This window comes from Pseudomonas sp. S3(2024), from assembly GCF_036861315.1.
Taxonomy (GTDB): domain Bacteria; phylum Pseudomonadota; class Gammaproteobacteria; order Pseudomonadales; family Pseudomonadaceae; genus Aquipseudomonas; species Aquipseudomonas putida_A.
Genome location: NZ_JAZAQQ010000003.1, coordinates 79,523 through 136,561, shown reverse-complemented (window position 1 = coordinate 136,561; position 57,039 = coordinate 79,523). Strand labels below are relative to the sequence as shown.

Sequence of the window (57,039 nt, the reverse complement as noted above, 5' to 3'; positions counted from 1 at the left end):
AGTGGCGTCAGCAATTCGTTCACCCGCGCCGCTTCGAACAGATCCGGGCGATAGGAGCCGAACAGCGGCGGCAACGAACCGGCCACTCGCACCGCTTTGCCCGAGGCCTGCACCGCACGCTGCGCCAGCTCTCCGGCCAACGCCGCCAGTGCCTGACCTTCAGCGGCAAACCGCGCCTCGCCGATGTGAAACGGCACGACCGCATAGCTGTTGCTGGTGATCACATTGGCGCCGCTGGCGATGTAGGCGGCGTGCACCGCTTCGACAGCTTGCGGTGCTTCGATCAGGGCCAGCGCCGACCACTCGGGCTGCCGAAACGGCGCCCCGGCGCGTTGCAACTCACGGCCCATGCCGCCATCGAGAATTACCGTGCTTGCTGTGCCCATATGCTTTTCGCTCATATGCTTATGAAAATTACTCACTACCAGAGTAGTTCTTATAACTATTTAATACGCACCATTCGGTTAATAACAACCCCTTTTTTTCAGGTGTCGACTGTGAAACTTCAACCGCTACTGGCCCTGGGCCTGACGATTCTGGCCGCGTCCACTCAAGCCTTCGGCGGCGCCACACTCGATCGCGTCGAACAGAAAAAACAACTGGTCGGCGTGCTGATGGAAAGCTACCCACCCTTTTCGTTTCTCAATGAGCAGAATCAGCTCGACGGCTTCGACGTGGACGTCGCCAAAGCCGTTGCGGACAAGCTGGGGGTCAAGCTGCGCCTCGAAACACCATCCTGGGACGTGATCGCTGCCGGCCGCTGGAGCGGGCGCTATGACATCTGCATCTGCTCCATGACCCCGAGCAAGGCGCGCGCCGAAGTGTTCGATTTCCCGGTCGAGTACTACGCCTCGCCCGCCGTGATCGTGGTCAACGCCAAGGACGATCGCATCCACGGCGCCAAGGACCTGAGCGGCAAAAAGGTCGGCCTGACCAGCGCCAGCAGCTACGAAAGTTATCTGAACAAGAATCTGGTCATCGAAGGCGCAGAAGACACGCGCCTGGAGTACCCGTTCGAGGATGTGCAGATCGCTCCGTACGATACCGACAACGTCGCCTTCCAGGATCTGGGCCTGGGCGCCGGTGTGCGCCTGGATGCCATCCTCACCAACTTGGTGACCGCGCAGCCGCGCCTGAATCAGGATCAGCGTTTCAAACTGGCGGGCGCGCCGCTGTACTCTGAACCTAACTCGGTGGCCATCGAAAAGGGTGATGCCGAGTGGGACGCCAAAGTGCGCGAGGTGTTTGCGCAACTCAAGCAGGACGGCACGCTGAGCAAGCTGTCGCAGAAATGGATCGGCGCCGATATCAGCCAATGACTGCCTTCCCGACACCTCCACAGCCACCACAACCGGTAGCTGAATCGCGCCTGCAACGGCTGCTTGGTTTCCGCACGCGCCTGTACCTGACCTGGGCGGCGATGTTCAGCCTGTTCGCCGGTTTTTTCCTCAGCTTCGATCTGAAGCTCTCGATCATCCTCGACAAGCTGCCGAATCTGCTCGGCGTGCACCTGGCGCCCAACGGCTTTCTGCAGGGCGCGGCACTGACCCTGTTTCTCTGCGCCTGCGCGATCGTCGCCTCGTCCTTGCTGGGCTTCGTCACCGCCCTCGCGCGCCTGTCGAAAAGCGCCGTGGCATTCGGGATCGCCAGTTTCTACACCTCGTTCTTTCGCGGCACGCCGCTGCTGATCCAGATCCTGTTGATCTACCTCGGCCTGCCGCAACTGGGCGTGGTGCCCGGCGCAGTGGTAGCCGGGATCATTGCCCTGTCCCTCAACTACGGCGCCTACCTCAGCGAAATTTTCCGCGCCGGTATCCTCGGCGTGCCCTACGGCCAACGCGAAGCTTCGCTGGCGCTGGGCATGCGCGAGAGCGTGATCTTCTGGCGCATCACCCTGCCCCAGGCGATGCGCACGATCATCCCGCCGACCACCAACCAGTTCATCTCGATGCTCAAGGACTCGTCACTGATCTCGGTGATGGGCGTCTGGGAAGTGATGTTTCTGGCGCAGTCCTACGGACGCTCGAGCTACCGCTACATCGAGATGCTGACCACGGCGGCGATCATTTACTGGCTGATGTCGATCGGTCTGGAGCTGATCCAGGCGCGTATGGAGCGGCATTACGGCAAGGCTTATGTGCGGCGTAGCTAGGCTAATCAGCACCTTGCGCCAGCGTCGGGTTTTAATTGATCTCTCGTCGGATCCGCACCACGCCCATTTTCAGTCCAAACGGACGAAACACCGCATTCAACGATTTCAATGTCTGATTGCCCTCGCCATGCTCGATATGCACCAGCGTGCGAACCGATATTTTGCACATCCTGGCAAACTGGGTTTGATGCAGACCGGTCACTTCCACGCGTAGACGACGAACCGCTTCACCGATCTCCAGTGTCCCTTGGGCCAGCGCCTCTTGAATGTTTTCGATGAGCACCGTGCGCTCGGCTACCGTCATGCTCATTTCAGATCCCACTCTTTCAAACGTTGCTCCAGATTTTTCAGATGGATTCCCGGGTGGTTCATCGTTCTGTCGGGCAACCCACTCGCCGTCAATAGGTCGGGGAGCGCCGCCAGACGCTGGGCATCTTCACGCAAGCGTTCGAAAGGATCTGATGCGTCAGTCAAGCCCAGCTGTATTTAAATGCATTTAAGCAGGGATTTTATTGCTCAAAGATGCAATATATTGCACCTCGGCTAAGATGGCCCGGTGCAATATGCAACAAAATGCAGATGCGACTGTGTTTAAGATCATATGCACCAAGTAATGCTGGTCACCTTCCGACATCATTTTGTAAAACCCCATCGCTATACAGGACGGCCCGCTTATAACAAAAAGGCCCTCCACCCATGACCTTCCCGCCTCAGCGCTTGTCCCTCGCTGCCGTTCTGCTGATCACCGCCGGCACCGCCCACGGCAAGACCGTGCAGATCGACACTGCCACTACTGCCGCGCAAACCCTTGGCGGCAGTGACACGCTGACGATCTCGGCACCGGGCAGCATCACCAACAGCGGCAAGGCGGTGAGCCTGAAGGACGGCACCAGTGGCGCCGGTGTGGTCATCGATAACGCCGGGAAAATCGTTTCCAGCGGTGGCCGGGCCATCGACAGCAGTGGTGACCTGACCCAGGCGCGTAATTACCAGATCTTCAACCGCAGCGGCGGGCAGATTCTCGGCGCCAATGACGCCTTGCGTATAGACAGTAACTTCGTCAGCGGCAGTCTGTTGATCGACAACAGCGGCGTGATTCGCTCGACCACCGGCCAAGGCCTGGACCTCGATGCGCTGCGCAGCAACGGGGTCAAAACCACCCTCATCAACCGCGCTGGCGGACTGATTCGTGGCGATGCCAGCGACGGCATGAAGACCGGCGCCAACGCGACGATTACCAACTACGGTGAGATCTCCACCGGCGACTCGCACAACGCCGATGAGAAGTTCGATGGCGTCGACATCGACTCGGCCAGCGGTGTCAGCGTGACCAACTACGGGGTGATTTCCGGCGGCCGCCATGGCATCACCACCGACCTCGGTGCGACGCTGGTCAACTATGGGCAGATCACCGGACGCAATGGTTCCGGATTCGGTTCCGACGGCGATGGTACGGTGATCAACCACGGCACCATCACCGGTGCTTACTCAGGCTTGCAGGCGAACGGTGACGGTGATGGCGTGGACATCGACAAGATCGCCCACATCGAAAACTACGGCACCATTCAGGGCGTCGGTGCGGGTGGCGTGGACAAGGGCGGATTCGCCAACGGCAGCGAAGGCATCGCCCTCGGCGGCGGCTACATTCTCAACGCGAGCAACGCACTGATCAGCGGCGCCAACAGCGCGATTCTGGTGGACGACGGCAGCGGTGGTTCGGGGCTGGCAGCCACCACGCTGGAGAACTACGGCACCATTCAAGGCCTCGACGGCTTCGGCGTGAAGTTCGTCGGCGAATTCGCCGACAACGTGATCAACGGCGGCACCATCAGCGGCAGCAACGGCCTGGCACTCGACCTCGGTGGCGGCAACGACAGCCTGACCCTGCGCAACGGCAGTCGCTTCGTCGGCGTGGTCGATGGCGGCAGCGGGTACGACCGGGTGGTGATGGACGATGCGGCGGGCGGCAGCTTCGGCGCCAGCCGCAATTTCGAATGGCTGGAGGTCAGGCAAGGTGCGTGGACACTCACCGGCAGCGGCGATTTCAGCGATGGCGGCGCGGTGCGCAATGGCGCGACCCTGGTCAACCAGGGCGGCATTGCCGGCAGCCTGACCGTAGACGCCGGCGGTGTGTATGCCGGTGGCGGCTCGGTGGGCAATCTCAACGTCAACGGCACGCTGCGTACCGACACCGGCCTGGGTCGCGCAACCATCGTCCATGACTTGAATATGGGCAGCGGCTCGACCCTCGTCTACGGCGTCAACGCCGATGGCAGCAGCGCCCCGGTTCAGGTCGGCGGCACCGCCAGCCTCAACGGTGCGACCCTGGCGGTGAACCCCGGCAGCGGCACTTATCCGTGGCAGAGCCATTACACCGTGCTGCAAGCCGCCAACGTCAACGGCACCTTCGGCAACGTCACCAGCCACTACGCGTTCCTCACGCCGACGCTGGCCTATACACCGACACAAGTCGACCTGACCTACACCCGCAATGACGTGGCCTTCAATCAGTTCGCGGCGACCGGCAACGGCAGCAACGCGGCCAACAGCCTGGCCACGATGGGCAAGAACAACGCGCTGTACAACGCCTTGCTCAACACCACCCAAAGCACGGCCGGCGCGGCGATCGAGCAACTGGCCGGCGCCAGCAACGCCAACCTGACCAGCGCCACGCTCGGCGCCAGCAGTCAGGTGGGCAACAGCATGCTGTCGGCGATGCAGCAAATGGGCGGCAGCCCGGGGTTGATGGTTGGCGTTGATCAACGCGACACCCCGGTGCTGGCGGCCAACGGCGTACCGTCGGAAGCGCGCAATCTGAATGACCCGAACGCGCGCGGACGCCTGTGGCTGCAAGCCATCGGCGGCTACGGCAAGCTCGACGGCGAGCACGGCAACAACGGCCTGGAGCAACGCACCAAGGGCAGCGTACTGGGTGCCGACTGGGCACTGAATCCGCAGTGGCGCCTCGGCGTACTCGGCGGTTATTCAAAGACTGATCTGGACGCGACCGGCGTCGATGGCAACGTCGAGAGCTGGCACGCCGGCGTCTACGCACTGCGTCAGAGCGGCCCGTACTCCCTGCGCCTCGGCGCCGCCTACAGTGGCCATCAGGGCGAAAGCAAACGCACGGTGGCGTTCAATGGTTTCAGTGATCGGCCCAAAGGCGATTACGACGCCGACAGCCAGCAAGCCTTCGCCGAACTCGGCTACACCATGGGCAGCGGTCGCCTCAGCGCCGAGCCGTTCGCCAGCCTCGGCTACCAGCGCTACCACCGCGACCGCTACCAGGAAAAAGGTGGCGCCGCCGCACTCGACGTCGACAGCCAGAGCCAGGACAACTTCAGCAGCACCTTCGGCCTGCGCCTGGCGCATCTGAGCAGCCTCGACAACGGCATGAGCCTGACCCCACGCATGGCCGCTGGCTGGAAACACACCTACGGCGATGTCAGCAGCTCTACGCGTCAGGCATTTGTGGTCGGCGGCAGCGCATTCAATGTCGATGGCAGTTCGCTGGATCGCGACAGCCTGATGCTCGAAGCCGGGCTGGATCTGGGGATCTCCGCACGGCATACATTGAGTGTCGGCTACAGCGGCGAGATCGGCAGCAACAGTCGCAATCACGGGTTGATCGGGCAGTGGCAGATGAGTTTCTGATCGTTGAACAGCCGGCGGCGTCTGGATCTGGTGTAGGAAAAGGCCCCGCCGGGTTCGTGTAAAACCACCGATCGCAGGACTTGCGATCCTTTTCTACGGTGAAGCTCCGATGTCGCCTGCAAGGCTGCGAGAAGCAGCCGACATCGGATTTTTTGCAGCAAAAATAGAGTGGGGTCTCCTATCCAGAGAGGCCCGACTCATGCCCGGACACTACCAGCTTCGCCCCCTCCAACTCGCCGTGGCGATTGCACTGGCAATCGGATGGAGCAACGTTTCCATCGCCCAACAGCCGGAGATTCCGGTCGTCGAAACTGCAGTAGAACCCAAGCCCAAAAAGCCGCGTAAAACAAAGCCAAAGCCGCCCGTCGAGTCGGGCGGCCTCCCCACGATTGAAGAAGTTATCAATCCAAGTCCAGCCCAAACTGCCATCCAACCATTGGCGAGCAGCTCTTCCAGCAATGCAGAGCATCGGACACCCGATCAAGAGATGCCGGTTGAGCCTTTGCAAGACAGGCCTCTGGAGCATCTGGCAAACAGCACGAATGCTCAGAAACTCGCAAAAAGCCTTGAAGAAAATTCCGTTCCACCGCAGCAACCGCAGCAACCGCAGCAACCGCAAGAGCCTGAGACATTGCCCCAACCAGCGCAGCCCGTAACGCCTGCCTCGCCATCAAATACCGCCATCAGCGCCCTGCTCGACGCCAGCACACCAACAGCGAGTCTGGCACTCGAACAACTTGCCGCCGGCAGCAACGCCAACCTCGCCAAAGCCACTCTGAGCAGCGCCGCTCCGGTCAGCACCAGCATGCTCTCGGCGATGCATCAGCTGGACAATCGTAAAGCTGATGATCCCGGGCGAGTCTGGCTGCAAGCTCTGGGACATGGCGGCAAGGTCGATCGTGATTACGACAGTGCCCTCAAACACTCCACCCACGGTTTGGTGCTGGGGGCCGACTGGCAATTCGACGAACAGTGGCATGTCGGCCTGATGGGGGCGAAAGCGCAAACCCGGCTCGATGCCCAACAGTTTGACGGCGATCTCGACAGCTGGCACCTCGGCGCCTACGCGCTGCGTCAGGACGGCCCGTTCGCCCTGCGCCTGGGCGCCTCGTACGGTCATCATGACGGCAACGGCAAACGTCGCGTCGACTTCAATGGTTTCAGTGATCGCCTCAAGAGCAGCTATGACGCCAGCACCCAGCAGGTGTTTGCCGAAGTCGGCTACAACCTGGGACGTGGCAACGTCAGCTTCGAACCGTTCGCCAGCGTCGGTTATCAACGCTACCAGCGTGATGGTTACACCGAGAAAGGTGGCGATGCGGCGCTCAAGGTTCAGGGGCAGACCCGGGCGAACCCGAGCAGCACCGTCGGCCTGCGCCTGGCGAAAACCAGTCACCTGGCCAACGGCATGCAGTTGACGCCACGTCTCAGCGCCAGCGTCAAACATACCTACGGCGAGCTCGATAACGAAACGCGCCAGCAACTGGTCAAGGGTGGTAAAAGCTTTGCAGTCGCCGGGGCCGAGATGGATCGCAACAGCTTCACGCTAGACGCCGGTCTGGATCTGACCCTGTCCGCCCGTAACACTCTGGGCGTTGGACTCACTGGCGAGGCCGGTAGCGACAGCCGCAGTTACGGCGTGATGGGCCAGTGGCGCATGGCGTTCTGACACAAAGCGACGTGTAGCTGCCGCTGGCTCGGGCCTGCGGCAGCCCCTACAAAGAACAGCATATTGCAGGCGAAAAAAAAGGGGAGCACATGCCCCCCCGAGGTTTAAAACGTTGAATCGCGGCAGTTATCTCAGCCTTCGATCTCGATCAGAATTTCACCCGGATTCACCCGGTCGCCCTTGGCCACATGGATGGCGGTAACCTTGCCGGCAATCGCTGCCTGAACTTCGGTTTCCATCTTCATCGCTTCGGTGATCAGCACCGCCTGACCGGCCTTGACGGTGTCGCCTTCCTTGACCAGCACATCGACGATGTTGCCCGGCATGGTGGTGCTGACGTGGCCCGGTGCCGATGCTTGTTTGCGTTTGCTGCTGCCACCGCCGACAAATTCGTTGAGCGGTTCGAACACCACTTCTTCCGGCATGCCATCGATGGACAGGTAGAAGTGACGCTTGCCTTCGGCCTTCACGCCGACACCGGTGATGTCGACGCGGTAGGTTTCGCCGTGGACGTCGATGACAAACTCGGTCGGTACGCCTTCGCCACCGGCCTTCGCCACACCGCCGGCCTCAGGGATCGGCAGCAGCACTTCCGGAACCAGGGTGCCGGCGGCACGCTCTTCGAGGAAATTGCGGCCGATGTCCGGGAACATGGCGAAAGTCAGCACGTCTTCTTCAGACTTGGCCAGTGCGCCAATGTCGGCACGCAGCTTGGTCATCTCCGGCTTGAGCAGATCGGCCGGACGTACGTCGATCACCTCTTCGCTGCCGATGGCCTGACGACGCAGTTTTTCGTTAACCACGCCCGGCGCCTTGCCGTAACCGCCCTGCAGGTACAGCTTCACTTCGTTGGTGATGGTCTTGTAACGCTCGCCGGCCAGCACGTTGAAGAACGCCTGGGTGCCGACGATCTGCGAAGTCGGGGTCACCAGTGGCGGGAAACCAAGGTCTTCACGCACCCGCGGGATTTCCGCCAGCACTTCGGCCATGCGGTTCAGTGCGCCCTGCTCTTTCAGCTGGTTGGCGAGGTTGGAGATCATACCGCCCGGTACCTGGTTGACTTGCACGCGGGTATCGACCGCGGTGAACTCGCTTTCGAACTGGTGGTACTTCTTGCGCACGGCGTAGAAGTACAAACCGATTTCCTGCAGCAGCTCCAGGTTCAGACCGGTGTCGTACTCGGTGCCCTTGAGCGCAGCAACCATCGACTCGGTGCCCGGATGACTGGTGCCCGAGGCGAAGCTGGAGATCGCGGTATCAATGTGATCGGCACCGTTCTCGATGGCTTTCAATTGGCACATCGCCGCCAGACCAGCCGTGTCATGCGAATGTATGAACACCGGCAGCGACTGCTCGGCTTTCAACGCACGGACCAGTTCACCGGTGGCGTATGGCGTGAGCAGACCGGCCATGTCCTTGATCGCCACCGAGTCGCAACCCATGGCTTCCATCTGCTTGGCTTGCGCCACAAACGCGTCGATGGTGTGCACCGGGCTGGTGGTATAAGCGATGGTGCCCTGGGCGTGTTTGCCAGCAGCCTTCACCGCTTCGATGGCCACGCGCAGGTTACGCACGTCGTTCATCGCGTCGAAGATGCGGAACACGTCGATGCCGTTGACCGCAGCCTTGGCGACGAAAGCTTTAACCACGTCGTCGCTGTAGTGGCGATAGCCGAGCAGGTTCTGCCCGCGCAGAAGCATTTGCAGACGGGTGTTGGGCAGCGCGGCGCGCAGTTGGCGCAGGCGCTCCCACGGGTCTTCTTTCAGAAAGCGCACGCAGGCGTCGAACGTCGCGCCGCCCCAGCACTCCAGCGACCAGTAGCCGACTTTGTCGAGCTTGTCGCAGATCGGCAGCATGTCTTCGGTGCGCATGCGAGTGGCGAGCAGCGATTGGTGAGCGTCGCGCAGGATGGTGTCGGTTACGAAAATTTTCTTGGACATTGTTGTATTCCTCACAGGCCTGCGTGGGCGGCGATGGCGGCGGCGATGGCCAGGGCCAGCTCTTCGGGTTTGCGCTTGATCGAGTAGTTGGTCAGTTCCGGGTGGCTTTCCACGAAGCTGGTATTGAACTGGCCGCTACGGAATTCCGGGTTGCGCAGGATTTCCTGGTAGTACGCGGCGGTGGTCTTCACGCCTTGCAGTCGCATATCGTCCAGCGCCCGCAAGCCACGGTCCATTGCCTCTTCCCAGGTCAACGCCCAGACCACCAGTTTCAGGCACATCGAGTCGTAGAACGGCGGAATGGTGTAACCGGTGTAGATCGCTGTATCAGTGCGCACGCCCGGGCCGCCAGGGGCGTAGTAACGAGTGATCTTGCCGAAGCTCGGCAGGAAGTTGTTTTTCGGGTCTTCGGCGTTGATGCGGAACTGCAACGCGAAACCACGATGCTGAATGTCTTCCTGCTTCACCGACAGCGGCAGGCCGGAGGCGATGCGGATCTGTTCGCGGACGATATCGATCCCGGTGATTTCTTCGGTGATGGTGTGTTCCACCTGCACCCGGGTGTTCATCTCCATGAAGTACACCTCGCCCTCGGCGAGCAGGAACTCCACGGTGCCGGCGTTCTCGTAGCCCACAGCCTTGGCCGCACGCACCGAAAGGTCGCCGATGTAGGCGCGCTGTTCCGGGGTCAGTTGCGGGCTCGGGGCGATTTCGATGAGCTTCTGGTTGCGGCGCTGGATCGAGCAGTCACGCTCGAACAAGTGCACGACGTTGCCGAAGCTGTCGCCGAGGATCTGCGCCTCGATGTGTTTCGGGTTAACGATGCATTTTTCCAGGAACACTTCCGCCGAACCGAAAGCCTTGGTCGCTTCGGAGATCACCCGAGGGAAGTTCTGCTCGAGTTCTTCGCGGCTGTTGCAGCGACGAATGCCGCGCCCGCCACCACCGGAGGTGGCCTTGAGCATCACCGGGTAACCGATGCGGTCGCCCTCGGTCAGGGCTTCTTCGATACCCGACACGTTGCCTTCGGTGCCCGGGGTGACCGGCACACCGGCCTTGATCATGCTGCGCCGGGCTTCGGTCTTGTCGCCCATGCGGCGAATGACTTCCGCCGACGGGCCAATGAATTTGATTCCGCGTTCGGCGCAGATGTCTGCCAGCTCAGCGTTTTCCGAAAGGAAGCCGTAACCGGGATGCAAGGCATCGCAACCGGTTTCCACCGCCAGGTTCACCAGCTTGCGCGGGTTGAGGTAACCGGCCAGTGGCTCGGCACCGATGCTGTGGGCTTCGTCCGCACGCTTCACATGCAAGGCATGCCGGTCGGCGTCGGAAAAAATCGCTACCGAGCGAATGCCCATCTCGGCGCAGGCCCGCACGATTCGTACGGCAATCTCACCACGGTTGGCGATCAGGATCTTTTTTATCACTTGGAAATTCCCTTGAGCCGGTGGCACCACGACCTGCTAGACCCAGGTCGACGCGTGACTAAATGTTTCAATTTAGTCGCAGCCCCACACTAGCCCTCACAAGGGATTAACAAAAATGAATAAAAATTGGGTCAGGCATAAGCAAAGACTTATAGTTAAACCATCAGCCTGCCGTCAGAGCCCATAAAAAATGCGTAAGTCCTTGATGCGTATGACATTGCGCCAATTGCAGATCTTCAACGAAGTGTGTGATTTACGTTCCTACAGCCGCGCAGCCGATGAAATGTCTCTGACACAACCGGCCGTCAGCCTACAGATTCGTCAGCTGGAAGAGCTGATCGGGCAACCATTATTCGATTATGTCGGCAAAAAACTCTACATGACCGAGGCCGCCGAAGCCCTGCAGCGCGCCAGCCGGGATATCTTCGGCCGCCTGGAAAACCTCGACATGCAGCTGTCGGACATGCAGGGCTCGCTGCAAGGCCAGCTGAAACTGGCAGTGGAATCCAGCGCCAAATACTTCGTGCCGCACCTGTTCGCCGCGTTCAAGCGCCAGCATCCGGAAGTGAATCTGCAACTGACGGTGGTTAACCGTGGCCAAGTGATCCGCCGCCTCTCCGACAACCGCGATGATCTGGTGATCATGTCGATGGTGCCACAGGACATGGGCCTGGAGTTCCTGCCGTTTCTCAATAATCCGATTGTCGCCGTGGCGCGTCCGGATCATCCGTTGGCACACATGGGGCCGCTGCGTTTGCAGGATCTCGAGCCTTACACGCTGCTGATCCGCGAACCGGGTTCGGGCACGCGACTGGCCTGTGAAGAGTATTTCAAGGAGAAACGCGTGCACTTCACCCAGACTCAGGAAGTGGCCTCGGCCGAAGCCCAGCGCGAATGCGTGGTGGCGGGTCTGGGCCTGGCGCTGTTGACGCGCCACGCCCTGAACCTGGAGCTGGCGACCGGCGGGCTGGTGGAGCTGCCGGTCGAAGAGTTGCCGCTGTTTCGCAGCTGGTGCCTGGTGCAAGCCAAGGCCAAACGCCTGTCACCGGTGGCGCACGCCTTCCTGGCGTTTATCCGCAGCGAACGGGTGCAGATCAGCGCGCTGGTTGAACGCTTCGACGGGAAGCTGCGGGCGCTGCCTGCCAGTAGTTGAGTTCGATGTCTCCGGGAAAATCGCTGATTTCGCTTTGAAGCTGACGAAGTTCGAAGCGATCTTCGATCGCGCGACGGAATTCCATGCGGCGCTGGTCTTCCTGCTGACGACGGGTTTTCGCGGCGCTGTTGCGTTCTTCGTAGGGCTGAGCCATTTCGAGTCTCCCAAGGCGAGTACGGGAGTTTCACGATAGGCGGGACGGATGACGGTTTGGCTGCGCGGGGATGACAGTGCGATGAAACCTGCGCAGGCTGCGCCGTTATTGAGGACGCCTTCGCGAGCAGGCTCGCTCCCACAGTGGATCTTCTGTGAGCACAAATTTTGTGTCACACCGAGATCAAATGTGGGAGCGAGCCTGCTCGCGATTAAGGTCGGAACGACCTTAGATAACTTCAGTCATCCAGGGCTTTCACGGCCTTGGGGGATAGCCGCAAGCTGCGCAGGCTGCGCTTCACGCTCTTCAGGTGGTTGACCAGACTCGGCCCGCGCGCCATGGCCACGCCCATCGCCAGCACGTCGATTACCACCAGATGCGCGATGCGCGAGGTCAGCGGTGTATAGATCTCGGTGTCTTCGTGCACATCGATCGCCAGGTTGACGGTCGACAGCTCAGCCAGCGGTGTCTGGCTCGGGCACAAGGTGATCAGCGAAGCGCCGCTCTCGCGAACGAGGTTGGCGGTGATCAGCAGATCCTTGGAGCGCCCGGACTGGGAAATGCAGATCGCTACATCGGTCGGCTTCAAGGTCACCGCCGACATCGCCTGCATGTGCGGGTCGGAATACGCCGCCGCCGTCAGCAGTAAACGGAAAAACTTGTGCTGCGCATCCGCCGCCACCGCGCCGGACGCACCAAAGCCATAGAACTCGACACGCTGCGCCTGGGACATCAGCGTCACCGCACGCTGCAATTCCACCGGATCGAGCTTCTCGCGAACCTCCATCAGGGTGTGCAGGGTGGTGTCGAAAATTTTCAGGCTGTAGTCGGCGACCGAGTCGTCTTCATGAATCGCGAACTGGCCGAAGCTGGCACCAGCGGCCAGGCTTTGCGCCAGTTTCAGCTTGAGATCCTGAAACCCGGAGCAGCCGATGGCCCGGCAGAAACGCACAATGGTCGGCTCGCTGATGCCGACGCTGTGGGCCAGGTCGGCCATGGAACTGTGCATCACCGCCGCAGGGTCAAGCAGCACGTGGTCGGCGACCTTGAGCTCCGACTTGCGTAACAGGTGACGTGACTGGGCGATGTGTTGCAGCAGATTCAAGGGGCTGGACTCTTCTTATGGGCAAGGATGTAGCACGCTTGTAGTTATACTACATGAATTGGCTTTTTGCCTGCTCAATGCGTAACTCCATGTCCCCATATCAGGCGCGATGGAGTGCATGTAGCCCTTAAAGCGGATTTCCCTGTTCGCGCAAAAGCCCGGCCAGACGCTCAGCCTCCACTGGGCGACTGATCAGATACCCCTGCACTTCATCGCAGCGCTCAGCACGTAAAAATTCTAGCTGTTCTTGCCGCTCGACGCCTTCAGCCACCACTTTCAACGACAGCCCGTGAGCCATGGCGATGATCGCCCGGGTGATCGCCGCATCCTCGCTGCCCTGCCCCAGCCCGCGAATAAATGCCTGATCGATCTTCACGTAATCCACCGGAATTCGTTTCAGGTAACTCAGCGACGAATAGCCGGTGCCGAAGTCATCGATCGCCAGCTTCACCCCCAGGTCGCGCAGTTGCTGGAAGGTCGCGATGATGTGTTCGACGCTATCGAGCAGTTGGCTCTCGGTAAGTTCCAGTTCGAGGTAGTGCGGCGCCAGCCCGGTTTCTTCCAGCACCTGGCGCACCAGACTGACCAGTTTGCCCTGACGCAGTTGATGCACCGACAGGTTCACCGATACCCGAATCGGCTCCAGCCCTTGCCGCTGCCACTCGCACGCCTGCCAGCAGGCCTGGCGCAGCACGAATTCGCCGATCGGGCCGATCAGTCCGGTTTCCTCGGCCAGACCGATAAAGTCCCCCGGCGGCACCCGGCCCATGCTTGGGTGATCCCAGCGCACCAGCGCTTCCGCCGCATTCAGGCGCCCGGTCTGCAGGCACAGCTTCGGCTGGTAGAACACCTTGAGCTGCTTGTCTTCGATGGCTTTGCGCAGCTGGTTTTCCAGTTGCAGACGCTCAAGGGTACTGGCCTGCAGGCTGTCGGTGTAGAACTGGAAATTGTTGCCGCCCAGATGCTTGGCGTGTTGCATGGCCATGTTCGACTGACTGACCAGCGCAGAGATTTCCCGGGCGTTGTCCGGCAGCATGCTGATGCCCATCGAGGCACTGACCACCAGTTCATGCCCTTCGACCGTCAGCGGCAGACGCAGCTTGCTCGACAGCCGCGTAGCGACCCGCGCCAGGCTCGACAGGTTGCCGTAGGCATCGAACAGCACGGCAAACTCGTCACCGGACAATCGGGCGATGGTGTCGGCTTCCGGCAAGGCGCTCACCAGCCGCCGGGCCATTTTCTGCAACAGCTGATCCGCCACCTCGTGGCCGAGGCTGTCGTTGAGCAGCTTGAAGCGATCGAGATTGATGTGCAGCAGCGCCAGACTGCGGCGCCCGCCCTGACGCACGCGCTGATGGGCTTCGTGCAGGCGTTCGCGGAACAGCGAGCGATTGGCCAGCCCGGTCAGCTCATCGTAATGCGTCAAGAAGCGCATGCGCTCTTCTGATTCGCGCCGCGCCGATAGATCGGCGAAGAAGCCGACGATATGGCTGACGTTTCCCCGACTGTCGCGCACCGCGTTGAGCTGCAGCCACTGCGGATACAGCTCGCCGTTCTTGCGGGTTTCCACCAGTTCGCCCTGCCAACTGCCGTGCTGCTCCAGTGCGTGGCGGATCGAAACGTAATGCCGGCGGGCGTCGCGGCTGCACGGCAGCTCGACGACATTGCGCCCGAGCATGTCTTCGATGTCATAACCGGTGACGCGGCTGAACGCCTGATTGATCGCGATCAAGGCGTAGTTCGGATCAAGAATGACGATACCTTCACTGGCCGCTTCGAACACCGTGGCCGCCAGTCGCTGCTGTTCTTCGAGGCTTTTGCTCGCGCTGATGTCGCGCCGGGTGCCGACCATGCGGATCACCCGCCCACTGTCACTGCGCTCCACGGCGCGACCGCGGTCTTCGATCCACACCCAATGACCGTCGCCGTGACGTACGCGGTATTCGATCTGATAGTCCTCGGTGCGCCCTTTCAGGTGTTCGATCAGCGCCTGCTTGAGCCCTGGCACATCCTCCGGGTGCAGGCGTGGCTTGAGGTCGCGCAGGATCGCCGTGACGTATTCAGGCGCGAGGCCGAACAACTCCTGAATCTGCGTGTGATGGACTTCGTCGGTCTGCAGATTCCAGTCCCACAGCCCCAGCTCACTGGCCTTCAACGCCAGGGCCAGCCGGGCTTCGCTTTTGCTCAGCGCCTGATTGGCCACGTCCAGCTCGCGGCTGCGCTGGGCCACGCGATCTTCCAGCTCGATCTGTGCTTCACGCAATTGGCCCTCGGCACAGCGCCGCTGTTCGATCTCCTTGGCCAGCGCCTGATTGAGCTGCTCGCTGCGGTTCTGCGCTTGCTGCAGGTGTTCGATCAAGTGCTGATTCTGAAAGCGCCGCAGCAAGCCGCGATCAATCAGCCGATTGACCTGCCAGGCGACCACGCTCAGCGAACCGAGCAGAATCAGCCCAAGCCAGCCCCAACCGCGCGCCTGCTCATCACCGCCCCAGAACAGGTAGCCGATCGCCGGCAGCAGGCACGGCAAGGTAAAGGACAGAAACGCCGGCAGGCTGACGGCGTAGGCAACGCTGGCCGATAACGTCGCGGCACCGATCAGGCCGAACACCCAGGCTTGCTGCATGAAGTTGTCGGCGGGCACCAGGGCGATGCCGGCACCGGCCAGGGTCAGACCGGTCATGGTCGAGCCGAGCAGGAACATGCGAAACCAGATCGGCTGGGCCTGGCGATCCGGGATCGCCGAATCGAACGCCGCGACCTGAATCACCCGCAGTGCCACCAGCGACAACAACCAGACCAGCCAGATGCTGACCACGAAATAGCGCTGCGGGCTCCAGAGCAAAGCGGCGCAGACCAGACCATTGAGTAACATGAACATCGTCGGCAGCAGCGAGCCCTGATACAGCAGGCGCGTGCGTTCGACCGCCATTTCGACGGCGTAATGCTTGCGGATGACCCGGGGTTCCACAGAGGGGCCCGACAGGTCTGAGCTGAGGGTCTTGTGCAATGTTGTTGTTCTTATAAGAGTGAGCATGGGCCCGAAACGTGGACGGAGCATACACAAGCCAACCCCGTTGCCAAACTGCTCCAGATCATAATTTGCCGGAAACTTTCCGCCGTCCCATCACTGGCAAAACCCGCAGAGTGAGGCGGGCCGAAGCCTGTAGCCAGTGACCGACCGGTCGTCATCGGCGGCACTTTCATCGGCTAATGCAAAGCTCGGTTTGCCCGGGCCTGCGGCGCACCCTAGAATGCCCCGATGCGCGATGATCTCTCCCTTCTGCTGAACTCCCTCAACGATGCCCAACGCCAGGCCGTAGCAGCCCCCGTTGGCCGTCAGTTGGTCCTGGCCGGTGCCGGTTCCGGTAAAACCCGAGTGCTGGTGCACCGTATCGCCTGGTTGATCCAGGTCGAAAACGCCTCGCCCCACTCCATTCTGTCGGTGACCTTCACCAACAAGGCCGCTGCCGAGATGCGTCATCGCATCGAGCAGTTGCTGGGTATCAACCCGGCCGGCATGTGGGTCGGCACCTTCCACGGCCTGGCGCACCGCTTGCTGCGGGCGCACTGGCAGGAAGCCGGGTTGAGCCAGACTTTCCAGATTCTCGACAGCGACGACCAGCAGCGGCTGGTCAAGCGGGTGATCCGCGAGCTGGGGCTCGACGAGCAACGCTGGCCGGCCCGGCAGGCCCAGTGGTTCATCAACGGGCAGAAAGACGAAGGTCTGCGTCCGCAACACATTCAGGCCAGCGGCGACTTGTACCTGGCGACCATGCGCGGCATTTACGAAGCTTACGAGGCGGCCTGCCAGCGCGCCGGCGTCATCGACTTCTCCGAACTGCTGCTGCGCGCCCTCGACCTGTGGCGCGATCACCCGGGTCTGCTGGCGCACTATCAGAAGCGCTTCCGCCACATCCTCGTCGACGAATTCCAGGACACCAACGCCGTGCAGTACGCCTGGTTGCGCCTGCTCGGCAAGGGCGGCGACAGCCTGATGGTGGTCGGCGACGACGACCAGTCGATCTACGGCTGGCGCGGGGCGAAAATCGAGAACATTCATCAGTACTCCTCCGACTTCCCGGATTCGGTGACCATTCGCCTGGAGCAGAACTACCGCTCCACCGCCGGCATCCTCAAGGCGGCCAACGCCCTGATCGCCAACAACACCGGACGTCTCGGCAAAGAGCTGTGGACCGACGGTGGCGATGGTGAAGCGATCAACCTGTACGCCGCGTTCAACGAACACGACGAAGCACGCTACGTTGTCGAAACCATCGAAAGCGCGCTGAAAACCGGCCTGGCTCGGAGCGATATCGCGATTCTCTACCGCTCCAACGCCCAATCGCGCGTTCTCGAAGAAGCCTTGCTGCGCGAGCGCATTCCGTACCGCATCTATGGCGGCCAGCGCTTCTTCGAACGCGCGGAAATCAAGAACGCCATGGCTTACCTACGCTTGCTCGAAGGCCGTGGCAACGACGCCGCGCTGGAGCGGGTGATCAACGTCCCGGCCCGTGGCATTGGCGAAAAAACCGTCGAAGCGATCCGCGACCATGCACGTCACAGCGATGTGTCGATGTGGGAAGCGATGCGCCAACTGGTCGCCAATAAAGGCCTGACCGGTCGTGCTGCCGGCGCCTTGGGTGCGTTTATCGAGCTAATCGAGAACCTTGCCGCCAAGTGCATGGAGATGCCACTGCACTTGATGACGCAGACCGTCATCGAGCAATCGGGGCTGATCGCCTATCACGAAGCGGAAAAAGGCGAGAAAGGCCAGGCCCGGGTGGAAAACCTTGAGGAACTGGTCAGCGCCGCGCGCAACTTCGAAACCACCGAAGAAGACGAAGAGCTGACGCCACTGGCGGCATTCCTCGGCCACGCGTCGCTGGAAGCCGGCGACACTCAAGCCGACGAGCACGAAGACAGCATTCAGCTGATGACCCTGCACAGCGCCAAGGGCCTGGAATTCCCTTACGTGTTCCTGGTGGGCATGGAAGAAGGCCTGTTCCCGCACAAGATGAGCCTGGAAGAACCGGGTCGCCTTGAAGAAGAGCGCCGCCTGGCCTATGTGGGCATCACCCGGGCCATGCAGAATCTGGTGATGACCTATGCTGAAACCCGGCGCCTGTACGGCAGCGAAACCTACAACAAGGTCTCGCGTTTCGTCCGTGAAGTGCCGAAGGGGCTGATTCAGGAAGTGCGCCTGTCGAACAGTGTCAGCCGACCGTTCGGCGGCAACCAGTCGATGAGCGGCAGCAACCTGTTCAGCGGTAGCGAGATCCCGGAAACCGGCTTCAGCCTCGGTCAGGCGGTACGACATTCGATCTTCGGCGACGGCGTGATCCTCAACTTCGAAGGTTCCGGCGCGCAGGCGCGGGTGCAGGTGAACTTCAGCGAAGGCAGCAAGTGGCTGATGCTGGGATACGCCAAGCTGGAAGCGATCTGACGCCGGTTTCGCTTTTCTGTGGGAGCGAGCCTGCTCGCGAATGACATCACCGTGGTTGATCTGATAAACCGCAGCGTGGCTTTCGCGAGCAGGCTCGCTCCCACAGGGGTCGGATGATCTAACAAGGATATTTGCATGGGCTCAGGCTTCTTCTCTTCCTGGACATTCTGGGCCCTGCTCTCGGCAACTTTTGCCGCGCTGACGGCGATCTTCGCCAAGATCGGCATCGAAAACGTCAATTCCGACTTCGCTACCCTGCTGCGCACCATCGTGGTCCTGGTCAGCCTAGCCTTGATTTTGTACGCGACGGGCCAATATCAGTCATTGGGATCAATTTCCGCCAAGAGCTACTTGTTCCTGCTGTTATCTGGCCTGGGTACCGGCGCATCGTGGCTGTGTTACTTCCGCGCGCTGAAAGTCGGCCCGGCTTCGCTGGTCGCGCCAGTCGACAAGCTCAGCGTGGTACTGGTGGCGGTGCTCGGCGTGATCCTGCTGGGCGAGAAACTCGACCTGCGCCAATGGGGCGGCATCGGCCTGATCACCGCCGGTGTGGTAATGCTGGCGTTGCGTCGATAAGCAGGTTTCCCGCTGAACCTATCCCATTTTCCTACAGACAAAAGTACATGGCCTTATTGCTTCGATGGAGCTGAACCTAAGCTGTCAGGCAAAAGCCCGAAACACTCTCTCGCTAGCCAGTAACACTTCAGCTGTGCAACATGGCGCGCGTGTCTCCACAAACGGGAATTCCCTTTATGAAACGTTTTCTTAGCATCGCCATGGCGTTGTGCATCGGCCTGACGATGAGCCTCGACGCCAACGCCAAGCGCTTTGGTGGTGGCAAAAGCGCCGGCGCTGCGCCGACGCACCAGACCAGCCAGATGGCTCCTTCTTCCCCAGGCATGGGCGGCGCAGCAGCGACCGCTGGTGCAGCCAGCGCTGCCGGTGCCGCGGCCAAGGCTGGCGGCGCTTCTAAATGGCTCGGCCCTCTGGCCGGTATCGCCGCCGGTGGCCTGCTCGCGTCCATGTTCATGGGCGGCGGCTTCCAGGGCATGCAGATCTTCGACATCCTGATCATGGCCGTGATCGCGTTCGTGATCTTCCGCTTCATCGCTGCGCGTCGACGCAAGCAGCAGGAGCACCTGGCTCCGGCCGGCGCGCCGATGCAGCGTGAAGTGTTCGAGCAGAAGCCTGCCGCCATGGGTTCGATCTTCGGTGGTTCGGCCGCGCCGGTTGCCGCTCGTCCGGTGATCAACGCGCCGGCCTGGTTCAACGAGCAGAACTTCCTTGCCGCCGCGCGCAGCCACTTCCAGTCGCTGCAGCAGCACTGGGACGCCAACGAAATGGACAAGATCGCCGAGTTCGTGACCCCGCAGATGCTCGACTTCCTCAAGCGTGAGCGTGCGGACCTGGGCGACGGCTTCCAGTCGACCTACATCGACAACTTGCAGGTACAGCTGGACGGCGTGGATGATCGTGCCGACAAGACCATCGCCACCCTGACCTTCAGCGGCGTGTCGAAGACCTCGCGTTTCGATCAGGGCGAAGTGTTCAGCGAAAGCTGGAACATGGAACGTCCACAGGGCGACAACCAGCCTTGGCTGGTGGCCGGTATCCGCCAGAACGGCTGATCCCTCGGCGTTACGCATGCGGTAATAAAAACCCCGGCCTCGGCCGGGGTTTTCTATTTCGCGGTTGCATCTATAGCGAGCTACTGTATAAACCGGCCCATATAAACCGCGCCATTCAAGCAAGAGGATCCCGGACGTGGAAGAAATCATCGAACAACTGCGCGAAGCCAACGAACCCGTACCGGTTCCCCTGGAATTGCCCGACGAAGACCAGCTGGTAGAAATCGAAGAAGAACTCTTCATCAACATCCCGTTCGTCTTCAAAGAGTTTCTGCTGACCGTCAGCGACGTGGTGTACGGCAGCCTCGAGCCGGTGACCGTCACCGACCCGCAATCACACACCTACTTGCCGGATGTCGCGGCCAATGCCTGGGACGCTGGCGTACCGCGCGACCTGATCCCGATCTGCCAGGACGGCGACAACTACTACTGCGTCGAAGAAGACGGCACCGTGGTGCTGTGGTCCGGCGAAGAAGAGCTGATCACCGAAGAGTCCTGGGAATCGGTGTGGCACTGGGCGCGGGACGTCTGGCTGGAAAGCTGATTCGCCAGACGCCCGGGTCGGTCAGTGCCCCGACGACTCCTTGTGGTTGTCGAGGGTTTCCAGCAGGGCCACCTGCATCCGCGTGTGCACGCGGATGAACCAGCGCCAGAGCAGCGCCGCCACGGTGGCCGCGACCACGGCGACCAGCACCAGCAACTTGTTGGTCGGCAGGATACTGGCCGACAAGGCTGCCAACAGCAGGAAGATCACCAGCAGCGAGAGGATCGGGATCACTTCGGAGATCACCCGACGCACTCGCTGCGTGTGACGCCCGGCCATCTCCGGCTTCACACCCATCTCCGCCAACAGCATCGACAACGCCTTGAGCTTGCGATACGCCGCAATCAGGAACGGCAGCGACAGCAGCAGCGCCCCGCCCCAGATCAACGCCTTCTGCCAGCTCGGATCAGTGATCCAGTCCTGCATCCACACCGACAACCGTCCGGCGAAGAACGCGCCGCTGAAGAAGATCGCGATCACCAGCGCCAGATTGACCCCGACCTGCAACAGGATCCGCCGGATCATCGCCGCCAGCATCGCGCCCTCACCTTGCGGCTGAATGCTGCGCAGCCATTCGCCATACATGCCGAACACCCGGCCCAGACGTTTGGGCACCGCTGCCGAGAGCTTGATCGACAGCGGATCGGCCGCGCGGATCAGATACGGCGTCAGCAGCGTGGTGATCACCGACACCGCCACCGCAACGGGATAGAGAAAGTTGCTGGTGACCTGCAGCGTCATCCCGAGCGCGGCGATGATGAAGGAAAATTCGCCAATCTGTGACAGCCCCATCCCCACACGCAGTGAGGTGCGTCCGTCATTGCCGGCGATAAACGCCCCGAGGCCGCAGGACAACATCTTGCCGAGCACCACCGCCACGGTAATGACTGCAATCGGCCACGCGTATTGCAGCAGGATCATAGGATCGAGCATCAGGCCGATGGCGACGAAGAAGATTGCACTGAACAGGTCGCGAACCGGCTCGATCAGCCGTTCGATCTTCAGCAGCTGCCGCGACTCGGCCATGATCGCGCCGATCAGGAAGGCGCCGAGCACCATGCTGTATTCGAGCTTGACCACCAGCAGGCAGAAGCCGAAACACAAGCCCAGCACGGTAATCAGCAGCATCTCGTTGCTTTCGAATTTGGCGACATACGCCAGCAGACGCGGTACCAGCAAAATGCCGACCACCAGCGCGACGATCATGAACAGCGACAGTTTGCCGACCGTGGAGAACACTTCGCCGGAGCTGACCGTGCCGCTGACCGCGATACTCGACAGCAAGGCGATGATGCCGATGCCGAGGATGTCCTCGACGATCAGTACGCCGAAGATCAATTGCGCAAAGCGCTCGTTCTTCATCTTCAGGTCGTTGAGCGCCTTGACGATGATGGTGGTTGAGGAGATGGCGAGGATCGCGCCGAGGAACAGCGAGTCCATGGTATTCCAGTCGAACCAGCGACCGATCTCGTAGCCGATCCAGATCATCAGGACGATTTCGAGGAATGCCGCGATAAACGCCGTGGCGCCAACCTTGAACAACTTGCGCAGGCTGAATTCCAGCCCGAGGCAGAACATCAGGAAAATCACCCCCAGCTCGGCGAGGGTCTTGATGGTTTCTTCGTCGTGGATCAGGCCGAACGGCGGTGTGTGCGGGCCGATGATGAAACCGGCGACGATGTAACCGAGCACCACCGGCTGCTTGAAGCGGTGAAACAGCACGGTGACCACACCTGCGACCAACATGATCACTGCCAGGTCCTGAATAAAGCTGATGGCATGCATGGTGTGGGCTCCTTGTATGACGTGACCCGCCGTCAGACTTCAGAAAGGTCTGAGCGAGTTGGGTAAAAATCCGCTTTTCGTGTAGGAATTGCCCTTGGGCAGGGCCTTTTGCAGGTTAACACCGCGACTTCCGGCTGGAAGGCGGTGCAATATAAGGAAACAGATCGGTCGCGGCGTGACGGCAGCCAGTCGTCTGGCGTCCCGATAACGGTGCTTTTGAAAAAGCCACCAGGCACCCGCAGAGGTGCGTCCAGCCATCCAGCCTTGATCCGTGAGAACGTTATGGAACCCGGAAACGCCCAACTGTCGATGACGGTACTGATGACCCCCGACATGGCCAACTTCTCTGGCAATGTCCACGGCGGTACCCTGCTCAAATACCTCGACGAAGTGGCCTACGCCTGCGCGAGCCGCTATGCCGGCCGCTACGTGGTAACGCTGTCGGTGGATCAGGTGATTTTCCGCGAGCCGATCCATGTCGGCGAACTGGTGACCTTCCTCGCGTCGGTCAACTACACCGGCAACACCTCGATGGAAGTCGGCATCAAAGTGGTGACCGAAAACATCCGCGAGCGCTCGGTACGCCACACCAACAGCTGCTTCTTCACCATGGTTGCGGTGGATGACCAGCGCAAACCGGCCGCCGTGCCGCCGCTGCAACCGCAGAACAGCGAAGACAAGCGTCGCTACATGCAGGCGCAGCAGCGTCGGCAAATTCGCCAGGAGCTGGAAAAGCGTTATCAGGAGATCAAGGGCGACGCCTGATCAGCCCTTTGGAATGATGTCGCTTTACAGATCGCCTTCGCGAGCAAGCCCGCTCCCACATTGAATCGCAGTCCTCCCATGGGAATGCAGTCGAACGTGGGAGCGGGCTTGCTCGCGAATGGACGTAATGCGGTCTTACAGGCTGATCGCCGTCGCCTCGAACTTCACCCGCGGATGCGCAATCCGGTCCTGCGCTCGCACCAGTTGCAGCTCGTAACTGGCACACGCCTGGGTTTCCAGCAGCACCTCATGCACCGCCGCTGCGGTGAACTCAAACGCCGCCACCAGACTGTCGCCGAGCAGTACCCGCGCGAGGAACAGCCCAGACGTCAGATCGCCGACACCCACCGGCTGACGCGGAAACGCCAGCAGCGGACGGCGCAGGTGCCAGCTTTCGTCTGCGGTCACCAACAACATCTCGAAACCGTCCGCCGGCTTGCCCGGATAATCCAGATGCTTGACCAGCACCGCTTTCGGCCCACGTGCCAGCAACGCCCGAGCCATCGCCAGGCAATCGAACAGCGACTGCGGCTTGCGCCCGGAGAAGCTGTCCAGCTCCAGCTGGTTCGGGCACATGATGTCCGCCACCGCAGCTGCTTCTTCCAGCAGGAAATCGCTGACTTCGGCCGGCGCACTGCAGCCCTTCTCCGGATGACCCATCACCGGGTCGCACAGGTACAACGCCTTCGGATTGACCGACTTGATGCGCTCGACGCCACTGAGAATCGCCCGGCCCTGCGCCGCGCTGCCCAGATAACCGGAAAGCACGGCGTCGCAGTTGCCCAGCTCGCCAATGGCGGCAATGCCTTCGACCAGTTCGGGGATCTGGTGCGGCGCCAGCACTTCACCGGCCCACTGCCCGTACTGGGTGTGATTGGAAAACTGCACGGTGTTGAGCGGCCAGACATTCACCCCGACCCGCTGCATCGGAAACACGGCGGCGCTGTTGCCGGCGTGGCCGAAGACCACATGGGACTGAATGGCGAGCAGATGAGGCGTACGTTTCATTCGGGTTATTCCGTAAAACGATTGAAATTCAAGCCGCGCAGTATGCGACGAAACACAGCCTGTACGACAGACCGGCGACGCAGTTAAGCTGAGCTTATCTTTTGGAGTTTCCTGTTGATGCTGACCCTCGAAAACATCTTCGTGCTGATGCTGTTCGCCGCTGCCGGCGCATGGTTATGGCACAACCACGGCTTGCGCGAGCGGGCGCTGGAGCGGGTCAAGCAGCATTGCATCAACGTCGGCGTCGAACTGCTGGACGGTAACGTCGCGTTGAAAAAAATCGGTTTGATCAAGGATGCCAGCGGGCGGCGGCGCCTGGCCCGGGTCTATAACTTCGAGTTCACCGTGACCGGCGAAACCCGGCACAACGGCACCATCACCCAGTTTGGCGCGCACAGCGCACAGATCGAACTGGCGCCCTACCCGGCGCCGTTCGACGATACGCCGCCGGTGGTCGAAGTTACCCGCCCACGGGCCGAAGTGATCGAACTGAGCCAGTGGCGGCAGGAACACAACAAGTGGAAGCCTTGAGCTAACCCGCCTGCACCCGGCATTGCGTCAGGCCTGACTGCAAAGCATCGATACGTTGTGCATCGGCAAAGATCAGCTCTATACGTGAATCCCGTCGCCACTCACTCGGTTGCCAATCCAGTTCGGCGTTATCCACCGCATTGGCCGACACCCAGCCCTCGGCGCTGTGGATAACCAGTTTGGCCCGCCGCCAGTCCAGGCTCTGCAGCCATTGGCTCAGACGTTGCGTATCGAACGTCTGTCCAGGGTGCCAACGCCAGCCGATGCTCCAACCGCCCTCCTGTGCCTGACTCAGGCAGATCGGCGATGCCGGGTCGCTCCAGATCGCCGGAATCGGTCCCGATCCCTCGGGCACAACAAGGTTATCCACCGCAGCCCCGGCTTGCGCAGCTACACCCGGCAGCTCGCTCAACGGCAGTTGCGCCTGCTGCGTCCAGATCATTTTGACTGCCGGCAAACGCTCGACGATGGTCTGCCGTGCAGCCTCATCCAGACTTTCTGCCTTGTTCAGCAACAGCAGGCCGGCGCTGGCCAAAGCCTCCTGCTGAGCGGGCGGCAACGCTTTCCCGGCGGCCAGCGCCTGGGCATCCAGCACTAACACGCAGGGCTGCAGCGCCAGCACACCCAACCACGGCGCCTCGCCTAACTGCTTGAGCAATTGCGCCGGATGGCCCAGTCCGGACGGCTCGATGAACAGCCGATCCGGCCTGGCCTTGCGCAGCAAACGGCCGAGGCCGATCTGAAACGGCGCACCATTCACGCAACACAGACACCCTCCGGCGACCTCGCCCAGTGCGATACCATCGGCGTCGCGGGTCAGTAACGCAGCATCGAGGCCGATCTGACCGAACTCGTTGATCAGCACCGCCCAGCGCTCGCCGTCCGGCCGTTGGGCCATGAGCTGGCGAATCAGGCTGGTCTTGCCAGCGCCCAAAGGGCCGGCGATGACATGGGTAGGAATGTTCTGCAACATGACTGGGAGTTTTCTGAGGGGATTGGACATGCGTTGGATGGGATGGTCGTTGCTGTTGATGCTGCTGTCGAGCGAAGCATGGGCCCAGGCTTGCGTGGTGCACAGCCAGGGTGAGCGGCTCGACGTTAGAGTCTGCCAGCAGAACCGCAATATTCCCGAGAAGCTGTTCAGCGACGGCTTCTGCCAACCGACCCTGGCCGGGCAGAAAGTCGAGGTGCAGTACGTCGATCAATGCCCGAGCGGCGCGTTCGGCGTGTGCAGCAACGCGCAAGTCGCCAATATGCCCTATCGCCAGGATATCCACTATTACGGCGTCGCCTCCGACGCGGCGTATTTGCAGCCGTACTGCGAAGGCCAGAGCCAGGGCAAGTGGCTCAAGCCTTGAGCCGTCAGCCGAGCCAATCGAGGGTGAGCAGCAGACGTCGCTCACCCGGCGCCGGTTGCGGGGAGCGATGAATCAAGCCATAGCCTTCATTGCCGTGCCACTTCTCGCCTTTCAATAACGCCACGTCACCGCTCTGCAGTTGCTGGATGTTCGCGATGTCCCGTGGTTCGGCGTTTGCCTGGCCCAATTGCTCGCGATCCATCACGCCTTCCTTGAGCCACTGACTGCCGATCCCGCCGTAGGTTGTAATCAAGCGCACCGGCACATGATCGACATGGAAGCGTGGGCACATGGCTTTGTCCAACACCCGCAGGCGCAAACCGATGCGGCGAGCGCCCAGCAGACAGGCGAAGGCACTCACCAGCCATTGCAGGTCCGCGATGAAGCCCTCGTAGCCTTGCAGATCACGGAACCCGGCGGCCAGTCCTTGCAGATCAGGGTCGGCGTCTTCATTCGGCAATTCGATGCACAGTGATTCCGCCAAAGGCTCGTTGAGCGACAGCAGCAACTCTGCGAAATCGGCGATGTGCAGCGGCAGTTGGCGCTGCCAGACCGCGAGATTGACGTCGTCTTCGAGGATTCGCGTCAGCGTTTTCGGCGTCACCCCCTGATGCTGATGGCGCGCCCGGTTTTGCTGCAGTTTGAGCGCAAGCATCAGGCGGCCTCTTCGTGCCAAGGGCCGAACGGGTCCGGCAGCCTGCGCCAACCATCTGCGCCAATGGCCATTTCTTCATCAGTCAGCAGGCAGGCGTCGAGCTCCGACTTGAGCTGTACGAAGTCGATGTTCTGGCCGATGAATACCAGCTCCTGACGACAATCTCCAACGTTCGGTGTCCAGTTCTCCATGATCGCTGCGGTACTTTCCTGATCCTGCGGCCATTGGTTTTTCGGCACGAAACGCCACCAGCGACCGGCGAAACCATGGCGCATCAAACCACCGGCCTGCGACCAACTGCCCGCGTCGCTGGGTTTGCTGGCGAGCCAGAAGAAGCCTTTGGAGCGCAGCAGTTTGCCGTTCGGCCATGGGCGATCGATGAAGTCGAAAAAGCGCTGCGGATGGAACGGACGGCGTGCGCGGTAGGCTGTCGAGGCGATACCGTATTCCGTGGTTTCCGGCACGTGCTCACCGCGCAATTCCTGCAACCAGCCTGGGGCCTGAGCGGCTTTCTCGAAATCGAAACGCCCGGTGTTGAGGATCTTCTCCAGCTGCACCTCACCCATCACCATCGGGATGATTTCCGCCTGGGCGTTGAGGCGTTTGAGGATGGCCATCAGCTCTTCGCGCTCCTGTCGGCTGATGAGGTCGATCTTGCTGATCAGCAGTACATCGGCGAACTCGATTTGTTCGATCAGCAGATCAGTGATTGAGCGTTCATCTTCATCACCCAGGGTCTCGCCTCGGGAAGCCAGACTCTCGGCGGCTTGGTAGTCGAGGAGAAAATTCACGCCGTCGACTACCGTCACCATGGTGTCGAGCCGCGCGACATCGCCGAGACTCTGGCCCTGCTCGTCACGAAAGGTGAACGTTTCGGCGACCGGTAGCGGCTCGGAAATACCGGTAGATTCGATGAGCAAGTAATCGAATCTTCCTTCGCGGGCGAGTTTGCTGACTTCTTCGAGCAGGTCCTCGCGTAACGTACAGCAGATACAACCGTTGCTCATCTCCACCAGTTTTTCTTCCGCACGGTTAAGGCTGACATCGCGCTGGACTTCGCTGCCATCAATGTTGATTTCGCTCATATCGTTAACGATGACCGCAACGCGCAAACCTTCTCGATTACGTAGTACGTAATTCAAAAGTGTACTTTTTCCGGCGCCGAGAAAGCCCGATAGAACGGTCACGGGAAGTGGAGATGACATTGGATAATCCTCATCAGGTTGTGGCCGATGTGCGCTTTGGCCTGTTTTGGCGTAGCTCACCGCGTACTTGAGCTTCAAAACAGCGCTTTGGCAGAAGCAGACGCTTGCAATCGGCGAGCTCAGGCTCAATTCAAATTTATGTTATAGTATAACAATATAAATAAGCCAGCCTCGCTCTTGCCCAAACCGATAAAGCGCTGGAAGCTGCACGCAAACTACCCATCGGATACCGAGATGAAAATTGCCCTGAAATGCTCGCTGCTGAGTCTCGCGTTGCTATCGTGGGCCAACGCATGGGGACAAATTCCTGCACTCGCCAACTGCACACGCAGCGCCAATCTGCTGGCCTGCATCGACGCGCAGGGCAATGCCTACAGCGTGAACACGGTGGGCAGTACGATTTACCTGCGTGGCTTTGAAAAGCACGGCAATCGCTACTGGGCACAGACCAACAGTCGTTTCGGCCAGCTGACGTTCTTCACCGGGCTCGCCTCTGACGGCGAAGCCTGGGTCGGCTACACCCGTCGCGTCGGCTGGACGACGATCAATCGCTTTTCCAGCTCTGGCGGCAGCAGCGCCAAGTTCACCTGCAGTCGGATCACCGGCTGCTAAACCTGCGCTTCTTGCTGCTCCTGCTGCCAGGCGATGTAGCTATCTACTGGCGGATTCTTCTGGAAGTAACGCTGCAGCCCTTCGAATAAACCATCCGCCACGGCCTGCTGATGTCGAGGCGTGACCAAGCGCTCGCTGTCACGGGCGTTGGAAATGAAGCCGGTTTCCACCAGAATCGACGGCACGTCCGGCGACTTCAGCACGGCAAACCCTGCCTGCTCCACGCGCTTCTGATGCAGCGTGGTAATGCCCGCCAGACTGCCGAGAACGGTGCTGCCGAGTTGCAAACTGGCGGCAATGGTGGCGTTCATCGACATGTCGAGAATCACGCCGGCGAGCATCGGATCCTTGTCCTTAAGGTTGAGCAGACTGGTCGCGCCCAGCAGATCCGCGCCGTTCTCTCGCTGTGCCATGAAGCGTGCAGTTGCTGACGTCGCACCACCTTCAGACAAGCAATATACAGATGCTCCCGACGCGGTAAGACGCGGCGCCGCATCGGCGTGCACCGAAATAAACATGTCGGCCTTGTGCTGACGTGCGATGTCCACACGCTTGCGCAGCGGCACGAAGAAGTCGTCATTGCGCACCAGTTTTACGTCGAAGCCTTTCTCCCTTTTCAGGCGTTTGGCGAGCAACTGAGCGATGGCAAGAACCACATCTTTTTCTCGCTCACCCTTGGCGCCAACCGCACCTGGGTCTTTCCCGCCGTGCCCGGGATCAACCACAACGATGATGTCGCGCTTGGGGTGAGCCTGATTCGAGGGTGTTTCACGTGGAACCATTGCCGGACTTGATGCCTGTTTGGCGTTTACCAGATCAAGCACCAAGCGGTGCCCCTGGCCATCTTGAGGCGCCAAAAGGAAGCTGTTCAATAGCACCGGATGGTTCAGATCGAGAACGATCCGTGTATCACCCTGACCAAAGCGCCCTGATCGAATCGAATGAATAGCTGTATCGGCAAGCGTCAATTGACTGAAATCTCCACTCAAACTCGCCCCGGAAAGGTCGATGATCAAGCGTTCTGGAGCGCTCAGCGAAAAGGTTTTGTAGCGCACCGGACCGCTCAGATCGAACACCAATCTCAGCTTGTCATCCGAACGCCAGAGGCGTGCATTGCGAATTTGCGTCGCCGAAACGGTGAAGGGAAAAGCCAAGGCCGTGCTGGCCAGAAGCAGGTTGAGCAGATGACGTCGGTGCATATGAAAGCCTGTTCATGAAAAAGGCATCGTGATTTGAATTGTTATAATGTAACATCTAATTCAATCAACACGATGGTTCCGAACATGAATTCGCTGACACTTCCGGATATTGCGACTCAAGCCGCTCGACAGGCGTTACCGCTTGATTGGGTGGGAATGTGCGGCATTGCTCTGCCTGTTTTATTGCAAGGCCAACGTCTGAGCGCAAAAGCTGATGCAGGCGTGAGTCTCGATAATGGCGAGGCACGCGGCATTCATATGTCGCGGCTATATCTCGCATTGGCGGCACTTGAGCGGCAGGACCTCTCTCCCTTCTTATTGCGCCAGGTTCTCGAGGAATTTCTGGTCAGCCATGACGGTTTATCCAACAGCGCCTACCTGAAAATCCACTGCGAAGTGCTGCTGAAAAGGCCTGCGTTAGTCAGCCCTCTAGCGGGTTGGAAGAGCTACCCAGTGAGCATTTCAGCGAGTCTGAAAAACCAAGTGTTCCACGTGGAACTGAAAATCGAGGTGCCCTACTCCTCAACTTGCCCCTGCTCAGCAGCGCTGGCGCGACAGTTGATTCAGCAGCAATTCATCGATGATTTCGCCAACAAGCCACTGCAACATGCCGAAGTTTTGGCCTGGTTAGGATCAAGCCAAGGCATTGTCGCCACCCCGCACAGCCAACGCAGCACCGCGCAATTGCATATGCACCTCGACGAGTTCATCGACGAGCTTCCCCTGAGTGTGATCATCAATGACGCCGAAGCGGCGCTCGGCACCGCCGTGCAAACTGCCGTGAAGCGCGCCGACGAGCAAGCCTTCGCGTTGGCCAATGGGCAGAACCTGATGTTTTGCGAAGACGCCGCGCGACGACTCAATCTGGCTCTGCGTCGCTCCCCCGGGGTCAGTGGCTTCCACCTGCGGGTGATCCACGCCGAAAGCCTGCACGCCCACGACGCGGTCGCCGAAAGCCACTGGCATCGAGAACTCCAATGATCCGTTGCCACACCCTGAGTTGGGGCGCACCCGGCCAACCACTGACTTCGCCACTGACCCTCTCGCTGGAACACGGCAGCCTCGGCGCCATCATCGGCGCCAACGGCTGCGGTAAGAGCAGCCTGTTGAAAGTCATCGCCGGATTGCAAAAGCCGTTATCGGGAAAGGTCGCACTGGGTGTTCCACGTCAGGGCGGTTTGGCGTTCCTGCCGCAACAGCAACACCTCGACCGACAGTTCCCCATCAGCCTCGAAGAACTGGTAGCCGCGGGTTTCTGGGGGCGTCGATTGTCGACGCAACTGCGCGCACAACGACTCGTCAACGCCCTGGAAAATTGGCACTTGAGCGGATTGGAAAAACGTCCGCTGATGGCCCTTTCCGGTGGCGAGTTGCAGCGCGCCCTGCTCGCCCGCTTGAGTCTGACCGACGCCCCATTGCTGCTCCTTGACGAACCCCACGCCGCGCTCGATGAACTGGGCCAGCAGTTACTCTGGCAACACATCCATGCCTGGCACTCCGAAGGACGAACACTGCTGATGGTCTGCCATGACCTCGCCGCCGTCCGCCAACACATCCCGCAGACACTGCTGATCAAAAACCGCGAATGCGTGTTCGGACCCAGTGCCGAACTGATCCAGCAAACACCCGATATGCAGGTGGCCTGATGCTCACCGTCGCCCACCTCTGGCAACCGTTCAGCGAGTTCGTATTCATGCGCCGAGCGCTGCTCGGCGGACTGGTATTGGCCTGCAGCACAGCGCCACTTGGCGTGTTTCTGATCCTGCGGCGCATGAGCCTGATCGGTGACGCCGTTGCCCACGGCATCCTTCCCGGCGCGGCATTGGGCTTCTGGTTCGCCGGTCTGAGTCTGCCCGCGCTGACCTTCGGTGGTCTGGGCGCCGGCCTGGGCATGGCCGGTCTCGCCGCCTGGATCACCCGTCGCACCGGTCTGCGCGAAGACGCCAGCCTCGCGGCGATCTATCCGATCTCACTCGCCAGCGGCGTGCTGATTCTTGGCATCGCCGGCAAGCGCCTCGACTTGCTGCACTTGCTGTTCGGCTCAGCGCTCGCCGTCGACGGTCCGACCCTCAATGGAATGTTGTGGGTGTCGGGACTGAGTCTGGTCGCCATGGCCTTGATCTACAAACCGCTGCTGCTGGACACCCTCGATCCGCTATTCCTGCAAACCGTCAGCCGCCTCGGCCCCCTCGCCCACGGCGTGTTCCTGACATTGGTGGTGCTCAATCTGGTGATCGGTTTCCAGGCCATCGGCGCCTTGATGGTCGTCGGCCTGATGATGCTGCCCGCCGCCGCTTCACGGTTCTGGAGTCGTCGCCTGCCGAGCCTGATTGCCATCTCGGCGCTTATCGGCTGCCTCTCGGTGTGGCTCGGATTGGTGATCTCGTTCTACTACTCGCTGCCCAGCGGTCCGGCGATCGTGCTGGTCGCGGGTATCGGTTATCTGCTGTCCGTGGTGCTTGGACCGGTGCACGGCTTGCTGCGCCGCCCGCCTTTGCTCACATCCCAATGAGGTGTTTCCCGATGCGCGCTCTACTCGTGTTGTTCAGCTTGCTGCTGTCGATGTCGTTATCGGCGGCGGAAAAATTGCCGGTGGTCACCAGCTTCAGCATCCTCGCCGACATGGTTCACCAGGTGGGTGGCGAGCATATCCAGATCACCAACATGGTCGGCCCGGACGCCGATGCACACACTTACGAACCGACACCCGATGACGCCAAAGCGTTGCTTAAGGCCAAATTGATCATCAAGAACGGATTGGGTTTCGAGCCTTGGCTTGATCGTCTGGTGACCAGCACCGAGACCAGAGCCCCCGTCATCAGTGCCAGTCATGGCGTGATTCCACGCTCGCTGGAGGAAGACGGCGAGACCATTCCCGACCCGCACGCTTGGCACAACCTGGCCAACACCGAGCTGTACATCGCCAACATCACCAAGGCGCTGATCGCTGCCGACCCGGCGAACAAGGCCGACTACCAACGCAACAGCCAGACCTACCTGAAACAGATCTACGCCCTGCTCGCTGAAGCCAAGGCCAAGCTCGGCTCGCTGCCACCGGGCAATCGCAAGATCGTCACAAGCCACGACGCCTTCGGTTATCTCGGTCAGGCCTACGGCATCGACTTCATGGCGCCGCAAGGTCTGTCCACCGAGCGCGAGCCATCGGCCGCCGAAGTCGCCGCACTGATCACCCAGATTCGTCAGGCCAAGGTCAAAGCGGTGTTCATGGAAAACATCAAGGACGCGCGCCTGCTCAAGCAGATCGCCGAGGAAAGCGGCGCGCACATCGGCGGCACGTTGTACTCCGATGCCCTCGCCGCCAGCGGCCCGGCCAGCACCTTTACCGGACTGTTCGAATACAACCTCAACACCCTTTACGACGCACTGAGCCAGCCATGATCCGTAAAAATCCTTCCGGCGATCTGCCGCAAATTGACGAGTCGGCCTACGTCGACAAAACCGCGATCATCTGCGGCAAGGTGGTCATTGGCGAGAACGTGTTCGTCGGTCCCTACGCCGTGATTCGCGCGGATGAGGTGGACGCCTCCGGTGCGATGGAGCCGATCACCATCGGCGCCAATTCGAACATCCAGGACGGCGTGGTGATCCATTCCAAATCCGGCGCCGCGGTGACCATCGGCGAATTCACCTCGATCGCTCACCGCTCGATCGTGCACGGCCCGTGCGTAGTCGGCGACCGGGTGTTCATCGGCTTCAACAGCGTGCTGTTCAATTGCGTGATCGGTGACGGCTGTGTGGTGCGGCACAACTCGGTGGTCGATGGCCGCGATTTGCCGGATGCGTTCTACGTGCCCTCCACCACCCGCATCGGCCCCAATACCGACCTCACGCAGTTCCCGCCGGTGAGTGTCAGCGCCTCGGAGTTTTCCGAAGACGTGGCACGCACCAATGTCGATCTGGTGCGCGGCTACAAAGCCTTGCAGAACGAGTTCTGAACCATGAGCAGCGTGCTGATTCGCAACGCCAGGCTGGTCAATGAAGGACGCGAGTTCGACGGTGATCTGCTGGTCAGCCATGGCCGCATCGTCAAGATCGCGCGCAGCATCGACGGTGAAAATGCGCGTGTGGAAATCGACGCCAACGGTCAATGGTTGTTACCGGGGATGATTGATGACCAGGTACATTTTCGCGAGCCGGGGGCGCCGGCCAAGGGCTGCATCCACACCGAGTCGCGCGCAGCGGTGGCGGGCGGCATCACCAGTTTCATGGACATGCCCAACACCCGACCGGCCACCCTCACCCTCGAAGCGCTCGCGGATAAAAAACGCCGCGCGGCGATCAACTCGGTGGCCAACTACGGCTTTCATTTCGGTGTGAGCCGGGACAACCTCGACACCGTCGCCGCACTCAACCCCTGCGAAGTGGCCGGGGTCAAAGTGTTCATGGGCGCGTCCACCGGCAACATGTTGGTGGACGATCCGAGGACTCTCGAGCGTTTATTCGCCGAAGTGCCGACAATACTGCTGGCGCATTGCGAACACACGCCGAGCATCGAGGCCAATGCAGCACGTCTGCGCGAACGCCTCGGCGAACACCTGCCAGCGAATATCCATGCACTGATTCGCGATGCCGAGGCTTGCTACCGCTCCTCTTCGCTGGCGGTGGAACTGGCCAGACGTCACGGCACCCGCCTGCACGTTTTGCATCTGACCACCGCTCGCGAACTCGAGTTGTTCGAGGACAAGCCGCTCGCCCAGAAACACATCACGGCCGAAGTCTGCCTGCATCATCTGCTATTCGATGACCGCGACTATCCGGCCCTCGGCAACCTGATCAAGTGCAATCCGGCGATCAAGACCCAAGCCGACCGCGATGCTTTGCGCGCGGCGCTGCTGAGCAATCGACTGGATGTGATCGGCAGCGATCACGCGCCACATACCTGGGCGGAAAAACAGCGCCCGTATGCCGAAGCGCCGTCCGGTTTGCCACTGGTGCAACATGCGTTGCCAGCGCTACTTGAGCTGGTGGCCGATGGCGTGCTGCCGATCACCACGTTGGTGGCGAAGACCAGCCATCGCGTGGCGGATCTGTTTGCGATTCCGGATCGGGGTTATTTGCGCGAGGGGTATTGGGCGGATCTGGTGCTGGTTGAGCCAGCGGCTCTTGAAGTGTCACGGCAACCGATTCTGTCACAGTGCGGCTGGACGCCGTTCGCTGACAAGACTTTTCGCTATCGGGTGAATACCACGTTGGTGTCGGGGCAGATTGCCTGGCGGGAGCAGCGTATCAACGAAGGATGTCAGGGGCTGGCGCTGCGGTTTATGCGCTGAATGATCAGGTGTCTGACAGGACGTCTTCGCGAGCAGGCTCGCTCCCACAGGAATCGCGCTAGCCCTGTGGGAGCGAGCTTGCTCGCGAAGCTTTTAAGCTCTTGGCTTCACGGTGCCGCAATCCTGACCCAGCCACACCGCACGGGTTTCCAGACTGCCCTTCTGGTTGATCCCTATGGCGTTGAACGTGCCGTTGGCCACCGTGGTGAACTCACGATCACTGAGGAACGTGGCAACCCCGGTGCCTTGCGCTTTCGGGCAGCTGAAGCGGAATTTCCACTGGTTGCCGGTGCGCTCGGTGATCTGCTGTTTGCAGCCCGACTGCGGATCGGCCAAGGGAATATCGTTGGTCGCCACTTGCTGCGGCGTCAGGCAGGCACGAATGCCCTTGCCGCCGATGTTGATTCCGTTCTTTTCCAGCGCCGCACGCTGCTGCGGGGTCATCTGGCCTTGCAACTGGCCAAGGATCGATTGCACATCCATGGGCTGGTCATCGACCTTGACGTTGCTCGAGGTCATTTCCCACAGCCCCGGCTGCAGCATTTGCGCCTGCGCTACCACCGGCATTGCCAAACCCAGGCCCAGCGCCAAACCCAGCAGACGAATGTTCATCGAAAAACTCCTGATCAGTAGTGGCCGTTAGACGTCGGCCGATTGCTTCGGTTCATGCACCAATTAAATAGCGACATTCGCCTCGGAACATGGTCTGTTACGCATTGAGTCTTCAGGAGCAAGGCTGCCCCATGGATTATTTTGGACCGCACATTTTCGGTTATCTGATCGCCCTGATACATAGCCTCGGCTTGATCGCCGCCATCCATGCGGTGCTGACCGTACGCACCGCCCAAGGCTCGATCGCCTGGGCATTGTCGCTTATTTTCATTCCCTACCTGACGCTCATCCCTTATCTGGTTTTCGGTCGCAGCACCTTCGACGGCTATATCAAGGCGCGGCGTCAAGCCAACGAGCAGATGCGTCAGGCGATCTCCGAGTTGAACTGGCGCCCGTGGGTTGAAGAAGCCCTCACCGCCCGCGCCTCGAAGGCCTACGCCTCGCTGCGCGCCATGCCCAAACTGGGACGCATGCCGTGCCTGGCGAACAACCAGGTGCAACTGCTGGTGAATGGCCACGCGACCTTCGAGGCGATCTTCCACGCCATCGATCAAGCGCGCGAAGCCGTACTGGTACAGTTTTTCATCATCCATGACGACCGCATCGGTCAGCGCCTGCGCGATCTGTTGCTGAAGAAAGCGGCTGAGGGCGTGGCGATTCATCTGCTCTACGACCGCATCGGCAGCCACGCCCTGCCCCACAGTTATGTGCAGGCGCTGCGCGATGGCGGTGTCGAGGTCAAAGCCTTCGCCACACGCAGCGGCTGGCTCAATCGCTTCCAGGTGAATTTCCGCAACCACCGCAAAATCGTCGTGGTCGATGGCGTCCTCGGCTTCGTCGGCGGGCATAACGTCGGCGATGAATACATGGGCGAGAAACCGCCCCTGGCGCCGTGGCGCGATACCCATGTTCAGGTGCGCGGGCCGGTGGTGGCCTGCATGCAGGAGTCGTTTGCCGAGGACTGGTTCTGGGCAGCACGGACGTTGCCACCGCTGATCCTGCCGGATGTCTACCCGGAAGATGGCGTGCTCTGCCAATTGCTGGCGAGCGGCCCGGCGGATGCCTACGAAACCTGTTCACTGTTCTTCGTCGAAGCCATCCACGCGGCGACGGAACGAGTGTGGATCACCAGCCCCTACTTCATTCCCGATGAAGCCGTGTTCGCCGCGTTGCGCCTGGCGGTGCTGCGCGGCGTCGACGTGCGCCTGCTGCTACCCTCGCGTCCCGATCACCGCATCGTCTACGCCGCGTCCAGCCTGTATGCATTCGAAGCGGTGCGCGCTGGCGTGCGGGTGTTCCGCTACGAGCCGGGGTTCCTGCATCAGAAAGTGGTACTGATCGACAGCGAAATCAGCGCCATCGGCAGCGCCAATCTGGACAACCGTTCGTTCCGGCTGAATTTCGAAGTGATGCTGCTGACCGTCGACAGCGAATTCGCCGCCCACGTGAAACGCATGCTCAACGATGATTTCGAGCAGGCTTATGAAGTCGCCAAAGAAGAAAGCCGGGAGATCCACCGCCTGCAACAGCTCGGCATGCGGATCGCCCGGCTTATTTCACCGATTCTTTAACCGGCCGCTCGCTCGAACGAGCGAACGGTCGTCAGGCCTCAGGGGTGATAAATGTCGTCGCGGGTCCAGGGCAGTTCATGGCTGCCATCCGGATGCGCCTTCACCGCAAGAATCTGGTGCAGGTTGATCCAGCCACGGGCGAACGCATAGGCACACCCGGCCAGATACAGCCGCCAGATGCGCAACGCCTGATCCGGCACCAGTTTCCCGGCGGCTTCGAGGTTGTCCTCCAGCCGCTCGCTCCAATGGTCGAGTGTGCGCGCGTAGTGCAAACGCAGGCTTTCCACGTCGACGATCTCCAGTCCGGCTTCGCTGATCTCGGCCGAGATCATCGCCAGGTGCGGCAGCTCGCCGTTGGGGAACACGTATTTCTCGATGAAGTCGCCAGCGCCGCGTCCTACCGGACGGCCGTCGGTGTGTTTGGCGGTGATGCCGTGGTTCATCACCAGACCGCCCTCCTTCACCGCGCCGAACAGGACCTTGCAGTACTCGGCGAGGTTGGCGTGGCCGACGTGTTCGAACATGCCGACGCTGACTACCTTGTCGAAACGCCCGTCCTGCGGCAGATCGCGGTAGTCGAGCAATTGCAGCTCAACCTGATCTTCCAGGCCCTCGGCCTTGACCCGCTCTCGGGCCAGTTCCAGCTGTTCCTTGCTCAAGGTGATGCCGAACACTTTGGCGCCGAATTCACGTGCCGCGTAACGCGCCAAACCACCCCAGCCGCAACCGACATCCAGCAGATAATCACCGGGCTGCAAACGCAGTTTGCGACACAGATGTCGGAACTTGGCCTGCTGTGCCTGTTCCAGAGTTTCGCTGCCGGTTTCGAAATAAGCGCAGGAATACGCCATGTCGCTGTCCAGCCACAGCTGATAGAACGCGTTGGACAGGTCATAGTGATAGGAAATGGCTTTGGCGTCGGTTTCCTTGTCGTGCACCGCACGCACTGGCTGAGCGCCTTCGTCTTCATCGAGCAAGGCGCTGCTCAATTCGTCGCAGACCCGGATGACCTCGCTGATCGAGCCCTCCAGTTCCAGCCTGCCTTCGACAAACGCCGCCCCCAGCGCGTCGAGACTCGGATGGGTGAACTGGGTGACCATCGTCGGGTCCTTGACCACAATGGTGACACTGGGCGTCGGCCCCAGGTTGAACTCATGGCCATCCCAGAGTCGCAAGCGAAGCGGAAGCTGCAGATTCTGTAAGGCCGGTGGAAGTTGCGCGAGCATGGAAAATCCCCCTTGTTTCAGACGTCAGATCTGAGGGTAGACCATCCTTGAAAAATAGCAGGCTATCGATTTAATTAGCCGAGACTATCGTTCCAGGCGCTCCTGCATGCCGTCATGCACCCACTACTGCTTTAGCCCAGGTAACGGCGTGAAGTGTGCGCCCTCTCCATAGATGACTGCCTATTCGGCGCACAGTTCGCTGAAACTCACTTCAGTGATCATCCTTGAGCTTGAGCAATGGCTCCTGAAACCGCAGCAGCCGTCCGGCATTGCCCAACACCAGCAGCGTGCTGAGGTTGTGCAGCAGCGCGGCGATCATCGCTCCGGCCGCGCCGAGCCAGCCGAATGCCGCAAACACCACGATCGCCAGGGTCCAGCCCAGACCGATGATCACGTTGACCTGCAAGGTTCGACGGCACTGACGACTCAACCGCACACAGGTGCCCAGACGGCGCAGATCGCTGCCGATCAACACGATATCCGCCGAGGCCAGCGCGATGTCGGCACCGCCGGCGCCCATCGCCACACCCACCACCCCGGCCTTGAGCGCCAGCGAATCATTGATGCCGTCACCCACCACCATCGGCCGGAAACCGTTGTCGATTTCCTTGAGCACGCGGTTGAGCTTGTCCTCAGGCAGCGCCTGCGCTTCCACCTCTGGCAGGCCGACCTCGCGGGCCAGGGTCTGCGCAACACTCTGGCGGTCGCCGGTCAACAGCAACTGGCGACCCAGCCCCAGTTCGCGCAATTCAGCGAGGGCAAAGCGCGCTTCCGGTTTGACGCTGTCGGCCAGCAACAGCCAGGCGACAAATTCGCCGTTCAGTGCCAATCCGGCAATCGGCCCGTCGTGCTCGGGAACGATGGTAGTGACGATGCCCAGTTGCGCGAACAGTTCGGGACGCCCCAGCGCCGCCTCGCCCTGCGCGGTCATGGCGACCACCCCAAGACCCTGACGCTCGTGAATATCTGTTAGCGGCAGGCTCTGCTCTTGACTCACCAGCCCCGCCAACGCCCGGCTGACAGGATGACTGCTGGCCGCACCGAGACTGGCGGCCAGCGCCATCACCGAGGCCTGATCCAGACGCGGGCTGCTGATCGATTGCAAACGCAAGGTGCCGTAAGTCAGCGTGCCAGTCTTGTCGACCACCAGTGATGTGAGGTCTGCCAACTCCTCAAGGAACGCCGAGCTGCGAATCAGAATGCCGTGGCGCGCCGCCACCGCAACCCCGGCAATCGCTGTGGCCGGTGCCGACAGCACCAAGGCGCAAGGACATGCGGCTACCAGCACCGCGAGCATCGCTTGCGCGTCATGGGTGACAAACCACGTCACCGCCGCCAACAGCAATACCAGCACCATGTAGCTGCCAGCATAGCGTTCAAGCAGACGGGTGATCGGCGGCTTCGAACGCTCGGCGTTCTGCATCAGCGCGATGACTTTGCCCAGCGTCGATTGATCACCGGTGCGGGTCACCTCAATGCGCAGCAAGCCATCGAGGTTGATCGCGCCGCCAAACACCGTCATGCCCACTGCCGTTTCCACTGGCACCGACTCGCCGGTAATCGACGCCGTGTCGAGGCTGGCTTGGCCGAACAACACCCGACCATCCGCGGGCACACGATCCCCGGCGCGCACCTCGACCGTGTCACCGGGTTGGAGGGTGCCGTTGTCGACTTCAATGATCAAGCCGTCCGCTTGAATCTTGCGGGCGTGGCTGCGGGTCAATTGGCCGAGGGCGTGGATCGCTTCCTGCGAACCGATCACGCTGCGCTCTTCCAGCACGTGGCCGAAGATCATGATGATCGGCAGCAACGCGGCGGTCAGCAGATCGCCAGTCGCCCACGCACCGAGCATCGCCAAAGCAATCAGTTGATCGGTGATGCCGTGCAGGCTCGGATAACGCAAGCTGTACCAAGCAGAGCGCATCACCGGCACCGCTACTAATAAGGAGGCGAAACCCAGCAGCAACTGACTGACACCGGTTTGCTCCGGCACCATCCAGCGCCAGATCAAACCGAGGCCGAGCAAGCCCAAGGCGAGCATTGCCAAAGTCAATTGGCGCGCAGCGCGGCGCTGTTCGGCCGAGGACAACAGGCTCGGTGCAGCGGTGGTCGCAGTCATTTACTGGCTCCCTGAATGATCAGGCGGGAATCGTCTTTCGGATCGACCGTGGTCACCGAACCGGCCTGACCAAGAATTTTCGGCATGCGTTCGCGGTACAGCCGCAGGAGCATCTGCGGGTCGGTGCCTTGTTGTTGCGCCTTGGCCAGGCTCATGACCGTGGCAGTGTCGGCAGAGGCTTTGGCCAAGCGTTCGCCTGCCTGTGCATGGGCCACTTGCAGCGTGCGGTCGGCTTGCTCGTTCGCAGTCTGGGTGAGTTTTTCCGCCTCGGTGCGTGCATTGGCGACGGCTTTGTCGGCTTGCTGACTGGCGGTCAATACCGCATTGAAGGCGCTGACGGCCGGATCCGGCAGACTCGACTGCACGTCGACCCGCGCCACTTCGATGCCGATGCCCTGCCCACTCGCCTTCAACTCAGCCAGACGCTGGTTGATGCCTTGCACCAGATCACCGCGCAGACGCTCGCGTCGTTCGGCGGCCTGATTATCGGCACCGATCAACTCGGGCCGAGCGACCAGAATCGTATCCAGATCCCGAGCAGCGGTCAGGGCCACAGCGCTGCGGGTGACCAGCCGATCCAGTGCTGGCAGCACATGATCACCCTGCAGCACGAAGTCATAGGGATCGCTGACTTTGTAAAACACCCGCACATCCAGTTGCACCACGCCGGCGTCGCCGGTCAGTAAATAGCCGGAACCGGCCAGTGCATCGCTCAGTGGCGTGGCGAAGGTTGCTACACGATCAGCCTTGATCGCCTCACTGCTGCGCAGCAGGTTTTCCACTCGGCGCTCGATGACCCGATCCGCTGCCGGCAGCAAAACCACCTGCTCGAACGGCTGCGGCCAAGCCAGCAACAGCCCGGCATTCTGGACGCGGTGCAGTGCGCCAAAGTGCAAGACAACCGCGCGATTTTGCGGATCAATCTGCCGCACATTGGAAAACGCCCACGCCAACGCAGCCAATACCGTCACCACATATAAGGCGAAAAACGCCAGACGTCCGGCCTGAATCCACGGACTGCTCAACGAATGTGTTCCACGTGGAACTTCATCACTCATGGCTGCGATCCGGATTTGTTTTCGACATTCGGCGGGCCGTCTACCAGAACGCGGAATGGCGCGGCGTCGGTACGGAGGATCAGCTTGGTGTCCGGCGTCACGATAGTGCCGAGGGTGTCGAGCGAGCGCAGCAGGTTGTACAGCTGCGGTGAGCCAGCGTACGCACGACCATAGATTTGTGCGGCTTCGACCCGCGATTGTGCTTCGATTTCTGCGGCTTTCACCGTGGCATCGGCCTGGACCATTCGCGCATCACGCTCGGCGGCCGAGCGAATTTGCGCGGCTTCTCGCTTGCCGATGGCGGTGCGTTCGGTGGCGATTGTTTCACGCTCGGCGCGCATCCGATCGACCGTGGCCGTGAGCGTCACCGAAGGTAAGGTCAGGCGTTCGATGCCCACTTGCACCACGCGCACGCCGTAGGTGGCCAGCAACTGCTGGTCGATCTGCTGACGCAATTGCGCTTCGAAATCGGCGATACGCACTTTGCTGGCATCGGTATTCACCAGATCCGCCAGGTCGAAACTGCTGGCGGTGGTTTCCAGCGCCGAACCGACAAAGGTGCGAATCTGCCGCGCCGCTTCGTCCGGCTGGTTCTGCACCGCGCGCATGAAACGCTGCACGTTGTCCGGATCGCCCTGCACCTGCCACGCCACGTAGGCCTGAACGATGATGCGCAAACCGTCGCGGGTGCCGACATCCTGCAAACCACTCGAGGTGGTACGCAGGCGCAGATCCACCGGGATCGCCGCTTCGAACGGCGCCGGCCAGCGCCAGCTCAAACCCGGCTCAAGCAGCACCCGCGACGGATTACCGAAACGGGTGATGACGGTGGCCTCGCCCGAGCGCACCTGAACCAGGCTTGCCGCCGCGATGGCAAACCCCACCAGCAACAGCGCCCAGCCCATGCGCCGCCACGGGAGCGGCCCCGCCTCTTCCGGCGCTCCGTGGTGATGGTGATGATGCCCATGATGATGGTGATGCCCGGCGTGGCCATGATCGTGGCCGCTGTGGTCATGGGAATCGTGAGAGTGCGACTGGCTCAAGGGGCAACTCCTGGTTGAGCGGTGGTGCGCGCAGGCGTCGGATCAGCCGGCAGCGTAAACGTACGCAGATCGATGGTCGGCGCATTGCTGCTGCCGCCTAAACGGTGGTCGAGTACCAACAATTTGGCCTTGTTCAGACCCATGCTGAGCTGATTCAGATATTGCTCAAGCACGAACGCCTGGCCAGCGCTGGAATAGGCTTTCTGCTCAGCCTTGAATTTCAGATCCGCCGCCTGCGCGGTGGCGTTGATTTCACGGGCGCTGGCACTCGCCTGATCGCGGGCCAGGCTGGCCTGCAACTGCGCCTGATTACTGGCTTCTGCCGCAGCGCCGCGTTCACGGGAGATCAACGCCTGCGCGCCGATCTGTGCTGCTTGCACGCTGTGATAAGCATTAGCCGCACCGGCTGGCGGGTGAATCGCTTCGACCACGGTGGCGAGAATCTCCACACCGCTGTCGAGTTTCTGTAGATCACCTTGCACTGCGCGGCCGATTTCTTCGCCCAGCCCTACCCGGTCAGCGCCGAGCAAACCGTCGAGGGTGCGCGAGGCAAAATCGTGCACCAGAATCCGGCTCGCGGTGCTGCGAATCAGCGTCGGCACATCAGCGTTGTTGTAAGTGGCGGCCAAGGCATCCTGATCACGCAGACCAATGCGATAAACGAAGCGCACGTCCATGTTGACGATCTGAAAGCTCTGCTGATCGCCACGGCTGCTGGCGATCACCTGGGATTTGTCATTGACGTGGCTGGCATCCCACAAGCGGTTGGCGGCCATCGGCGCCGGGCCTTCGGCAGGCTCAGCCTGGGTCGGGGCAGGAGCATCGCCGACGCTGGTCGCCAACTCATGCACCACGCCATTCTCGACGTTCAATACACGGCCCAATGGCCACGGCAGACCGGCGTGCAATCCCGGACCGAACACTTGCACCGGCTTGCCGAAGCGCTCGTAGATACCGCGCCCTTGCAGCGGGATTTCGTGGACTCCGGTCAGCAGCCAACCGACCGCAGCAACCAGCGCCAAAACTGGCAGAAAGGCCCGGCGCATATAGCTGAACGCCCAGATCTGGCGCAGATCAATGCCGAACCGGTTGTGCAATTCGTGCTGCAAGGCGAGCAACGGCTGCGGTGGCCAGCGCAGCATATCGGCAACAAAACTGCGCGCCAGCAGGGTCGGTTCGAGCTGCTCGCGTCGGGGGCTGAACACCGACAGTACTGCGCGCAATAGCAACTCGATCGCGACGAATGCCGGCAAGATCCCGATCAACACCGCAAGCCGTACTGGCCACATCGACGCCTCGCTGGCGAACAGCAGGCACAACGCGCCCAGCACCAGGCTGATGATCGCCACCCGCGCCAGTTGCGCGAGAGACCCGGCTTCCGGCCATTGCGCCGGACTCTCCTGAGCCAGTTGCCGCTCCAGCACCAGCAGGCCGAAACCCAGCAGCAACATCAGCGCCGCGCCCACCGTGGCCGACAACCCGACCGCAGCGGCAGGCAATGCCAGATTCCACACCTGCCCGATGGCGAGCACAATCAGCACTGACCAGCCGCCCAGCCACAACGTGGCCGCACCAATCTGACCGAGCAGGTGCAGACCACGCTGACTCAATCGCTCCAGCAGCCGTTCGTACCAGCCATCTGGCGCTACTGGCTCCAGCTCCTCGGTCAGCGCCACCGATACCTGCGGGTCAATCACCCCTGCACGCCATTGCGTCACCCACCACGCCGACTGCAAGCCGGCGACCAACACCAGCAAAGCCGCGCCCAAATTCACCAACAAGGCCGGCCATATCGATTGCGCGGCAAACAGTTCGACAAACAGCGCCAGCAGCCACCCTGCCCCGGCCAATCCGCCGAGACCGATGGCCAGACGACGCAAACGTCGCCCCTGCGTGGACGCTTGTTGAAAGCGCGGCAACCCGGTCACTTGCGTGCCATCGACATCCAGATCGACTTGCATATCACCCCAAAGCCATTGATTCACCGGTCTTATCGTTACGATATAACGAAAAGCGTGAAATATTCGTACACAAATTCGCTTATCTAAAGATGCGCAACCTGTCGCTTGCCTGAAGCCTTGACCGAAATGTCCGGAAACGCACATATTACGTTCGTAATTTTATCGACCGACTACTTTTAGCGATCCGCATCCCCAACGAGGAGCAACAGCATGAGCAACTACGACGTGGTCATTCTGGGCGGCGGCCCCGGTGGTTATAACGCAGCGATCCGCGCCGGCCAGCTGGGCCTGAAGGCAGCCTGCGTGGAAGGCCGCGCCACCCTCGGCGGCACCTGCCTGAACGTCGGTTGCATGCCGTCGAAGGCCTTGCTGCATGCTTCGGAGCTGTACGACGCGGCCATGGGTGCGGAATTCGCCAACCTCGGCATCGAGGTCAAACCCACGCTCAACCTCGCGCAAATGATGAAACAGAAAGACGAAAGCGTGAGCGGCCTGACCAAAGGCATCGAGTTTCTGTTTCGCAAGAACAAGGTCGACTGGATCAAGGGCTGGGGCCACATCGATGGCCCGGGCAAAGTCAGCGTGACCGACGATCAAGGCAACAAGACCGAATTGAGCGCCAAGGACATCATCATCGCCACCGGCTCCGAACCCACGCCCCTGCCCGGCGTCGAGATCGACAATCAACGCATCCTCGACTCCACCGGCGCGCTGTCGCTGAGAGAAGTGCCCAAGCATCTGGTGGTGATTGGCGCGGGGGTGATCGGCCTGGAACTGGGCTCGGTCTGGCGGCGTCTCGGCGCCCAGGTGACCGTGGTCGAATACCTCGACCGCATCTGCCCGGGTGTTGATGGCGAGGCCGGCAAAACCCTGCAGCGTTCGCTGAGCAAGCAAGGCATCAGCTTCAAATTGAGTTCGAAGGTCACCAGCGCCACCCCCTCGGCCAACGGTGTGCAGCTCAGCGTCGAACCCGCCGCCGGTGGCAACGCTGAATTGCTCGAAGCCGATTACGTGCTGGTCGCGATCGGCCGGCGCCCGTACACCAAAGGCCTGGGCCTGGAGAACGTCGGCCTGAGCACCGACAAGCGCGGCATGCTCGCCAACCGCCAGCACCGTACCGAGGCAACCGGCGTATGGGTGATCGGTGACGTGACATCCGGGCCGATGCTCGCACACAAGGCCGAAGACGAAGCGATGGCCTGCGTGGAACAGATCGTCGGCAAGGCCGGCGAGGTCAATTACGGGCTGATCCCCAATGTCATCTACACCCGGCCCGAGCTGGCCAGCGTCGGCAAGACCGAGGAGCAGCTCAAGGCTGAAGGGCGCACCTATAAAGTCGGTAAATTCCCGTTCACCGCCAACAGCCGGGCCAAGATCAACCATGAGACCGAAGGCTTCGCCAAAGTCCTCGCCGACGAACGCACGGACGAGATCCTCGGCGTGCACCTGGTCGGCCCGTGCGTCAGTGAAATGATCAGTGAATACTGCGTGGCCATGGAGTTCAGCGCCTCGGCCGAAGACATTGCGCTGACCTGCCATCCGCACCCGACCCGCTCCGAGGCGCTGCGTCAGGCGGCGATGAATGTCGAGGGGATGGCGACGCAGATGTAGTCAGCAAAGGTTTGGGTGACCGGACGACCGCTATCGCGAGCAGGCTCACTCCTACAGGGGGATGCGCCCAAATGTAGGAGTGAGCCTGCTCGCGATCAAGACGACTCGGTCTACAGCGGCAGATGCCCCAACGGCAACGCCCCCGGGGTCTTCACCGTGTGAATTGCAAAATTGCTGCGAATGTCGCTCACCCCCGGCAGCTTCAGCAGGCAGCCGCTGAGAAAACGGTCATACGCGCGCAGATCCGGCACCACCACCTGCAACAGAAAGTCCGACTCCCCCGACACCAGAAACGCCGAGATCACTTCCGGCAGCGCCGTGACCGCTGTGTAAAAGGCTTCGGCCTGCTCATCGTTGTGGCGCTCGACCTTGACTCCGACAAACACTGTCAGCCCCAGTCCCACTTCATCGCGATCGAGGTTGGCCTGGTAGCCACGAATCACCCCGGCCTCCTCCAGCATCCGCACCCGGCGCAAGCAAGGTGACGCCGACAGGCCGATCTCGTCCGCCAGCTCGACATTGCTCAGCCGTCCGTTGCGCTGCAAGGCAGCGAGAATCTTGCGATCAAAAGCGTCGAGTTTCATGTTTGGCAGATCCTGCTGGTCAAGGCACAAAAAGAAAGCAGGTTATGCCAATCGCAAGGGTTTTTGAAGCTGACTTCGCAAGCACCTGCCCCGCCCTTGCGCCATAGACTTTGCTCACCGAATCGATAACGAAAGGGCTGCGACATGACGAGTTTCTGGCTGTTTTTTCTGGCATTGGCGGTGGTCTTCCTGTTGCCCGGCCCGGACATGATTCTGTTGCTGCAAACCGGTGCCCGCCAGGGTCGCGGTGCGGCGCTGGCAACCGCCGTTGGCCTGGCGATCGCCCGGGGCTGTCACGTGGCATTGGCGGCATTGGGTCTGGCGGCGCTGTTCAAGGCGGCGCCGTGGACGTTTGATCTGGTGCGCCTGGCCGGTGCGGCGTACCTGCTGTGGATCGGCATTCAATGCCTGCGCAGCAGCCTGCTGCCGAACCTGAATACGGCTGCCGTAACTGACACCCAAGGACAATGGCGCGAGGCGATTCGCCGTGGCCTGCTGACCAATCTGCTCAATCCCAAGGCCTTGCTGTTCTGCTCGGTGCTGTTGCCACAATTCATCGTCAATGACGGCGCAGCAGTGCTGACCCAGTTTGCCACCCTCGGCGCGTTGCTGGTGGGCATCGGGCTGCTGTTCGACAGTGCCTATGCCCTGACCGGCGCGGCGCTGGGCCGTTGGCTGCAACACAGTCCAACCGCCCAACGCGTTCAGCAATGGCTGTTCGGCAGCCTGCTGATCGGCTTCGCCGTACGCCTGACGTTTATCCAGCAGGCCTAGGGTTTGCGGGACTTGCGCCGACGACTGAACAACACCAGCACGCCAGCACTGATTAACAGCAGGACACCGACCACCGGCCACTTGTACGGACGCAACGAATTGCGCACAGCGTCGGTCACCTGGGTGACGTAACGCTTGTCGGCGTTTTCGAAATCCGGATAGGGGCACTGATTACCGAAGTCCACCGCCCACGGCACGTACGGGCCTTCATTGACGTAGCGTCGATACAGCGCGCTCTGCTCTTCCAGGCTGCTGTTGAAACCCGCAGCGTTACACAACACCGCCGCAAACGCCTGACTGGTGTGCGGCAAATTATCGGCGGCCCGGCTGGCCAGCGCGGTGGCGACAAAACGGTAGTGATAACGCTCATCCGGCTGCGCTTCACTGGCCTTCTGGCGCTGGACTTCAGCCTCGGCCACCAGCGGCCCGACTTTCAGCTCGGTGTTTTCCAGGCTGTAGTTGCCGCCAAACGTGGCGTAGTCCGGCGCCATCTCGTAACCGAGAATGTCCATGCCCCATTCACGCGCGGTCCACGCCGCGTTGTACAAGGCGCTGGCGCGTTTGGTCGGCCACCACGCAGCGTCAGCCTTCATCCTTTGCTCGCCGTACAGACGGGCCTTGTGCTGCAGATCGGGATTGTCGAAATAGCCGACCGCTTCCTCGTAATGCCCTTCACGCAACAAGCGTCGCCCCAGCAGATTGCGCAGGCTGGCGGCGACCGGCAGCGGCACGTAATTGTCGCGCTGTTGCTGGGTCAGCGCGGGTGGTGCCGGCACGTTGTCATCGACATAGCGCTTGAGTTCATCGACCGTCAGCACGCGCTCGGCCACTGTCGCTGCGTCGAACCAATAGATGCTGTTGCTGCGATACAGCTGCACGAACGCTTGCAGGTATTCGCCACGTTGCAGCGCCAGAATCGCACTTTCGCCCTCGACCCGGCATTTCGGCTGGACGGTTTCGAAGTCCCAGTCAGGGGTGCGCCGGTAACCCCAATCTTCGCTCTGCGGGAACGCCTGCGCAGCTTTGGCATAGGCGGCAGCTGCGGCATTTTTATCGCCGTCACGCACCGCCAGTTTGGCCCGCAGCCACCACGCCAGTCCGCCGTCACCGGCGTTTTCAAGGAAGGCTTTGGCGCTGGCGTAATCACCTTGTTGATAGTTCATGGCCGCCAGTCGATCGGCGTTTTCCAGGCTGCCACGGGTGCTGTCCTGCAGCAGCTTGATGAGTTTCTTCTCATTCGGCGGTTGCTCGTCGAATGACCAGCCCATGCGGCTGATCAACGAAGCGGTGACCAGTTGCTGCACGGCTTTGCGCTCCAGCAGCTTGGCCAGTTGCGGCTCAGGCAGTTCGGCCAGCTCATTCATCAGTTGTTTCAGCGAGGTGTAACCCACGGCCGAACCGTGCAGGTTCTGCGCTTCATACAGTTCGATGGCGCCGTTCCAGTCGCCGGCGTTGCGCAGCACCCGTGCCTCTTCACCGAGGCTGGCCACACCGAGTTCCAGCGGATCACTGAAGCCATCGATGCTCAGTTGTCGAGCCTGACGGAAGGCTGCGCGTGCGTCCTCCAGCACTTCGATGACATTGCCCGCCTCGGCACTCGTGGCAAACCAGGCACGGCCCAGGGAATAAGCCGCCCAGGTGCTGCGCAGCGGACGATGATCGGCCGGCAGTGCCAGCACTTTGTTGAAATATTCGATCGCCAGCGGATGATCGCCAGTGGCGAACGCCACCGCGCCGGCCACGTACAAACGGATTTCCGCCGGCAGACTGGCGCCCTGCGCCTCGACCTGACGCGCATCGCTCAGGCCACGCAGTTGCTTGACCAGCGCCTGTTGCTCGGCGCTCAGACCGACCTGCTCGGCTTTTTCGCGCAGCGCAGCAGGCTCGCTTGCGTCGCCGTACATGTCGTCGGGATTGTGCGTCGCCGCTGTGACATTCTTCAGCCCGGCAATGGTTTTGCCGAGGCGGCTGATCTCGAAGTTGAAGTTGCCCTCCGGCAAATCGGCCAGGGTTTGCCCGCGATTGTCGAGCAGGCGCATCGGGAAGTCCGGGCCGCAGGCCAACGCCGAACCCAGCGGCAGGCTGAGGCTCAGGCAGAGCAGATGGCGGGGCCAGTTACGGGTCAACATGCGAACCTCCTTGATCAATAAATGCACAGCGCGCCCAACCGATGGCGCGTTGTCCACCCGCCGGCAAACGACCGTCGCGCAGGCGGGTGAAGGTAAGCAGATCCGCGCTCTGTTGCAACGAATAACCGGCGAGCGCATCGGCGCCTTCGCAAGCGCTGGCCTTGACGATGATCCGTGCGGGCCAGGCACTGTCGAGGTTTCCGACATTGCGCAGGGCGATGTCCTGCAGGCCATCGTGGTCGCTGAACGCCAGACCGAGTTGGCTGCTCAACGCATCGCCGCGGGCCACGGCGCGCAACGTGGTCAGGCTCCAGGCGCGGCGATCATTGGCCAGCGGCAGGCGAAACCAGATCAGCCCGGCCAGATGTTCCGGCGGGTCCTCGCGCAGCGCTTTTGCAAGTCGGCTCAGTTGCAACGGATCGGCGAGCAGTTCCCGGCGTTGCCCTTCACGTTCGATCGGTACTTCGCTTTCCACCACCGGGGCACCGTCGGCATCCGGCAGCAGCGCCACGCCATAGGCCGGCAACGCCAGATAGAACGGTTTGCTGCTGATTTTGCCCCAGGCGCTGGCCCAGCGCCGAGCCTGCTCGGGGTCGAACAAGCCGCGTCGCGGATCGCTGACGGCGTGCACCTGCAGCACGCTGCTGTCGACTGTGGCCAACAACGCCGGCAGCTGTGAACTGCCGAACCACGCCGGCAGCGCGGTGATGCTCAGCGGCAACGATGCGGGCAACGCGGAATGCAGATGTGTGAGGAACTCGGTGTATTCCGGCAGACGCGCATTACCCGCGTCATGATCGATCTCGACGCCACTCAGGGTCAGCCCCTGCGCCTGCCAGTCGGCGACAACCTGAAGAATCTGCGCCGTGACCTGCGACTGATCCAGACTTTTGAGCTGACCGTCGAGACGAATCACCGCGATCAGAGGCCGGCCATCGTGCTTGAGCAACGGCGCATCGATCCGCGCCCGATGCCAGCCGTCATTGGGGAATGCCTGCAAGGCCAACACGCGCAGGGTCGAAAAGTCGCTGCGGCTGTCTTTCAGCGCGAGCTCATGGGCGGACGTCCATTGCCGTTGCCAGACGTAGAGTTGCTGATCGAGTGGCGCTGCGTGCTGTCGTTCACAAGCACAGAGCAACAACACCGCCAGCATGGCCGACAACCCGACGATAACGCGCATACCTTGCAGATCCCTGAGACATCAGGCTGCAAGGTTACACAAAAGCACTCAAGCCTTGCGGGCAATGATCACCTGACTCTTCGCCACCACCGCATCCAGCGCCTGCTTGATCTGCGCACCACGGGGCGAATCGAGCACCGCTTGCCAGGTATTGGCCCAATGCTCGAGCAACGGGTGATCGGGGTTACTGAATTCGACCTTGGCTTCCCAGAACAACAGCATCCACATCGACCAGTAAAAGCCGTACTGACTGTGGCTGATGATCTCCAGCCCGGCGTCACTGACCATCGCCTTGAACTGCTCTTCACTGATGATGCGAATGTGGTTGGGTTTCTGGAAATAATCCGGCGAGGCAATGTCTTTCTGCAAATCTTCCGAGCTGGGATGCGGCACGCTCAGCAGGTACAGCGCTCCCGGCTTGCCGACCCGTACCAGTTCGGCGAGAAATTGCGCCGGATCGTCGACATGCTCGATGACTTCGGTGGAGACCACGCGGGTGGCGGTGGCATCGGCAATCGGCAGCGGGTTGCAGTCGGTCACGTGGCATTCGACGCTGCGTGCCGGGGTATCGCTCAGACGCTGGCGGGTGGCCTCGACTTTGGCCGCGTCGATGTCGGCAATGATGATCTTCGCCCCGCGCATGCCGCAGAAATGCACATTACCGCCGTCGCCACAGCCGACATCGAGCAACGTGTCATCGGCGCTCACCCGAAAGCCTGTGAACAGCTCGTCGGTCTCCTGATTGAACCAGCCACTGAGCTTTGCGTCGTACAGGCCGAGCATGTACGGATCAACCTTGTCGGCGGCAGATGGCACAGCAACCGGTGCGGGAGACGTTGCCGTGAGTTTCTTCAAAAGGCTCAGCATGAGGTAGCTCCAGAGGATGGGACGGCGGTTCGCGACGTACCGAGGCGGCGCACCAGCGCGGCGCCGCGATTGCGCATCGGCATTTCGATGAATCGGTAATTCAATTCGCTGAGCAGCGCGATCAGACCGCCGGCGATCAGCACCGTGAGAATCGGGTGCCCGGCCGGACTGGGCAGCCCCGCGTCCTGCAAGCGGAAGATCAATTCACGGACCAGCAGATAGGCCGGAATATGGATCAGGTAGATGCCGTAGGAACGGCTGCCGATCCACGCCATCAGCCGTTGCAACCTTCCGCGCGGCAGCAGGTAATCGCGGTTGTACGAGGCAATCCACACCAGCAGCGCGCTGAGCATGGCGATCGAGCCGATGCGGTAAGAGGCGAACGTGAAGCGGTCGGTGGCCATGTAACTCAGCAGCAACGCCAGCACAATCAGTACCGAAACGCCGGCCCACGGCCGCCGCAGGAACCTCGGTTCCCAATGGGAATAACCCGGCTGCGCGCTCCACATCGCCAGCAATACGCCGAGGGCCAGGGCATCGGTGCGCACCACCATCAGCAAGGGGGTGCGCAACGTGAACAGTTGCACCGCGACCAGCGCCAGCAATACCCAGCCCAGATGTCGGCGACACACGACAATCAGCAGCGGGAACAGCAAGTAGAACTGCTCCTCCAGCGCCAGGCTCCAGTAGACGAAACTGCTGCCGTATTCGTACTGAAAGAAACTGTCGGCAAAACGGAAATTGGCGTACTGCAACACCCCGGCCAGTGTCGCCTGCAGGTTGGCGTGCAGCGTGCCGAACGCACCTGAGCGATTGAGCAAGACACAGGCCAGCAACATCAGCGCCAGCCACAGCCAGGCCGAGGGCAACAAACGAAAGGCCCGGCGCAGCCAGAAATTGCGTGTCTGCTCCCAGCACTGCCGACGGCTCGTGCAGCCTTGCAGCACGGGGATCAGGCTGCGGGCGATGACAAATCCGGAGATCGCAAAAAACAGGTCAACGCCCCACCAGGACTGCGCCCAATGGTGGACTGTTTGCAGCAGCGGCACGGTGTCGGTGAACAGGCTGCCCTGCAGGTGATGAAACAGCACACCGAGCACCGCGATCGCGCGCAGTACCTCGATGTCCATGATCCGCTTGTTGTTCATGCCCCGCGCATCTCGGGGTCTGAGGCGAACCGGCGTTCGAACAACTGCCCCAGAAACACCTGCAACCGCTGCTCGGCCACTGCCTGACTGCAGAAATCCTGCAGGCTGCTCACCGCCTGAGCGGCCATCTGTGCATAACGTTGCGGATCGTCTTTGGCGACCGCATAGCTGGCGCGATAGGCCGTGCACAACGACGTCCAGTTAGTCACATAACGCAGGGTGCGGAAGGCCTTGCGCGGGTCATGCGGCCAGGCCGTGAGCTCGTCGGTGGAGTCGATCAGAAAGGCGTTGTCGGCACTCAGGTAATCGATCATTGCCGTCGTACGCGGCGCCACCGCCGGTTTGCCGCAGGACATGAATTCCATCAACGGCAGGCACTGGCCCTCGCCGTAGGACGTGTTGACCACATAGCGGGTCGCCTGCACCAGGCGCTCATAATCGGCGTCCGCGAGGTAGCCGTAGATCAGCACGATCCGGCAGCGGTAGGACTGATTCTTGTACAGGTGGTGGAGGATGTCGCTCAGCGCTTCTTCGGCATCGTGGTGCGTCAGTTTCAGCACGAGCGTTGCGTCCTCGACCTCGCGGAACGTCACGCAGAATGCACTGAGCATGTCCTCCCAGTTCTTGCGCCCATCGCCGGGATTGAACACTGAGGTGTAGACCACGCCGTCGAGCAGCAACTCCTGCTCCCTGACCGGCGCATGAAAATCGAGTCCCTTGCCCGTGCGCAAAGGCCGGGGGGCGAATGCGTTCAAGTCAAGTTTGCGACTGTCGGCCACCAATCCCTTGATCTTCAACCGTACCGGTCCATTCGGTGGCTGGCCCTGCAACGGCGCACCGCGGGCGGCAAAGCGATCCCATACCGGCGCAGGCACCGCGACGATCGGGTAATCGCTGTCCATTGCCTCGCGCACCGCGTTAACGGTGTAGCTGGAATGGGTGATCGCCGCTCCGCAAGCCTGCAGCACCGTGCGCCAGTCGTTGCGCGGCTCACCGGCAAACGGCTCATTGGGGATGGTGCTGAACTCCCACGCAAACACCGGCAAAGTCGGACACATCAGGTGTACCGGCGTGCGATGGGGCGGCGAGAACGACAGGAAGACGCACGGCTCGCCACTGGCCCGGCATTCCTCGTAAAGCGCGTCGACTTCGGTCAGCGGATCGGCCACTTCCACCACGCGTCCGAGACGCTCGAGTACCGGGCGATATTCCTTGAGCACGAAGTAATAGCTGTACTCCGAGCGCCCCAGATTCTGTGCAATGGTGTGCTGGTTGGTTTCCGAATGAATGATGATCAGCATGAGGCGTTTTCCGTCACTGACGCAGCATTGGCGGGATGCGGTGCAAGCCCGAAAAATTCCGCCATGCGCGTTTGCACGGGGGCAAAAGCGCAGTAGTCATGCATGCGCTCGACCGCTGCCGCCGACATCTGCCGGTACCGCTCCGGCTGGTCTTTGGCCATGCGGTAGCTGTCCTCGTAGGCTTGTTTCAGTGAAGCCCAATCCGGGCGGTGGCGCAGGGTGCGGTAAATCAGCCGCGAGTCCTGCGGCCAGATGGCGGGTTCTTCGCTGGACTTGATCACGAAGGCGACGCTGTCGTCGATGTAGTCTTCCATGGCCGTGTGGTCCGGAGCGATTACCGGTTTGCCACTGGACATGAACTCCATCAATGGCAGACACAGGCCCTCACAGCGCGAGGCGTTGACGTAGTAACTGGCAGCGGCATAAAGCCGGGTGTACTGGGCGTCATCCAGATAACCGTGCAACACCACCACCCTGCAGGCAAAGGGTGAGAGCTGCGCCAACAGGGTCATTAATTCGCTGTAGTAAGACGCGAGGTCGTTCTGGGTGATTTTCAATACCAACGTGGCATCGGCCGTTTCCCGAAACGCCCAGCAAAACGCGGTGATCAGTTGATGCCAGTTCTTGCGGCCATCTTTGGGGTTGAATACGGTGACGTAGACCACACCGTCGACCGTGGTGTCGACCACCGACGTGGTGTCCGGCAGATCCAGCGGCGGCGGTTCGACCACTGCCACCGCCTGTGGACCGGCGATACTCGGCAGCTGTCGCTCCAGCCAGGCATGCGCCCTGCGTGAGAAAAGATCACGCAGTCCCTCCCAATACCAGTGATGCAGAAACTTCACCCGCGGCTGTTGCTGTTCGCGGCCTGCATCCAGGCGCCACTGGCGCAGGTAGTGCCGGGCGATGACCAGGCGCCGTTTGAAGGTCAGCGGAGGAGGTCGCTGTGCCTCGATCGCGGCCAGTTGCTCGGCGGTCAGTGGTTTGGGCAGCAGGTCATCGGCTGAGAGCGCCAGCGTACGGCTGTCGAAAATGCAGCCCTTGATCGCCAGCGGCGTGCCTGGATTGACCGGCGCCGGAACTTGCTGCTGACGAATCGCCGCAAAGTTCTCCCACAACGGTGTCGGCAACACCAGTACCGGAAAGTCCTCGCCCAGCGCCCGGCGAATCGCCCGGGCAGTATGGCTGGACAGAGTAATCACCCGCCCTTGTCGGGCCAGCATCTGCGTCCAGTCGTGGCGCGGATCGTTGTCCCAGATCTCGTCCGGGATCGAATCGAACTCCCAGGCAACCACACACAGGGTCGGACACTCGAGATCGGTCGGCGTATTTTGCGGCGGGGTGAAGGAGAGAAACAGGCTGTCTTCGCCCGCCTCGCGCAATTGGCGAAAGAGCGGATCAACCTCGGCGATGGCGGACACCACATGCACCCGCCCAAGGCTTTCCAGCACTGGGCGATAAGCCTTGAGCACGAAGTAGTAACTGTATTCGGGACGCCCGAGACTCTGGCTGATGGAACGGTCGTTGACGTCCGAGTAAAGAATGAAGTTCATGGCATCCCACGATGAAGCCGCCATCCCGGCTGCTTCAATCCATGACGGCGAAGCGCTGAATCGTGGTCGGCATGCCGACACTCGTCCTGCATCTTCCAGCCCGTCTTTGTTCTTGTTTTTAGTGGTCGGTTTTACCTTGTGACGCGGCAATCCTGGTGAACCTGGAAAATCGCGACGAAGCGCATTCTAAACACATCCGACGAACGTTCGTGAACCTCCGGAACAGAATAAATGTGTCTACGCTGATGAGAACTGACCGGTCACGGTTTGGATTGTTGAAATTACTTTGCAATTGGCACAGATTGGTAACAAACAACTACAACAACTATTTCGCCTGTCGTCTTGTCGATTTTTTCCTACGATCTGACAGACCTTCCCTTAAAGCCTGCAGGAAGTGGCGAAAGTTAAAGACCAAGGGGTCGCTGTTTGAAAAATCGTCTGTTCGTCACGGATTTTCATGGATCCGCGGGACAACATATCCGGACACCCCCGCTGGGAGTTGACGCGGATTGGGAGCTGCTGAACGCGGCTTCGACATACCACCGCATGACACCGGACAGTCTTGCCCTGCCGCAGCCACAAGACAGAGGCGCAACCGTCGCCATTGGCGCGATTCCACCAGTAGCCGTTTTCAAATTCACGTTCCCCGGCGTATCCGTCGTTCAGGCCTACAAGCCTCTCATCGCTGACTTACGAAAAACCGTCGCGCAACTCCCGCCCGCACCTGTTGTGAATGCGAGCGACATGGTGGAGGGCGTCTGATGGGGCATGTGCGTGTGACAGGCCTGGGCAAGGTCTACAAGCAATACCCCTCGCGCTGGAGCCATCTGGGCGAATGGTTGGTCCCGTATGCTTCGCGGCGTCACTACCAACATTGGGCGCTGCAAGACATCACCTTCAATATCGCTCCCGGTGACGCAGTAGGCATCACCGGTATCGAAGACTTCGTCGATTGCTCGTGGCTGAGTGCCAAGACATCGATTACCCGCAGCGCCGAATTGGCGAATACGGAGCGCGCTCTATG

52 protein-coding genes and 1 pseudogene (3 of these 53 cut by a window edge) are annotated in these 57,039 nt (G+C 61.1%); 26 read left to right on the top strand and 27 right to left on the bottom strand.

What is annotated here, in order from left to right:
- Positions 1–386, bottom strand: partial view of a homocysteine S-methyltransferase family protein gene (locus VLA07_RS09835; protein ID WP_097089431.1) — the start only. Its footprint begins 514 nt before the window's first position; the window shows 386 of its 900 coding nt (coding positions 1–386); it begins with the start codon at positions 384–386; its stop codon lies off the left edge, out of view.
- A 111-nt stretch (positions 387–497) separates the two neighbouring features.
- Here VLA07_RS09835 and VLA07_RS09830 point away from each other — a divergent pair, with 111 nt between their 5' ends.
- Both VLA07_RS09830 and VLA07_RS09825 read left to right on the top strand, forming a co-directional pair.
- Positions 498–1,319, top strand: a complete 822-nt coding sequence (locus tag VLA07_RS09830; protein WP_027610350.1) for an ABC transporter substrate-binding protein — start codon at positions 498–500, stop codon at positions 1,317–1,319.
- Entirely contained in the window at positions 1,316–2,152 is an 837-nt protein-coding gene (locus tag VLA07_RS09825; RefSeq protein WP_027610349.1) for an amino acid ABC transporter permease, read from the top strand. The genes VLA07_RS09830 and VLA07_RS09825 overlap by 4 nt, the downstream gene beginning before the upstream one ends.
- A 31-nt stretch (positions 2,153–2,183) precedes the next feature.
- On the opposite strand, the gene VLA07_RS09820 is transcribed toward VLA07_RS09825, so the two are convergent.
- Positions 2,184–2,462 (bottom strand): helix-turn-helix domain-containing protein, encoded by a 279-nt coding sequence (locus tag VLA07_RS09820; protein WP_027610348.1) that lies wholly within the window; start codon positions 2,460–2,462, stop codon positions 2,184–2,186.
- Positions 2,459–2,611 (bottom strand): annotated as a pseudogene (locus VLA07_RS09815) (type II toxin-antitoxin system HipA family toxin); the annotation flags it as partial. The pseudogene VLA07_RS09815 and the gene VLA07_RS09820, both read right to left, overlap by 4 nt.
- 237 nt (positions 2,612–2,848) lie before the next feature.
- Between VLA07_RS09815 and VLA07_RS09810 the strand changes: the two are divergent.
- Both VLA07_RS09810 and VLA07_RS09805 read left to right on the top strand, forming a co-directional pair.
- Positions 2,849–5,806 (top strand): autotransporter outer membrane beta-barrel domain-containing protein, encoded by a 2,958-nt coding sequence (locus VLA07_RS09810; RefSeq protein ID WP_333989155.1) that lies wholly within the window; start codon positions 2,849–2,851, stop codon positions 5,804–5,806.
- A gap of 631 nt (positions 5,807–6,437) precedes the next feature.
- On the top strand, positions 6,438–7,475 hold the full coding sequence (locus tag VLA07_RS09805; RefSeq protein WP_333989154.1) for an autotransporter outer membrane beta-barrel domain-containing protein: 1,038 nt from the start codon (positions 6,438–6,440) through the stop codon (positions 7,473–7,475).
- 131 nt (positions 7,476–7,606) lie between these two features.
- On the opposite strand, the gene oadA is transcribed toward VLA07_RS09805, so the two are convergent.
- Both oadA and VLA07_RS09795 read right to left on the bottom strand, forming a co-directional pair.
- The gene (gene oadA, locus VLA07_RS09800; protein WP_333989153.1) at positions 7,607–9,415 is read right to left on the bottom strand and encodes a sodium-extruding oxaloacetate decarboxylase subunit alpha; all 1,809 of its coding nucleotides are present in this window, start codon (positions 9,413–9,415) and stop codon (positions 7,607–7,609) included.
- Positions 9,416–9,426: 11 nt separating this feature from the next.
- On the bottom strand, positions 9,427–10,842 hold the full coding sequence (locus tag VLA07_RS09795) for an acetyl-CoA carboxylase biotin carboxylase subunit (protein ID WP_027610345.1): 1,416 nt from the start codon (positions 10,840–10,842) through the stop codon (positions 9,427–9,429).
- A 190-nt stretch (positions 10,843–11,032) separates the two neighbouring features.
- Between VLA07_RS09795 and VLA07_RS09790 the strand changes: the two genes are divergently transcribed.
- Positions 11,033–11,995: a LysR family transcriptional regulator gene (locus VLA07_RS09790; protein ID WP_027610344.1), complete on the top strand. Its 963-nt coding sequence runs from the start codon at positions 11,033–11,035 to the stop codon at positions 11,993–11,995.
- Here the strand turns inward: VLA07_RS09790 and VLA07_RS09785 are convergent.
- The 3 genes from VLA07_RS09785 to VLA07_RS09775 form a co-directional block, all read right to left on the bottom strand.
- Positions 11,937–12,149: a PA3496 family putative envelope integrity protein gene (locus VLA07_RS09785; RefSeq protein WP_333989152.1), complete on the bottom strand. Its 213-nt coding sequence runs from the start codon at positions 12,147–12,149 to the stop codon at positions 11,937–11,939. The two genes, VLA07_RS09790 and VLA07_RS09785, sit on opposite strands and share 59 nt — an antisense overlap.
- A gap of 238 nt (positions 12,150–12,387) precedes the next feature.
- The gene (gene hexR, locus VLA07_RS09780; protein WP_007962240.1) at positions 12,388–13,254 is read right to left on the bottom strand and encodes a transcriptional regulator HexR; all 867 of its coding nucleotides are present in this window, start codon (positions 13,252–13,254) and stop codon (positions 12,388–12,390) included.
- Positions 13,255–13,381: 127 nt separating this feature from the next.
- Positions 13,382–16,312 carry an EAL domain-containing protein gene (locus VLA07_RS09775; RefSeq protein WP_333989151.1) on the bottom strand — a complete coding sequence of 977 codons (2,931 nt, stop codon included), beginning with the start codon at positions 16,310–16,312 and terminating at the stop codon, positions 13,382–13,384.
- A gap of 201 nt (positions 16,313–16,513) precedes the next feature.
- Here VLA07_RS09775 and uvrD point away from each other — a divergent pair, with 201 nt between their 5' ends.
- From uvrD to VLA07_RS09755, 4 genes are all read left to right on the top strand, one after another.
- The gene (gene uvrD / locus VLA07_RS09770; RefSeq protein WP_095137765.1) at positions 16,514–18,697 is read left to right on the top strand and encodes a DNA helicase II; all 2,184 of its coding nucleotides are present in this window, start codon (positions 16,514–16,516) and stop codon (positions 18,695–18,697) included.
- 135 nt (positions 18,698–18,832) lie between these two features.
- On the top strand, positions 18,833–19,273 hold the full coding sequence (locus tag VLA07_RS09765; RefSeq protein ID WP_027610340.1) for an EamA family transporter: 441 nt from the start codon (positions 18,833–18,835) through the stop codon (positions 19,271–19,273).
- Between the two features lie 176 nt (positions 19,274–19,449).
- On the top strand, positions 19,450–20,325 hold the full coding sequence (locus tag VLA07_RS09760) for a Tim44 domain-containing protein (RefSeq protein WP_150370003.1): 876 nt from the start codon (positions 19,450–19,452) through the stop codon (positions 20,323–20,325).
- Positions 20,326–20,461: 136 nt separating this feature from the next.
- Positions 20,462–20,869: an SMI1/KNR4 family protein gene (locus tag VLA07_RS09755; protein WP_024164487.1), complete on the top strand. Its 408-nt coding sequence runs from the start codon at positions 20,462–20,464 to the stop codon at positions 20,867–20,869.
- Positions 20,870–20,890: 21 nt separating this feature from the next.
- On the opposite strand, the gene VLA07_RS09750 is transcribed toward VLA07_RS09755, so the two are convergent.
- Positions 20,891–22,654 (bottom strand): cation:proton antiporter, encoded by a 1,764-nt coding sequence (locus tag VLA07_RS09750; RefSeq protein WP_333989149.1) that lies wholly within the window; start codon positions 22,652–22,654, stop codon positions 20,891–20,893.
- A gap of 282 nt (positions 22,655–22,936) precedes the next feature.
- On the opposite strand from VLA07_RS09750, the gene VLA07_RS09745 reads away from it, so the two are divergent.
- Complete coding sequence (locus tag VLA07_RS09745; protein ID WP_003229693.1) at positions 22,937–23,419, top strand: acyl-CoA thioesterase; 483 nt, start codon at positions 22,937–22,939, stop codon at positions 23,417–23,419.
- Positions 23,420–23,554: 135 nt separating this feature from the next.
- Here the strand turns inward: VLA07_RS09745 and pdxY are convergent, their stop codons facing one another.
- Positions 23,555–24,427 (bottom strand): pyridoxal kinase PdxY, encoded by an 873-nt coding sequence (gene pdxY / locus VLA07_RS09740; protein ID WP_333989148.1) that lies wholly within the window; start codon positions 24,425–24,427, stop codon positions 23,555–23,557.
- 117 nt (positions 24,428–24,544) lie between these two features.
- Between pdxY and VLA07_RS09735 the strand changes: the two genes are divergently transcribed.
- Positions 24,545–24,958, top strand: a complete 414-nt coding sequence (locus VLA07_RS09735; protein WP_025112628.1) for a DUF3301 domain-containing protein — start codon at positions 24,545–24,547, stop codon at positions 24,956–24,958.
- 1 nt (position 24,959) lies between these two features.
- On the opposite strand, the gene VLA07_RS09730 is transcribed toward VLA07_RS09735, so the two are convergent.
- Positions 24,960–25,931 (bottom strand): CobW family GTP-binding protein, encoded by a 972-nt coding sequence (locus tag VLA07_RS09730; protein WP_333989145.1) that lies wholly within the window; start codon positions 25,929–25,931, stop codon positions 24,960–24,962.
- 28 nt (positions 25,932–25,959) lie between these two features.
- Between VLA07_RS09730 and VLA07_RS09725 the strand changes: the two genes are divergently transcribed.
- The gene (locus VLA07_RS09725; RefSeq protein WP_095137821.1) at positions 25,960–26,316 is read left to right on the top strand and encodes an NADH:ubiquinone oxidoreductase; all 357 of its coding nucleotides are present in this window, start codon (positions 25,960–25,962) and stop codon (positions 26,314–26,316) included.
- A 4-nt stretch (positions 26,317–26,320) separates the two neighbouring features.
- On the opposite strand, the gene VLA07_RS09720 is transcribed toward VLA07_RS09725, so the two are convergent.
- Positions 26,321–26,971, bottom strand: a complete 651-nt coding sequence (locus tag VLA07_RS09720; RefSeq protein WP_123585917.1) for a DUF1826 domain-containing protein — start codon at positions 26,969–26,971, stop codon at positions 26,321–26,323.
- On the bottom strand, positions 26,971–28,176 hold the full coding sequence (zigA, locus tag VLA07_RS09715; protein ID WP_333989142.1) for a zinc metallochaperone GTPase ZigA: 1,206 nt from the start codon (positions 28,174–28,176) through the stop codon (positions 26,971–26,973). Before zigA ends, VLA07_RS09720 begins: the two co-directional genes overlap by 1 nt.
- Before the next feature lie 234 nt (positions 28,177–28,410).
- Here zigA and VLA07_RS09710 point away from each other — a divergent pair, with 234 nt between their 5' ends.
- Positions 28,411–28,788 (top strand): glutamine synthetase, encoded by a 378-nt coding sequence (locus tag VLA07_RS09710; protein ID WP_333989141.1) that lies wholly within the window; start codon positions 28,411–28,413, stop codon positions 28,786–28,788.
- Here VLA07_RS09710 and VLA07_RS09705 read toward each other — a convergent pair.
- Positions 28,785–29,987, bottom strand: coding sequence for an N-acetylmuramoyl-L-alanine amidase (locus VLA07_RS09705; protein ID WP_333989140.1), 1,203 nt, complete (start codon positions 29,985–29,987; stop codon positions 28,785–28,787). The genes VLA07_RS09710 and VLA07_RS09705 overlap by 4 nt on opposite strands.
- Before the next feature lie 84 nt (positions 29,988–30,071).
- Between VLA07_RS09705 and folE2 the strand changes: the two genes are divergently transcribed.
- From folE2 to VLA07_RS09675, 6 genes are read left to right on the top strand one after another with little or no spacing between them, the layout of a single operon-like run.
- Positions 30,072–30,968: a GTP cyclohydrolase FolE2 gene (folE2, locus tag VLA07_RS09700; protein WP_333989138.1), complete on the top strand. Its 897-nt coding sequence runs from the start codon at positions 30,072–30,074 to the stop codon at positions 30,966–30,968.
- Positions 30,965–31,633, top strand: coding sequence for a metal ABC transporter ATP-binding protein (locus VLA07_RS09695; RefSeq protein WP_333989137.1), 669 nt, complete (start codon positions 30,965–30,967; stop codon positions 31,631–31,633). Before folE2 ends, VLA07_RS09695 begins: the two co-directional genes overlap by 4 nt.
- Complete coding sequence (locus VLA07_RS09690; protein WP_333989136.1) at positions 31,633–32,499, top strand: metal ABC transporter permease; 867 nt, start codon at positions 31,633–31,635, stop codon at positions 32,497–32,499. The genes VLA07_RS09695 and VLA07_RS09690 overlap by 1 nt, the downstream gene beginning before the upstream one ends.
- An 11-nt stretch (positions 32,500–32,510) precedes the next feature.
- Entirely contained in the window at positions 32,511–33,386 is an 876-nt protein-coding gene (locus VLA07_RS09685; protein WP_247267139.1) for a metal ABC transporter substrate-binding protein, read from the top strand.
- Positions 33,383–33,943: a gamma carbonic anhydrase family protein gene (locus tag VLA07_RS09680; protein ID WP_333989134.1), complete on the top strand. Its 561-nt coding sequence runs from the start codon at positions 33,383–33,385 to the stop codon at positions 33,941–33,943. The genes VLA07_RS09685 and VLA07_RS09680 overlap by 4 nt, the downstream gene beginning before the upstream one ends.
- A gap of 3 nt (positions 33,944–33,946) precedes the next feature.
- Positions 33,947–35,278: a dihydroorotase gene (locus VLA07_RS09675; RefSeq protein WP_333989133.1), complete on the top strand. Its 1,332-nt coding sequence runs from the start codon at positions 33,947–33,949 to the stop codon at positions 35,276–35,278.
- Positions 35,279–35,371: 93 nt separating this feature from the next.
- On the opposite strand, the gene VLA07_RS09670 is transcribed toward VLA07_RS09675, so the two are convergent.
- On the bottom strand, positions 35,372–35,890 hold the full coding sequence (locus tag VLA07_RS09670; RefSeq protein ID WP_097090252.1) for a DUF3617 domain-containing protein: 519 nt from the start codon (positions 35,888–35,890) through the stop codon (positions 35,372–35,374).
- Between the two features lie 131 nt (positions 35,891–36,021).
- Between VLA07_RS09670 and cls the strand changes: the two genes are divergently transcribed.
- Positions 36,022–37,461 carry a cardiolipin synthase gene (gene cls, locus VLA07_RS09665; RefSeq protein WP_247267137.1) on the top strand — a complete coding sequence of 480 codons (1,440 nt, stop codon included), beginning with the start codon at positions 36,022–36,024 and terminating at the stop codon, positions 37,459–37,461.
- Positions 37,462–37,499: 38 nt separating this feature from the next.
- On the opposite strand, the gene cfaB is transcribed toward cls, so the two are convergent.
- The 5 genes from cfaB to hflK (VLA07_RS09640) all read right to left on the bottom strand — a co-directional run bounded on the left by cfaB (position 37,500) and on the right by hflK (VLA07_RS09640) (position 44,868).
- Positions 37,500–38,687 carry a C17 cyclopropane fatty acid synthase CfaB gene (gene cfaB / locus VLA07_RS09660; RefSeq protein ID WP_183783342.1) on the bottom strand — a complete coding sequence of 396 codons (1,188 nt, stop codon included), beginning with the start codon at positions 38,685–38,687 and terminating at the stop codon, positions 37,500–37,502.
- A 211-nt stretch (positions 38,688–38,898) separates the two neighbouring features.
- Entirely contained in the window at positions 38,899–40,806 is a 1,908-nt protein-coding gene (locus tag VLA07_RS09655; protein ID WP_333989130.1) for a heavy metal translocating P-type ATPase, read from the bottom strand.
- A complete protein-coding gene (hflK, locus tag VLA07_RS09650; RefSeq protein ID WP_333989128.1) occupies positions 40,803–41,864 on the bottom strand; it encodes a protease modulator HflK in 1,062 nt (353 codons plus the stop codon). Before hflK (VLA07_RS09650) ends, VLA07_RS09655 begins: the two co-directional genes overlap by 4 nt.
- Positions 41,861–42,907 (bottom strand): protease modulator HflC, encoded by a 1,047-nt coding sequence (gene hflC / locus VLA07_RS09645; protein ID WP_333989127.1) that lies wholly within the window; start codon positions 42,905–42,907, stop codon positions 41,861–41,863. The genes hflK (VLA07_RS09650) and hflC overlap by 4 nt, the downstream gene beginning before the upstream one ends.
- Positions 42,904–44,868, bottom strand: coding sequence for a protease modulator HflK (hflK, locus tag VLA07_RS09640; RefSeq protein WP_333989288.1), 1,965 nt, complete (start codon positions 44,866–44,868; stop codon positions 42,904–42,906). The genes hflC and hflK (VLA07_RS09640) overlap by 4 nt, the downstream gene beginning before the upstream one ends.
- A gap of 210 nt (positions 44,869–45,078) precedes the next feature.
- Between hflK (VLA07_RS09640) and lpdA the strand changes: the two genes are divergently transcribed.
- Positions 45,079–46,479: a dihydrolipoyl dehydrogenase gene (gene lpdA, locus VLA07_RS09635; RefSeq protein WP_333989126.1), complete on the top strand. Its 1,401-nt coding sequence runs from the start codon at positions 45,079–45,081 to the stop codon at positions 46,477–46,479.
- Positions 46,480–46,589: 110 nt separating this feature from the next.
- On the opposite strand, the gene VLA07_RS09630 is transcribed toward lpdA, so the two are convergent.
- Positions 46,590–47,063, bottom strand: coding sequence for an Lrp/AsnC family transcriptional regulator (locus VLA07_RS09630; protein WP_141126007.1), 474 nt, complete (start codon positions 47,061–47,063; stop codon positions 46,590–46,592).
- A 144-nt stretch (positions 47,064–47,207) separates the two neighbouring features.
- Here VLA07_RS09630 and VLA07_RS09625 point away from each other — a divergent pair, with 144 nt between their 5' ends.
- Positions 47,208–47,837 carry a LysE family translocator gene (locus VLA07_RS09625; RefSeq protein ID WP_097090246.1) on the top strand — a complete coding sequence of 210 codons (630 nt, stop codon included), beginning with the start codon at positions 47,208–47,210 and terminating at the stop codon, positions 47,835–47,837.
- Here VLA07_RS09625 and VLA07_RS09620 read toward each other — a convergent pair.
- The 6 genes from VLA07_RS09620 to VLA07_RS09595 are packed head-to-tail and all read right to left on the bottom strand — an operon-like array spanning position 47,834 to position 56,015.
- Positions 47,834–49,966, bottom strand: a complete 2,133-nt coding sequence (locus tag VLA07_RS09620; RefSeq protein WP_333989125.1) for a hypothetical protein — start codon at positions 49,964–49,966, stop codon at positions 47,834–47,836. The two genes, VLA07_RS09625 and VLA07_RS09620, sit on opposite strands and share 4 nt — an antisense overlap.
- A complete protein-coding gene (locus VLA07_RS09615; protein ID WP_333989124.1) occupies positions 49,953–51,146 on the bottom strand; it encodes a DUF3142 domain-containing protein in 1,194 nt (397 codons plus the stop codon). The genes VLA07_RS09620 and VLA07_RS09615 overlap by 14 nt, the downstream gene beginning before the upstream one ends.
- A 48-nt stretch (positions 51,147–51,194) precedes the next feature.
- Positions 51,195–52,013: a class I SAM-dependent methyltransferase gene (locus VLA07_RS09610; protein ID WP_333989123.1), complete on the bottom strand. Its 819-nt coding sequence runs from the start codon at positions 52,011–52,013 to the stop codon at positions 51,195–51,197.
- A complete protein-coding gene (locus VLA07_RS09605) occupies positions 52,007–53,161 on the bottom strand; it encodes an acyltransferase family protein (protein ID WP_333989122.1) in 1,155 nt (384 codons plus the stop codon). The genes VLA07_RS09610 and VLA07_RS09605 overlap by 7 nt, the downstream gene beginning before the upstream one ends.
- Positions 53,158–54,462: a glycosyltransferase gene (locus VLA07_RS09600; RefSeq protein ID WP_139055051.1), complete on the bottom strand. Its 1,305-nt coding sequence runs from the start codon at positions 54,460–54,462 to the stop codon at positions 53,158–53,160. Before VLA07_RS09600 ends, VLA07_RS09605 begins: the two co-directional genes overlap by 4 nt.
- On the bottom strand, positions 54,456–56,015 hold the full coding sequence (locus VLA07_RS09595) for a glycosyltransferase (RefSeq protein ID WP_333989120.1): 1,560 nt from the start codon (positions 56,013–56,015) through the stop codon (positions 54,456–54,458). The genes VLA07_RS09600 and VLA07_RS09595 overlap by 7 nt, the downstream gene beginning before the upstream one ends.
- Between VLA07_RS09595 and VLA07_RS09590 the strand changes: the two genes are divergently transcribed.
- Positions 56,014–56,157: a hypothetical protein gene (locus tag VLA07_RS09590; RefSeq protein WP_247267128.1), complete on the top strand. Its 144-nt coding sequence runs from the start codon at positions 56,014–56,016 to the stop codon at positions 56,155–56,157. The genes VLA07_RS09595 and VLA07_RS09590 overlap by 2 nt on opposite strands.
- Positions 56,158–56,441: 284 nt before the next feature.
- Positions 56,442–56,777 carry a hypothetical protein gene (locus VLA07_RS09585; RefSeq protein ID WP_333989119.1) on the top strand — a complete coding sequence of 112 codons (336 nt, stop codon included), beginning with the start codon at positions 56,442–56,444 and terminating at the stop codon, positions 56,775–56,777.
- Positions 56,777–57,039, top strand: the 5' portion of a protein-coding gene (locus VLA07_RS09580; RefSeq protein ID WP_442969539.1) for a hypothetical protein. 1 nt of this gene lie beyond the right edge of the window; the window shows 263 of its 264 coding nt (coding positions 1–263); its start codon is at positions 56,777–56,779; the stop codon is cut by the window's right edge — 2 of its three bases fall inside, at positions 57,038–57,039. The genes VLA07_RS09585 and VLA07_RS09580 overlap by 1 nt, the downstream gene beginning before the upstream one ends.
- Positions 57,037–57,039, top strand: the 5' portion of a protein-coding gene (locus tag VLA07_RS09575; protein WP_333989118.1) for a glycosyltransferase family 4 protein. 1,446 nt of this gene lie beyond the right edge of the window; the window shows 3 of its 1,449 coding nt (coding positions 1–3); it begins with the start codon at positions 57,037–57,039; its stop codon lies beyond the right edge, outside the window. Before VLA07_RS09580 ends, VLA07_RS09575 begins: the two co-directional genes overlap by 4 nt.

Bases quoted from the DNA above. Each gene is read 5' to 3' on its own strand.
- VLA07_RS09825 (WP_027610349.1), top strand. From the start codon at position 1,316: ATGACTGCCTTCCCGACACCTCCACAGCCACCACAACCGGTAGCTGAA.
- VLA07_RS09820 (WP_027610348.1), bottom strand. From the start codon at position 2,462: ATGAGCATGACGGTAGCCGAGCGCACGGTGCTCATCGAAAACATTCAA.
- VLA07_RS09810 (WP_333989155.1), top strand. From the start codon at position 2,849: ATGACCTTCCCGCCTCAGCGCTTGTCCCTCGCTGCCGTTCTGCTGATC.
- oadA (WP_333989153.1), bottom strand. From the start codon at position 9,415: ATGTCCAAGAAAATTTTCGTAACCGACACCATCCTGCGCGACGCTCAC.
- VLA07_RS09790 (WP_027610344.1), top strand. From the start codon at position 11,033: ATGCGTAAGTCCTTGATGCGTATGACATTGCGCCAATTGCAGATCTTC.
- VLA07_RS09785 (WP_333989152.1), bottom strand. From the start codon at position 12,149: ATGGCTCAGCCCTACGAAGAACGCAACAGCGCCGCGAAAACCCGTCGT.
- VLA07_RS09775 (WP_333989151.1), bottom strand. From the start codon at position 16,312: ATGCTCCGTCCACGTTTCGGGCCCATGCTCACTCTTATAAGAACAACA.
- uvrD (WP_095137765.1), top strand. From the start codon at position 16,514: ATGCGCGATGATCTCTCCCTTCTGCTGAACTCCCTCAACGATGCCCAA.
- VLA07_RS09765 (WP_027610340.1), top strand. From the start codon at position 18,833: ATGGGCTCAGGCTTCTTCTCTTCCTGGACATTCTGGGCCCTGCTCTCG.
- VLA07_RS09760 (WP_150370003.1), top strand. From the start codon at position 19,450: ATGAAACGTTTTCTTAGCATCGCCATGGCGTTGTGCATCGGCCTGACG.
- VLA07_RS09750 (WP_333989149.1), bottom strand. From the start codon at position 22,654: ATGCATGCCATCAGCTTTATTCAGGACCTGGCAGTGATCATGTTGGTC.
- VLA07_RS09745 (WP_003229693.1), top strand. From the start codon at position 22,937: ATGGAACCCGGAAACGCCCAACTGTCGATGACGGTACTGATGACCCCC.
- pdxY (WP_333989148.1), bottom strand. From the start codon at position 24,427: ATGAAACGTACGCCTCATCTGCTCGCCATTCAGTCCCATGTGGTCTTC.
- VLA07_RS09735 (WP_025112628.1), top strand. From the start codon at position 24,545: ATGCTGACCCTCGAAAACATCTTCGTGCTGATGCTGTTCGCCGCTGCC.
- VLA07_RS09730 (WP_333989145.1), bottom strand. From the start codon at position 25,931: ATGTTGCAGAACATTCCTACCCATGTCATCGCCGGCCCTTTGGGCGCT.
- VLA07_RS09725 (WP_095137821.1), top strand. From the start codon at position 25,960: ATGCGTTGGATGGGATGGTCGTTGCTGTTGATGCTGCTGTCGAGCGAA.
- VLA07_RS09720 (WP_123585917.1), bottom strand. From the start codon at position 26,971: ATGCTTGCGCTCAAACTGCAGCAAAACCGGGCGCGCCATCAGCATCAG.
- zigA (WP_333989142.1), bottom strand. From the start codon at position 28,176: ATGTCATCTCCACTTCCCGTGACCGTTCTATCGGGCTTTCTCGGCGCC.
- VLA07_RS09710 (WP_333989141.1), top strand. From the start codon at position 28,411: ATGAAAATTGCCCTGAAATGCTCGCTGCTGAGTCTCGCGTTGCTATCG.
- VLA07_RS09705 (WP_333989140.1), bottom strand. From the start codon at position 29,987: ATGCACCGACGTCATCTGCTCAACCTGCTTCTGGCCAGCACGGCCTTG.
- folE2 (WP_333989138.1), top strand. From the start codon at position 30,072: ATGAATTCGCTGACACTTCCGGATATTGCGACTCAAGCCGCTCGACAG.
- VLA07_RS09695 (WP_333989137.1), top strand. From the start codon at position 30,965: ATGATCCGTTGCCACACCCTGAGTTGGGGCGCACCCGGCCAACCACTG.
- VLA07_RS09690 (WP_333989136.1), top strand. From the start codon at position 31,633: ATGCTCACCGTCGCCCACCTCTGGCAACCGTTCAGCGAGTTCGTATTC.
- VLA07_RS09685 (WP_247267139.1), top strand. From the start codon at position 32,511: ATGCGCGCTCTACTCGTGTTGTTCAGCTTGCTGCTGTCGATGTCGTTA.
- VLA07_RS09680 (WP_333989134.1), top strand. From the start codon at position 33,383: ATGATCCGTAAAAATCCTTCCGGCGATCTGCCGCAAATTGACGAGTCG.
- VLA07_RS09675 (WP_333989133.1), top strand. From the start codon at position 33,947: ATGAGCAGCGTGCTGATTCGCAACGCCAGGCTGGTCAATGAAGGACGC.
- VLA07_RS09670 (WP_097090252.1), bottom strand. From the start codon at position 35,890: ATGAACATTCGTCTGCTGGGTTTGGCGCTGGGCCTGGGTTTGGCAATG.
- cls (WP_247267137.1), top strand. From the start codon at position 36,022: ATGGATTATTTTGGACCGCACATTTTCGGTTATCTGATCGCCCTGATA.
- cfaB (WP_183783342.1), bottom strand. From the start codon at position 38,687: ATGCTCGCGCAACTTCCACCGGCCTTACAGAATCTGCAGCTTCCGCTT.
- VLA07_RS09655 (WP_333989130.1), bottom strand. From the start codon at position 40,806: ATGACTGCGACCACCGCTGCACCGAGCCTGTTGTCCTCGGCCGAACAG.
- hflK (WP_333989128.1), bottom strand. From the start codon at position 41,864: ATGAGTGATGAAGTTCCACGTGGAACACATTCGTTGAGCAGTCCGTGG.
- hflK (WP_333989288.1), bottom strand. From the start codon at position 44,868: ATGCAAGTCGATCTGGATGTCGATGGCACGCAAGTGACCGGGTTGCCG.
- lpdA (WP_333989126.1), top strand. From the start codon at position 45,079: ATGAGCAACTACGACGTGGTCATTCTGGGCGGCGGCCCCGGTGGTTAT.
- VLA07_RS09630 (WP_141126007.1), bottom strand. From the start codon at position 47,063: ATGAAACTCGACGCTTTTGATCGCAAGATTCTCGCTGCCTTGCAGCGC.
- VLA07_RS09625 (WP_097090246.1), top strand. From the start codon at position 47,208: ATGACGAGTTTCTGGCTGTTTTTTCTGGCATTGGCGGTGGTCTTCCTG.
- VLA07_RS09620 (WP_333989125.1), bottom strand. From the start codon at position 49,966: ATGTTGACCCGTAACTGGCCCCGCCATCTGCTCTGCCTGAGCCTCAGC.
- VLA07_RS09615 (WP_333989124.1), bottom strand. From the start codon at position 51,146: ATGCGCGTTATCGTCGGGTTGTCGGCCATGCTGGCGGTGTTGTTGCTC.
- VLA07_RS09610 (WP_333989123.1), bottom strand. From the start codon at position 52,013: ATGCTGAGCCTTTTGAAGAAACTCACGGCAACGTCTCCCGCACCGGTT.
- VLA07_RS09605 (WP_333989122.1), bottom strand. From the start codon at position 53,161: ATGAACAACAAGCGGATCATGGACATCGAGGTACTGCGCGCGATCGCG.
- VLA07_RS09600 (WP_139055051.1), bottom strand. From the start codon at position 54,462: ATGCTGATCATCATTCATTCGGAAACCAACCAGCACACCATTGCACAG.
- VLA07_RS09590 (WP_247267128.1), top strand. From the start codon at position 56,014: ATGGCATCCCACGATGAAGCCGCCATCCCGGCTGCTTCAATCCATGAC.
- VLA07_RS09595 (WP_333989120.1), bottom strand. From the start codon at position 56,015: ATGAACTTCATTCTTTACTCGGACGTCAACGACCGTTCCATCAGCCAG.